At 74.1% G+C, this 43847-nt stretch carries 33 protein-coding genes; 19 read left to right on the forward strand and 14 right to left on the reverse strand.

What is annotated here, in order from left to right; translation table 11 throughout:
* Positions 1 to 257 precede the first annotated feature (257 nt).
* The 4 genes from ACH4F6_RS27860 to ACH4F6_RS27875 all read left to right on the forward strand — a co-directional run bounded on the left by ACH4F6_RS27860 (position 258) and on the right by ACH4F6_RS27875 (position 5106).
* Positions 258 to 1748 carry an FAD-binding protein gene (locus ACH4F6_RS27860; RefSeq protein WP_397963085.1) on the forward strand — a complete coding sequence of 497 codons (1491 nt, stop codon included), beginning with the start codon at positions 258 to 260 and terminating at the stop codon, positions 1746 to 1748.
* A gap of 146 nt (positions 1749 to 1894) precedes the next feature.
* The gene (locus tag ACH4F6_RS27865) at positions 1895 to 2338 is read left to right on the forward strand and encodes a helix-turn-helix transcriptional regulator (protein ID WP_397963086.1); all 444 of its coding nucleotides are present in this window, start codon (positions 1895 to 1897) and stop codon (positions 2336 to 2338) included.
* Positions 2339 to 2348: 10 nt separating this feature from the next.
* Positions 2349 to 2498, forward strand: a complete 150-nt coding sequence (locus tag ACH4F6_RS27870; RefSeq protein WP_397963087.1) for a hypothetical protein — start codon at positions 2349 to 2351, stop codon at positions 2496 to 2498.
* A 208-nt stretch (positions 2499 to 2706) separates the two neighbouring features.
* Positions 2707 to 5106 (forward strand): ATP-binding cassette domain-containing protein, encoded by a 2400-nt coding sequence (locus ACH4F6_RS27875; protein WP_397963088.1) that lies wholly within the window; start codon positions 2707 to 2709, stop codon positions 5104 to 5106.
* 212 nt (positions 5107 to 5318) lie between these two features.
* Here the strand turns inward: ACH4F6_RS27875 and ACH4F6_RS27880 are convergent, their stop codons facing one another.
* Entirely contained in the window at positions 5319 to 6455 is a 1137-nt protein-coding gene (locus tag ACH4F6_RS27880; protein ID WP_397963089.1) for a cobalt-precorrin-5B (C(1))-methyltransferase, read from the reverse strand.
* Between the two features lie 18 nt (positions 6456 to 6473).
* On the opposite strand from ACH4F6_RS27880, the gene ACH4F6_RS27885 reads away from it, so the two are divergent.
* The gene (locus ACH4F6_RS27885) at positions 6474 to 7244 is read left to right on the forward strand and encodes a cobalt-precorrin-6A reductase (protein ID WP_397963090.1); all 771 of its coding nucleotides are present in this window, start codon (positions 6474 to 6476) and stop codon (positions 7242 to 7244) included.
* Positions 7245 to 7419: 175 nt separating this feature from the next.
* Here ACH4F6_RS27885 and ACH4F6_RS27890 read toward each other — a convergent pair whose 3' ends face one another.
* Together ACH4F6_RS27890 and ACH4F6_RS27895 are read right to left on the reverse strand one after the other, a co-directional pair.
* The gene (locus ACH4F6_RS27890) at positions 7420 to 8064 is read right to left on the reverse strand and encodes a precorrin-8X methylmutase (protein ID WP_397963132.1); all 645 of its coding nucleotides are present in this window, start codon (positions 8062 to 8064) and stop codon (positions 7420 to 7422) included.
* Positions 8065 to 8425: 361 nt separating this feature from the next.
* Positions 8426 to 9505: a MerR family transcriptional regulator gene (locus tag ACH4F6_RS27895; RefSeq protein ID WP_397963091.1), complete on the reverse strand. Its 1080-nt coding sequence runs from the start codon at positions 9503 to 9505 to the stop codon at positions 8426 to 8428.
* A gap of 281 nt (positions 9506 to 9786) precedes the next feature.
* Between ACH4F6_RS27895 and ACH4F6_RS27900 the strand changes: the two genes are divergently transcribed.
* On the forward strand, positions 9787 to 10986 hold the full coding sequence (locus tag ACH4F6_RS27900) for an oxygenase MpaB family protein (RefSeq protein ID WP_397963092.1): 1200 nt from the start codon (positions 9787 to 9789) through the stop codon (positions 10984 to 10986).
* 115 nt (positions 10987 to 11101) lie between these two features.
* Here the strand turns inward: ACH4F6_RS27900 and ACH4F6_RS27905 are convergent, their stop codons facing one another.
* From ACH4F6_RS27905 to ACH4F6_RS27920, 4 genes are all read right to left on the reverse strand, one after another.
* Complete coding sequence (locus ACH4F6_RS27905; protein WP_397963093.1) at positions 11102 to 12295, reverse strand: TetR/AcrR family transcriptional regulator; 1194 nt, start codon at positions 12293 to 12295, stop codon at positions 11102 to 11104.
* 217 nt (positions 12296 to 12512) lie between these two features.
* Positions 12513 to 13604: an NAD(P)-dependent alcohol dehydrogenase gene (locus ACH4F6_RS27910; protein WP_397963094.1), complete on the reverse strand. Its 1092-nt coding sequence runs from the start codon at positions 13602 to 13604 to the stop codon at positions 12513 to 12515.
* Entirely contained in the window at positions 13601 to 14080 is a 480-nt protein-coding gene (locus ACH4F6_RS27915; protein WP_397963095.1) for a DUF4334 domain-containing protein, read from the reverse strand. The genes ACH4F6_RS27910 and ACH4F6_RS27915 overlap by 4 nt, the downstream gene beginning before the upstream one ends.
* Positions 14081 to 14123: 43 nt before the next feature.
* Positions 14124 to 14876 carry a TetR/AcrR family transcriptional regulator gene (locus tag ACH4F6_RS27920; RefSeq protein WP_397963096.1) on the reverse strand — a complete coding sequence of 251 codons (753 nt, stop codon included), beginning with the start codon at positions 14874 to 14876 and terminating at the stop codon, positions 14124 to 14126.
* A 261-nt stretch (positions 14877 to 15137) separates the two neighbouring features.
* On the opposite strand from ACH4F6_RS27920, the gene ACH4F6_RS27925 reads away from it, so the two are divergent.
* The 6 genes from ACH4F6_RS27925 (at position 15138) to ACH4F6_RS27950 (ending at position 24079) form a co-directional block, all read left to right on the forward strand.
* Positions 15138 to 16292 (forward strand): CaiB/BaiF CoA transferase family protein, encoded by a 1155-nt coding sequence (locus ACH4F6_RS27925; protein WP_397963097.1) that lies wholly within the window; start codon positions 15138 to 15140, stop codon positions 16290 to 16292.
* Positions 16292 to 17317 (forward strand): LLM class F420-dependent oxidoreductase, encoded by a 1026-nt coding sequence (locus ACH4F6_RS27930; RefSeq protein WP_397963098.1) that lies wholly within the window; start codon positions 16292 to 16294, stop codon positions 17315 to 17317. Before ACH4F6_RS27925 ends, ACH4F6_RS27930 begins: the two co-directional genes overlap by 1 nt.
* Positions 17314 to 18486: an acyl-CoA dehydrogenase family protein gene (locus tag ACH4F6_RS27935; RefSeq protein ID WP_397963099.1), complete on the forward strand. Its 1173-nt coding sequence runs from the start codon at positions 17314 to 17316 to the stop codon at positions 18484 to 18486. The genes ACH4F6_RS27930 and ACH4F6_RS27935 overlap by 4 nt, the downstream gene beginning before the upstream one ends.
* A gap of 53 nt (positions 18487 to 18539) precedes the next feature.
* A complete protein-coding gene (locus tag ACH4F6_RS27940; protein ID WP_397963100.1) occupies positions 18540 to 19754 on the forward strand; it encodes an acetyl-CoA C-acetyltransferase in 1215 nt (404 codons plus the stop codon).
* A gap of 48 nt (positions 19755 to 19802) precedes the next feature.
* Positions 19803 to 22004 carry a 3-hydroxyacyl-CoA dehydrogenase NAD-binding domain-containing protein gene (locus ACH4F6_RS27945; protein ID WP_397963101.1) on the forward strand — a complete coding sequence of 734 codons (2202 nt, stop codon included), beginning with the start codon at positions 19803 to 19805 and terminating at the stop codon, positions 22002 to 22004.
* Between the two features lie 242 nt (positions 22005 to 22246).
* Positions 22247 to 24079, forward strand: a complete 1833-nt coding sequence (locus tag ACH4F6_RS27950; RefSeq protein WP_397963102.1) for an AMP-dependent synthetase/ligase — start codon at positions 22247 to 22249, stop codon at positions 24077 to 24079.
* A 103-nt stretch (positions 24080 to 24182) separates the two neighbouring features.
* Here the strand turns inward: ACH4F6_RS27950 and ACH4F6_RS27955 are convergent, their stop codons facing one another.
* The gene (locus ACH4F6_RS27955; protein ID WP_397963103.1) at positions 24183 to 25322 is read right to left on the reverse strand and encodes an acyl-CoA dehydrogenase family protein; all 1140 of its coding nucleotides are present in this window, start codon (positions 25320 to 25322) and stop codon (positions 24183 to 24185) included.
* Between the two features lie 126 nt (positions 25323 to 25448).
* Between ACH4F6_RS27955 and ACH4F6_RS27960 the strand changes: the two genes are divergently transcribed.
* The gene (locus ACH4F6_RS27960; RefSeq protein WP_397963104.1) at positions 25449 to 26075 is read left to right on the forward strand and encodes a TetR/AcrR family transcriptional regulator; all 627 of its coding nucleotides are present in this window, start codon (positions 25449 to 25451) and stop codon (positions 26073 to 26075) included.
* 63 nt (positions 26076 to 26138) lie between these two features.
* Here ACH4F6_RS27960 and ACH4F6_RS27965 read toward each other — a convergent pair whose 3' ends face one another.
* Together ACH4F6_RS27965 and ACH4F6_RS27970 are read right to left on the reverse strand one after the other, a co-directional pair.
* Positions 26139 to 27644, reverse strand: coding sequence for an aldehyde dehydrogenase family protein (locus ACH4F6_RS27965; protein ID WP_397963105.1), 1506 nt, complete (start codon positions 27642 to 27644; stop codon positions 26139 to 26141).
* A complete protein-coding gene (locus ACH4F6_RS27970) occupies positions 27641 to 28582 on the reverse strand; it encodes an oxygenase MpaB family protein (RefSeq protein WP_397963106.1) in 942 nt (313 codons plus the stop codon). The genes ACH4F6_RS27965 and ACH4F6_RS27970 overlap by 4 nt, the downstream gene beginning before the upstream one ends.
* A gap of 361 nt (positions 28583 to 28943) precedes the next feature.
* Between ACH4F6_RS27970 and rsgA the strand changes: the two genes are divergently transcribed.
* Positions 28944 to 30065 carry a ribosome small subunit-dependent GTPase A gene (gene rsgA, locus ACH4F6_RS27975; RefSeq protein WP_397963107.1) on the forward strand — a complete coding sequence of 374 codons (1122 nt, stop codon included), beginning with the start codon at positions 28944 to 28946 and terminating at the stop codon, positions 30063 to 30065.
* Positions 30066 to 30105: 40 nt separating this feature from the next.
* On the opposite strand, the gene ACH4F6_RS27980 is transcribed toward rsgA, so the two are convergent.
* Both ACH4F6_RS27980 and ACH4F6_RS27985 read right to left on the reverse strand, forming a co-directional pair.
* Entirely contained in the window at positions 30106 to 30756 is a 651-nt protein-coding gene (locus tag ACH4F6_RS27980; protein ID WP_397963108.1) for a histidine phosphatase family protein, read from the reverse strand.
* Positions 30757 to 30793: 37 nt separating this feature from the next.
* The gene (locus ACH4F6_RS27985; protein WP_397963109.1) at positions 30794 to 31546 is read right to left on the reverse strand and encodes an SDR family NAD(P)-dependent oxidoreductase; all 753 of its coding nucleotides are present in this window, start codon (positions 31544 to 31546) and stop codon (positions 30794 to 30796) included.
* Between the two features lie 174 nt (positions 31547 to 31720).
* Here ACH4F6_RS27985 and ACH4F6_RS27990 point away from each other — a divergent pair, with 174 nt between their 5' ends.
* From ACH4F6_RS27990 to ACH4F6_RS28010, 5 genes are all read left to right on the forward strand, one after another.
* A complete protein-coding gene (locus ACH4F6_RS27990) occupies positions 31721 to 33037 on the forward strand; it encodes an aspartate aminotransferase family protein (protein ID WP_397963110.1) in 1317 nt (438 codons plus the stop codon).
* A complete protein-coding gene (locus ACH4F6_RS27995; RefSeq protein ID WP_397963111.1) occupies positions 33034 to 34536 on the forward strand; it encodes a class I adenylate-forming enzyme family protein in 1503 nt (500 codons plus the stop codon). The genes ACH4F6_RS27990 and ACH4F6_RS27995 overlap by 4 nt, the downstream gene beginning before the upstream one ends.
* The gene (locus ACH4F6_RS28000) at positions 34526 to 35587 is read left to right on the forward strand and encodes a ketoacyl-ACP synthase III family protein (protein WP_397963112.1); all 1062 of its coding nucleotides are present in this window, start codon (positions 34526 to 34528) and stop codon (positions 35585 to 35587) included. Before ACH4F6_RS27995 ends, ACH4F6_RS28000 begins: the two co-directional genes overlap by 11 nt.
* Entirely contained in the window at positions 35584 to 40857 is a 5274-nt protein-coding gene (locus ACH4F6_RS28005) for a beta-ketoacyl synthase N-terminal-like domain-containing protein (protein WP_397963113.1), read from the forward strand. The genes ACH4F6_RS28000 and ACH4F6_RS28005 overlap by 4 nt, the downstream gene beginning before the upstream one ends.
* A gap of 170 nt (positions 40858 to 41027) precedes the next feature.
* Entirely contained in the window at positions 41028 to 41798 is a 771-nt protein-coding gene (locus tag ACH4F6_RS28010) for an alpha/beta fold hydrolase (RefSeq protein WP_397963114.1), read from the forward strand.
* 157 nt (positions 41799 to 41955) lie between these two features.
* Here the strand turns inward: ACH4F6_RS28010 and ACH4F6_RS28015 are convergent, their stop codons facing one another.
* Positions 41956 to 42921, reverse strand: a complete 966-nt coding sequence (locus ACH4F6_RS28015) for a Gfo/Idh/MocA family protein (protein ID WP_397963115.1) — start codon at positions 42919 to 42921, stop codon at positions 41956 to 41958.
* A 3-nt stretch (positions 42922 to 42924) separates the two neighbouring features.
* The coding region (locus ACH4F6_RS28020) for a radical SAM protein (protein ID WP_397963116.1) at positions 42925 to 43847 on the reverse strand (923 nt) is incomplete at its 5' end.

Below are 43847 nucleotides of genomic sequence, written 5' to 3' on the forward strand. Positions count from 1 at the left end.
TCCTCGCGGTCGGTGGGCGGTGGCGGGAAGGATACGTCAGCGGACCGACACCACAGCCGTGGTCCCCGTCCTCGCCGGTCCGGGGGCCGCGCCCGCCCGCGGCCTCGCCACCCCGTCGCGACACCTTCCCCCGCACCCGCCCGCCGGACCGTCGGCGGGCGGGACGCCACCGGGGAATGCGGCACATCGGGGCACCAACTGACCTAGGATGCCGAGGATTTGACCATTTCCGGATTATTGGAGAGGTGGTGGTGCGGATGTCCCGCGCACCGTCCAGACGTACCGTTCTGCGCGGACTCACGGTCACCGGGGCGGTGGTGGTCGGCTTCGACCCCGCCGCCCGCGGCTGGGCCGCGACCCCGTCGGAGCCGGGCACGCCACTCGTCGGCATCCCCCGGCTGGACGGAACGCTCGTCACGGACACGGCGTCGCTGGCCGCCGCGGCCGACGACTACGGCCACCTGGTCCACCGCCGTCCCCTCGCCGTCCTGCGCCCCGGCTCGGTGCGTGACGTCGTCACCATGATCCGCTTCTGCAACGCCCACCGCCTGCCGGTCGCGCCGCGCGGTCAGGGGCACGCCCCGTTCGGCCAGGCACAGGTACGGGACGGCCTGGTCATCGAGACCGCGCCCCTCGCGCGCATCGGCCCCCTCGGCCCGGACAGCCGCACCGTCACCGTCGGCGCCGGCGCCCGGTGGAGCGACGTGGCCAGGGCCACCCTCGCCCACGGGCTCACCCCGCCGGTCCTCACCGACTACATCGAACTCTCGGTCGGCGGCACCCTCTCCGTGGGAGGCCTCGGCGGCCAGGCCCACCGGCACGGCGCCCAGGTCGACAACGTCACCGAACTCCGGGTGGTCACCGGAGCGGGCGAGCCGGTCCGCTGCTCCCCGACCCGGCACGCCGACCTCTTCCACGCCGTCCTCGCGGGCCTCGGCCAGTGCGGCGTCATCGTCGAGGCCACCCTGCGCCTGGTGCCCGCGCCCGGGAGCGTACGCCACTACCACCTGCCCTACGACGACCTGGAGACCTTCCTCGACGACCAGCGCCGCCTCGTCCAGGACGGCCGCTTCGACCACGTCGAGGGCCAGGTCTCCGCGGACGCCGACGGCGCCTTCCGCGTCTACACCCTGGAGGCGGTGGCCTACGGCCCGCCGGCCGGCCCCGCCCCGGACGACACGGCGCTGCTGCGCGGCCTGCGCCACGACCCCGCCGGCCTCACCTTCGAGGACCGGGCCTACGCCGACTTCCTCGACCGGCTGGCCCCCCTCGTCGCGGCCATGAAGGAGGCCGGGATCTGGAAGTACGCCCATCCCTGGCTCAACCTGATGCTCCCGGGCACGTCCGCCGCGACCGTCAGCGGGCGGATCCTGGACGGCCTCACCCCGGCCGCGCTCGGACCCGGGGGCGTCGTCCTCTTCTACCCCTTGCGGCGCGACCGCCTCACCACCCCGCTGCTGCGCACCTCCGACGACGACGTGTCCTACCTCTTCGACGTCCTCAGCGCCGCCCCGCCGGACGACACCGCCGCCGTCGACCGCATCCTGACGGCCAACCGCTCCGCCTACGAGGCCGCCGCCGCGGCCGGGGGCACCCACTACCCCGTCGGCAGCATCCCCTTCACCCCCGCGGACTGGCGGACCCACTTCGGTGAGGCCTGGCCGGCGCTGGAGTCGGCGAAGCGCAGGTACGACCCGCGCGGACTCCTGGCCCCGGGCCAGGGCGTCTTCCGGGCGGCCGGGAACTGAACCGCTCCCGCTGAGCCGGTTCCCGCCGCGCCGGTGCCGGACCGCGTCGCCGTGAGCGCCGGGTACGGGGACGGGTGAGGGGCGGCCGGCGGACGGGATCCCCGGTGTACGACCGCTGGGCCGCGCGGTGTGGCACGATCTCCCGGGTGACCAGCAGACCCGCCGCGGCCCAGCACCCGAGCGACCTCGCGCGACTGCGCCGCGTGCGCGACCGGATCGACCGGGAGTACGCGCAGCCGCTGGACGTCGAGGCGCTCGCCCGCGGGGTGAACATGTCGGCCGGGCACCTCAGCCGCCAATTCCGCCTCGCCTACGGCGAGTCGCCCTACTCCTACCTGATGACGCGGCGCATCGAACGCGCGATGGCGCTGCTGCGCCGCGGCGACCTCAGCGTCACCGACGTCTGCTTCGAGGTGGGCTGCTCGTCGCTGGGCACCTTCAGCACGCGCTTCACCGAGCTGGTCGGGGTGCCCCCCAGCGTCTACCGGCGGCAGGCGGCGAGCGCGACGGAGGGGATGCCGTCGTGCGTGGCGAAGCAGGTCACCAGACCGGTCAGGAATCGAGAAGCACCGGCGCCGGGCCGCCCCTAGCGTGAGGGCCATGCACCCCACCCTCCACGCGGGCTTCCTCCCGCACGACGGCCCGGACGCCGCCCTCGCCCTCCACCGCGACACCCTCGGCTCCGCGGTCCGCGACTGCGCCTTCCGCGGTCCCGCCGGCCGTCTGGTCCGCCTTCAGGAACCGCGCTGAGCCGTCCGGGCACCACCCGCCCCCGCCGCATATTCCCGGATCGCGGGCCCGGGCCCGGGCTACTATGCGCGACGGCCGGCGACCGGTCCGTCGCGCCGGCCGGACACGCCGGGCCGCCGGGGCCCCGGGACGCCACGGGCCGCGGTGCCGCCGACGCACCGGCCGCTCGCGCCACTCCGGCCGACACCGACCGACAGAGGGAGACACGATGAGCATGGCCACGCGGACGGACACCCCGTCGCCCGCGCAGCACGCCGCCGACAGCCACGATCTGATCCGCGTGCACGGGGCACGCGAGAACAACCTCAAGGACGTCAGCGTCGAGATCCCCAAGCGCCGGCTGACGGTGTTCACCGGTGTCTCCGGCTCGGGCAAGAGCTCGCTGGTGTTCGACACGATCGCCGCCGAGTCGCAGCGGCTGATCAACGAGACCTACAGCGCCTTCGTGCAGGGCTTCATGCCGACGCCGGCGCGACCCGAGGTCGACCTCCTCGACGGCCTGACCACCGCGATCATCGTCGACCAGGAGCGGATGGGCGCCAACGCCCGCTCGACCGTCGGCACCGTCACCGACGCCAACGCCCTGCTGCGCATCCTGTTCAGCCGGCTCGGCTCGCCGCACATCGGCCCGCCCAACGCGTACTCGTTCAACGTGCCCTCGGTGTCGGCCAGCGGCGCGATCACCGTCGAACGCGGCGGCAGGACCAAGGCGGAGAAGGCCACCTTCAACCGCCTCGGCGGCATGTGCCCCCGCTGCGAGGGCAGGGGCGCGGTCAGCGACTTCGACCTGTCGGCGCTGTACGACGACAGCCTCTCCCTCAACGAGGGCGCGCTCACGATCCCCGGCTACAGCATGGACGGCTGGTACGGCCGCATCTACCGGGGCTGCGGCTTCTTCGACCCGGACAAGCCGATCCGCGGCTTCACCGAGAGGGAACTGCACGACCTGCTCCACAAGGAACCGACCAAGATCAAGGTCGAGGGGATCAACCTGACCTACGAAGGACTGATCCCCAAGATCCAGAAGTCGTTCCTGGCCAAGGACGTCGACGCGCTGCAGCCGCACATCCGGGCGTTCGTGGAGCGCGCGGTGACCTTCTCGACGTGTCCCGAGTGCGACGGCACCCGGCTCGCGGCGGGGGCCCGCTCGTCGAAGATCGACGGGAAGAACATCGCCGACGTCTGCGCGATGCAGATCAGCGACCTGGCCGAGTGGGTCCGGGGCCTCGACGAGCCGTCGGTCGCGCCGCTGCTGGCCGCGCTCGGGCACGCGCTCGACTCGTTCGTCGAGATCGGACTCGGCTATCTGAGCCTCGACCGCCCGTCGGGGACGCTCTCGGGCGGCGAGGCCCAGCGCACCAAGATGATCCGTCACCTCGGCTCCTCCCTCACCGACGTGACGTACGTCTTCGACGAGCCGACGATCGGACTGCACCCCCACGACATCCGGCGGATGAACGACCTGCTGCTCCAGCTGCGCGACAAGGGCAACACCGTGCTGGTCGTCGAGCACAAGCCGGAGGCGATCGCGGTCGCCGACCACGTCGTCGACCTCGGTCCGCGGGCCGGCGCCGAGGGCGGCGAGGTCGTGTTCGAGGGGACCGTCGAGGGCCTGCGGGCCAGCGGCACGCTCACCGGACGGCACCTGGACGACCGGGCCTCGCTGAAGGAGTCGGTGCGCACGCCGTCGGGCGTGCTGGAGGTGCGCGGCGCCGCGACGAACAACCTCCACGACGTCGACGTCGACATCCCGCTCGGCACGCTCGTGGTCGTCACGGGCGTGGCGGGCTCCGGCAAGAGCTCCCTGATCCACGGCTCGGTGTCCGGCCGGGACGGGGTGGTCACGGTCGACCAGACCGCGATCCGCGGCTCCCGGCGCAGCAACCCGGCGACGTACACGGGTCTGCTCGAACCGATCCGCAAGGCGTTCGCCAAGGCCAACGGCGTGAAGCCGGCGCTGTTCAGCGCCAACTCCGAGGGCGCCTGCCCGACCTGCAACGGCGCCGGCGTCGTCTACACCGACCTGGCGATGATGGCCGGCGTGGCCACCCTCTGCGAGGAGTGCGAGGGCAGGCGGTTCCAGGCGTCGGTGCTGGAGTACCGCCTCGGCGGCCGCGACATCAGCGAGGTGCTCGCCATGCCGGTGACCGAGGCCGAGGAGTTCTTCGGCGCCGGCGAGGCGCGCATCCCGGCCGCGCACCGCATCCTCGAACGGCTCGCCGACGTCGGACTCGGCTATCTCAGCCTCGGCCAGCCGCTCACCACCCTCTCCGGCGGCGAGCGGCAGCGCCTCAAGCTGGCCACCCACATGGCCGACAAGGGTGGCGACCGCCTCGTCTACGTTCTCGACGAGCCGACCACCGGCCTGCACCTGTCCGACGTCGAGCAGCTGCTCGGCCTGCTCGACCGGCTCGTCGACTCCGGCAAGTCGGTGATCGTCATCGAGCACCACCAGGCGGTCATGGCGCACGCCGACTGGATCATCGACCTCGGCCCCGGCGCCGGCCACGACGGCGGGCGGATCGTCTTCGAGGGGACGCCGGCCGACCTCGTCGCCGCTCGTTCCACCCTCACCGGCGAGCACCTCGCGGAGTACGTGGGCGCCTGAGCAGGGCGCTCGCTCCCCGAGAGCGACACCCTCGGAGCCGCGGGCACGCGGTCCCGAGGGTTCGCCGGGCGTCCGGGTGGCGGCGGACGGACGGCAGCCCGGGCCGGGACCCGGCACGGACCGCCACCCGCGCCCGTGCCCGCCCGGCACGGGAACGAGACCCGGGAACCCCGCGCCACGGTCGCGGGGCGGGCGCCGCCGGCGCCGGTCCCTCACCGCACCGTGCTGCGTCCCACCACCGTCCCCGCACGGTCGATGCAGAGGACGTCGACCGCCACCGGCGCTCCGCGCAGCACGGCCAGCGCCTCGTCGCGGGCGGCGGTGGCGACGAGGTCGCCGAGCGGCACCCCGGCGGCCGCGCACAGGTGCAGGGCGGCGAGTCCGGTGCCGGCGGCGGCCACCTCGGCGGCCAGCGCCCCGTCCGCACCGCCGCGCCGGGCCAGCCCGGCGAGGAACTGCCGGTCGACCTGGGAGCGGGCCGAGTGCAGGTCGAGGTGCCCGGCCGCCAGCTTGGACAGCTTGGCGAAACCCCCGCAGACCGTCAGGCGGTCCACGGGATGGCGGCGGAGGTACTTCAGCACCGCGCCCGCGAAGTCGCCCATGTCGAGCAGGGCGTCCTCGGGCAGCGCGTACTCGGCGACGACCGTCTTCTCCGACGTCGACCCCGTGCACCCCGCGACATGCGTGCGCCCGGCCGCCCGTGCCACGTCCACGCCCCGCCGGATGGAGTCGATCCAGGCCGAGCAGGAGTACGGCACGACGATCCCGGTGGTGCCGAGGACGGACAGACCGCCGAGGATGCCGAGCCGCGGGTTCCAGGTCGAGCGGGCGATCTCCTCGCCGTGGTCGACGGAGACGGTGATCTCCACGTCCCCGGTGCCGCCGTGGAGCGCGGCGACCCGGGCGACGTGGTCGCGCATCATCTGACGGGGGACGGGGTTCACGGCCGGTTCGCCGACGGGCAGCGGCAGCCCGGGGCGGGTGACCGTGCCGACGCCCGGACCGGCCCGGAAGACGACCCCGGCCCCGGCGGGCAGCCGCCGTACCGTGGCGCGCACGAGCGCGCCGTGCGTGACGTCCGGGTCGTCGCCCGCGTCCTTGACCACCCCCGCCATCGCGGACGTACCGGTCAGCTCCTCGGCCGCGAGCGCGAAGGACGGCGTCTGCCCCTTGGGTAGGGTGATCGTCACCGGGTCGGGGAACTCGCCGGTGAGCAGCGCGGTGTACGCGGCCGTCGTGGCCGCCGTCGCGCAGGCGCCGGTGGTCCAGCCGGGCCGCAGGCCGGTGTGTTCCAGTTGGGCACGGCGGCCGCCCTTCGCCTGGCCGGCGCCGTGTACTTCGTCGCTCATGATCGGACCCGGACTCCCATGCACGTACTGATACTCGGCGGAACCTCGGAGGCCCGCCGCCTCGCCGAACTGCTCCACGGCACGCCCGGCCTGCGGCTGACCAGCTCCCTCGCCGGACGGGTCGCCCGCCCCCGGCTGCCTCCGGGCGAGGTCCGGGTGGGCGGCTTCGGCGGGGCCGAGGGGATGGCCGGGTGGCTGGCCGAACAGAGCGTGGACGCGCTCATCGACGCCACCCATCCCTTCGCCGGCACGATCGGTTTCCACGCGGCCGAGGCGGCCGCCACCGCCCATGTTCCCCTGCTCGCCCTGCGCCGCCCCGGCTGGGTCCCCGTCGAGGGGGACCGCTGGCACGACGCCGGTTCCCTGGCGGAGGCCGCGCGGCTGCTGCCGGCACTCGGCCGGCGCGTGTTCCTCACCACGGGGCGGATGGGCCTGGCCGCCTTCGCGGACCTCGCCGGCCTGTGGTTCCTCGTGCGGTCCGTGGACCCGCCCGGGTCCCCCCGGCCGCCCCGCACGGAGGTGCTGCTGGACCGGGGCCCCTTCACCCTCGACGGGGAGCGGGAACTGCTGCTGCGTCACGGCATCGACGTCCTGGTGACGAAGGACAGCGGGGGAGCGGCCACCGCGCCGAAGCTGACGGCCGCACGGGAGGCCGGGCTGCCGGTGGTGGTGGTCCGCAGACCGCCCGTCCCCGCGGACGTGCCGGTCGTACCGGACCCGCGGGCAGCGGCGCGCTGGCTGGCGGAGCGCCTGGGCCTGGGCGTCGTTCACGGCCCCGGATCCGGCTGAACCCCGCGACGGGCCGGCCGCCGCCCGACGCGCGGGTGCCCCGGCGCGAGCGGGGAGCGGGCGGCCGGCCGTGCCGGGCGCCGTCGTACGCGGCTGCCTCCGCCTTCCCGGCGACGGCCCGCACGGTCACCGGCGGTGGGTGGCCGGACCCGGCCCCGCCGCCGGTGACCGCCGCTCACTCCTCCTCGCTGGCGATCGCGTTGAGCGCGGCGGCGGCGAGGGCGCTGCCGCCCCGACGGCCCCGCACCACCAGGTACTCCAGTCCCGACGCGTTCGCGACCAGCGCGTCCTTGGACTCGGCGGCCCCGACGAACCCGACCGGCACCCCGATGACGGCGGCGGGCCGGGGCGCGCCCTCCTCGATCATCTCCAGCAGCCGGAACAGGGCGGTGGGCGCGTTCCCGACGGCGACGACCGAGCCCTCCAGCCGGTCCCGCCACAGTTCCAGCGCGGCGGCGCTGCGCGTGGTGCCCAGCTCGGCCGCCAGCCCCGGCACGGCCGGATCGGACAGGGCGCACACCACGTCGTTGCCGGCGGGCAGCCGTCTGCGGGTCACGCCGCTGGCCACCATCTGGACGTCGGTGAAGACGGGCGCGCCGGCGCGCAGCGCCTCACGGGCGGCGGTCACGACGGCCGGCGTGTACGCCAAGTCCCGTACGAGGTCGACCATTCCGCAGGCGTGGATCATCCGGACGGCCACCTGGCCGACGTCGGCGGGCAGACCCGCCAGGTCGGCCTCCGCGCGGATGGTGGCGAACGACTGGCGGTAGATGGCCGCGCCGTCCTTCTCGTACTCGTAGCTGGACACGGCGGCGAGCATATCCATGATCCCGTCGGAGGCTCGCCCCGCCCGCCCGGACCGCCGCCCCGGCCGAGCCGTCGTCCCGGGCGCGGGGCGGCGCGGCAGGCCCCTTGCGGGACGGTTCGGTGCCGCGTGCCCGCCGTGGTGGCAGCGCGGTACCGGTTCGGATAGGATGATCATGAGTGGATCGCTCTTGCAGCGCTCCCTCCTCTCAAGCGAAGGCCCCCGGAGTCTCACCAACTCCCGTCCAGGGGGCCTTCGGCTTTGTGCGGGGAACGTCAGCCCCCGTGACGTGCCGTTGTGCCGTTGCCCGGCCCGTCGGGCGAGGCGGCGGGCCGACGCGGAGCCCCGCGGCGCCGGTCACGGCGCACGACGGTCCCTAGTTCTCCAGGCGGACCGGCATCAGCACCGAGAGCGTGTCGTCGTCGGGCCGGCGGATCGCGATCGGCGCCGTGGGGGCGCCGAACTCCAGGATCAGCTCGCCGCGGTCCCCGGCGGCGAGCGCGTCCAGCAGGAAGTCCCGGTTGACGCCGACGTCGTCCGGGGCGTCGTCGCCGTCCTCGCACACGGTCACCGTGCCGTCGTCCGCCACCCTGAGCACACTGATGTCACAGGCCCCACCGTCCTGCTCGCGGGGCTCGCTCGCGCGGACCGGGCCGGTCCTCAGCTCCTCCCGGAAGGCCGCCGTGTCGACGAGGGCCCGGCGGCCTTCCGGCAGCCGCACCAGGCGACGGTAGTCGGGGAAGTCGTGGCCGAGGCACCGGCCGGCCGTCTGACGGTCGCCGGACTCCAGCGACACCCGGCCGTCGTCCACGGTGAGCCGCACCGGTTCCCCGTCCCGCAGCAGCGCCCGCATCGCGTCGGCGAGGGGCAGGGGGACGACGGCCTGCACGCGGGGTCCGTCGTACCCGGTCGTCGCGGTCCGTGCGACGGCCATCCGGTAGCGGTCGGTGGCCACCGTGCTCAGCCGTTCGCCCTCGATGTCGAACAGGACACCGGCGAGCATCGGCAGATCCGGGTTCGAACCGGCCGCGAAACGGACCGCGTCCAGTGCGGCGGCGAGTTCCGGTGCGGGGACGGACAGTTCGACGGTGGTGGTGCCGGGCGACGCCATGGGGTTCTCCCTGTGGTCGAGCAGTTCTCGGAGCGCGGAGAACTCGGTGCGGGCGTCGGCCAGGCCCCGTTCGAGGCGGCGCAGGTGCGCCCGGAGGAGCCCGCGCACCAGGTCCGTGTCGGCACGGGACCAGCCGGCCAGGACCAGCCGGATGTCCGCCAGGGGCATGCCGGCCCGGCGCATCCGGGCCAGCAGTCGGGCCTCCTCCGCCTGCTCGGGTCCGTACCAGCGGTAGCCGCTGACCGGGTCCACCCAGGCGGGGACCAGCACACCGGCACGGTCGTAGAACCGCAGAGCGCTCACGCTCAGTCCGCTGTTCCGGGCCATGTCCCCGATGCCACGCATCTCGCTCTCCACACCCGGAACTCTGAGCCCTCGACCAGGTCGAGGGTCAAGCCCGATCGGGCCGAGGGCCGGCCCCGACGTCACGCGGCGGAGCGACGGGCGGAGCCCCGGCCGGCCTCGGCGACGAGCCTCGTCACCACCATTGCCGACCGCAACGCACCTCGCTATGTTAATCGAAAATCACATCTGTGCGACAAGGTTCACCACGCATCGGTCGCGCAACTGGCAAGTCTGCGAAGGCATCTGGAACCATCTGACCCATCAGGGAAGCAGGTAAGTCAATGGAGAACCTCAGCAGGCGAAGGGCTCTGTCGCTCGGTGTCGCCCTCGGTCTCGTGGGTGTGGCGGGCCCCGCCCGGGCGTGGGCGTCGACGGGTCCGGCGACGGGAGCGGCCGCGGGGACCGGTCCGGAGTGGATCTGGGACGACGCGGCGGACCCTCTGATGGCTTCGATGCTCGACAACGGACACGTGCCGGCGATCAACACGGCGTGGGCGTCGTGGGTGAACAACAACGACCCGTTGCCCAGCGGCCTGCCGGCCGAGTTCGCCGCGTACCTGCGGCAGGTCAACCGGCTGCCCTCCTGGGCCGACTCCGCCAAGCTGGCCCGCGCCGCCGACTTCAACCGGCGCCGGGACACGTACCTCTTCATGCTGTACGGCCTCGGCAGCGGCATCATGAGCACCGTGATCCCGCGCGAGGCCAAGAGCGTCTACTGGTCCGCGGGCGGCGCCGACATGCAGGACCGCGCGGCCAAGACGTTCACGTTCGGCTACGACCTGTCCCAGCTGGGGGCCTTCACCCCGACGGGACAGTTCGTCGTCACCGCCAACAAGACGCGCGTGGTGCACGCCGCGGTGCGTCACCTGCTGCCGCAGTCGCCGCACTGGCGGGCGGTCGCCGACGAGACCGTCCCGATCAGCGCCGCCGACATCCTGGTCACCTTCCACAGCCTGGGCACCTACGTGCACCGGAAGCTGCTCGACTGGAAGATCCCGTACCCGGCCGCGGACCAGGAGGCGTTCCTGCACTCGTGGCAGGTGGCCGTCCACCTGCTCGGTGTGCCGTACGAGCACATCCCCCGGACCTGGGCGGCCGCCGAGGCGCAGTCGGCGCAGGTGCTCACCCCGATCCTCACCCCGTCGACCGAGGGCATCGCACTGGCCGAGGAACTGCTCGGCCTGACCGCGCAGATCGACCTCGGCGTCACGCGCGGGTTCCTGAACGAGTTCGTGCGCTACGTCCTCAGCGACGAGGTCGGCGACTGGCTGGGACTGAAACGCGACTACGCGTCGGCGGCCCTGGTCCGCACCGCGTGGCCGGCGTACGTCCTGTTCCGTGAGGGGCTGTCGCCCGTCATGCCCGGCACCTTCTACCTGGTCGACCAGTTCGTGCGCGCCCTGGCCATGCTGTTCCTCAACAAGGGCTCCTCCGGGACCACCACCCCCATCACGATCCCCACCGGGAACAGGGCGGGCTGAGCCGGCGATCCGGTCCCACCGGTGCCCGCCCCGCGGCCGAGGGGCGGGTGTCAGGGCGGCTCCCGCCCGAGGCGCTTCCCGGCGGGGCGCCCCGCCGCCGGGGTCCGAGGCCCGTTCAGGACCGAGGGGCCGACAGACCCAGAGCGCCCACGACCAGAGCGGTCACGGCCTCACGGTGGTCGGGGTTGTCCTGCCACCGCAGTCTGCGTCCCGCCTCGACCACCACGCCGAACCCCGCGTGCACCAGCACCCGGGCCTGGCGCGGGTCCAGCTCCGGACGGACCAGCCGCAACTGCTGCTCCCAGACGGCGATGTGTTCCCGCTGCGCGAGGAGCAGGGGCCGCCGCAGGTCGGCCGGCAAGCCGGCCAGCTCGGCCTCGGCGACGCTGTTGAGCTCGGTGTACTCGAAGCAGTAGGCCACGTACGTCGCCGCCAGCGCGACGACGGCGTCGTGCGGGCCGGCCACCCCGCGCAGACTCCGCTCCACCCCCTGGGCCAGCAGTCCCGCCGCCTGGAGGCATGCCGCCGCCAGGATGTCGATCTTGCCGGGGTAATGGCGGTAGAGCGCGGACGGGGTCAGCCCCACCGCCTGAGCGATCTGTCCGTTCGTGACGTTGGCGAATCCGTCCCGGGCGAACAGCGGGACGGAGGCCGCGAGGATCTCCGCGCGTCGCGTGCGCGGCACCGGCCGGGCGGGCAGCTCGACGGGGTGCGCGCCCGGCCGGCCCGCCGCCGGATCGGTCGCGGCCACGCGCAGCGCGGACGCCAGCAGCAGCTCCTCGGCCCGGCGCTGGGCGATGGAGGTGTGGTGCATCGTGATCGACCCGATGGCGCCGAGGGCCGCCATGGCCCGCAGGCGCTCGTCGGGCAGGGGGTGCTCGCGCTGCACCGCCTCGTCGACCCGCTCGACGAGGCGCCCGAACTTCACCCCGAGACGCCGGCGGTCCTCGCGGTCGAGGTACCGGGCCTCCCACCGGTACACGCCGCCCGACGCGCGATGGGCGACGGTGATGCGGGTGACGGCGGTGAGCACGTCCGTCAGGGCCGCCCCGGGCGGCACCCCGTCGAGCGCGGCGACCAGCCCGTCCACCATGACGTGGGCGCACTCGGCGAACAGCGCGTACTTGTTGGGGAAGTGCCGGTACAGAGCGGCCGCGGTGATGCCCACGCCGGCGGCGACCTCCTCCATGGACGCCTTGTGGTAGCCGCGCTCGCTGAAGACCCGCCCCGCCGCCTCGACGATGAGCTGCCTGCGGTTGCGGGGCCGAGTGGCCGGGGCCGGACGGGCGGGCGGGGAGGCGGGAGCCATGCGGATCAGTCAATCACACGCCGTCGGCGGGCCCGGCCGGCTCGGCGCGGACCGCGCAGGCCGTGGGGCCGGGAGCACTTCCCCCGTGAGGTGCCGTCCCGCGACGTGAACGGCTCGTGCCGGCCGCCGGTGCGGCGGGCGGCAGCCGGTGCGGCGGCCGGCGTTCCGGCGGGGACGCGCCGTCCGGCACCGTCGTTCCCGGTGCCGGAGCGGCCGGTCAGGTGAAGGTGAGGACCGGCTTGATCACGCGGCCGTCCTCCATGGCGGCCACGGCCGCGCCGATGTCCTCGAACGGGAACGTGGTGACCAGCCGGTCGAGCGGGAAGAGGCCCCGGTCGTGCAGGCCGATCAGCTCGGGGAGGAAGCGGCCGGGATCGGAGTCCCCCTCGATCACCCCGTGGACGCGGACGCCCTTGGCGAGCAGGCCCGTCACGTCGAACGTCACCTCGCCGCCGAGGCCGAGGAGGGCGAGCTCGCCGCGCGGGCGCAGCGCGCCGACGGCCCGGCGGGCCATCTCCGGACGGCCGGTGGTCTCGACGACGTGGTGCGCGCCACCGCCGGTGAGGTCGCGCAGCGCCGCCGCCAGACCGTCCCCGGGGGCCAGGGCCGCCGTGGCGCCGAGTCCGGTGGCCAGGGCGCGGCGGGCGGCGACCGGGTCGACGGCCACCACCGGGTCGCAGCCCACGGCCACCGCGGCCATCAGCGCGCTCAGACCGACCCCGCCCGCCCCCAGGACGACCAGCGAGGAACCCGGTGCGGGGCGCAGCCGGTTGAGCACGGTGCCCGCGCCCGTCTGGCCGCTGCAGCCCAGCGGTGCGGCGACCGCGGACGGCAGGCCGGAGGGCACCCTGACCACGCCGCGTTCGTGGACGACGGCGTGCGTGGCGAAGCTGGACTGGCCGAAGAAGCCGGCGCGCAGCGGTGTGCCGTCGAGGGAGAGCGGAGTGGTGCCGTCGTCGCGCCCGCCGGAGAAGTTCCGGGCCCGCGCGGCGTGGCAGTAGGCCGGGTGGCCCGCCGCGCACTGCTCACAGGCGCCGCAGCTGGCGAAGGTGAGGCAGACGTGGTCCCCCGGCGCGAGGCCGGTCACCTCCGCGCCCACGGCCTCGACCCGGCCGGCGCCCTCGTGGCCGAAGACCATCGGGGTGAGCCGCCGGGGCCAGGCGTCCCGCATCGCCAGGTCGGTGTGGCAGACGCCGGCCGCGGTCATCCTCACCAGCACCTCGCGCGGCCGCGGGTCCTCGAGGTCCGCGTCCCGGACGGTGAACGGGGCGCCCGGCGTCTCGGTGACCGCGGCGCGGACGCGTCTCACGAGCCCTCGGGGACGCGTTCGAGGAAGAAGTAGTAGAAGGGGCCCTGAGGGGGAACCCCCTTGGCGTTCATGATCCCCATGAGCGTGGTGTCGTCCACCCGCTTGAAGTGGTCGAGGACCGGCTGGCCGTCATAGACCATGGTGGCCGTCGTCTCGCCGCGGAACTCCACGGTCCACAGGCTGGCCTCGCCCTTGCCGAGCTCGTGGTCGGAGTACAGCTCGCCCTTCTCGTCCCGGCACATCAGCGGCTTGACGTCGTGCACGGAGGCGAACGTCTTGCCGTACCAGCCGGCCTTCGCCAGCATGCCGTTGAGCGGGTGACCGGTCGCGAACTCGCCGCCCTTCCACTCACCGAGTATCTCCTCGGGGCGGACGGTGGCCAACGCCGCCCAGATCTCGTCGAGTTCGGCGGGGTCGACCAGACCGTCCCGCTCCCGGAGCTCCTGGAACCGGGCGCGGGCCTCGAGCACGTCCATGCGGGTGTCCTCTCGTCGGTGGTGGCACCGTGGAAGGGAGACGTCAGGATGTCTCCGGGGCGGGATGCGCCGGAGACGGTCGCCCCGGCCGCTGCCGGCCGCTGCCGGCCGTCGGAGTCCGGGGCGGAGCGAGCCGCGGGAAGGGGAGCGGGAAGCCGCCGGTGACCGCGCCGGGGTGGCCCACGGTGCCGAGGCTCAGCAGCACGTGGCGTCCGGCGACCTCCTCCGCGGTGAGCGGGCCGTCCTCGCGGAACCAGTTGGCGACCCCCTGGCACATGACGAGCACCGAACGCACCGCGTCGGCCGGGATCGGCGTGGTGAACACGCCCTGGGCGCGGCCCGCCTCGACCGTGTCCAGCAGCATGTGCTCGAGATAGTCGCGCAGGGCGACGTAGCGCGCCCGGTTCTCGGGCTCCAGGCTGCGGATCTCCGTGTCCAGGAAGGCCAGTTGCTGGCGGTGGGCCATGTAGAGCACGATCGACTCGACCATGCCGCAGAAGCGCGCCAGCGGATCGTCCCCGGCCTCCCCGGCCGCGGCCCGGCAGCGGTCCAGGACGTCCTTGATGGACGTCTCCAGCAGCGTGGCCAGCAGAGCCTGCTTGTTCTCGTAGTGGTAGTACAGCGCGGGCACGGTGACGCCGACCCGGCCGGCGATGTCCCGGACCGAAGTGCCGTGGTAGCCGTGCTCGTTGAAGGCCTCCATGGCGCGCATCAGGATCGGGTGCAGGTCGAGCGGTCCGTAGGAGCGCCAGTGCTCCGCCGGCGGTGTGGTGTCCTGGCTCGGCGCGGTGTTCAACGACTCTCCTCGGGACGGGCGGCGATCGGCGACATCGTACGGCCGTGAGTCCTCGACGCCTCCTTCCAGCAGCTTAGCGATCGCTCAGGGAAACCGGGCGTCCCGCGTCCGGCCTGAGGTCACTTCCCCGGTGTGCATCGATGAAAACTCTCGCTGCAGGGGGAGTTGACCGACCGGCGTCGCACTTCTACGTTCTTAGCGAACGCTCAGTAAGTCCCCGGTCGGCGGCGGCGGGTCCGCCGTGCGCCGAGAAAGGAACCCATGAGCCGGCACACCACCGACCTCCCCGGCCGCGACGTCTCGGGCCCGCTGGACGGCGTGCGCGTGGTCGAACTGGCGGGGATCGGTCCCGGGCCGTTCGCCGCGATGCTGCTCGCCGACCTGGGCGCCGACGTGGTGCGGGTGGACCGCCCCGGCCCCTCGCCGCTCGGCGGCGATCCCGCCCACGACGTGACCAACCGCAACAAGCGCTCCGTCCTGATCGACCTCAAGTCGCCCGGAGGGCCGGGAGCGGTACGGGCGTTGGCGGCGCGCGCCGAGATCCTGGTGGAGGGGTACCGGCCCGGTGTCGCGGAGCGGCTCGGGGTCGGCCCCGAGGAGTGCATGGCCGTCAACCCCGCGCTGGTATACGGCCGGATGACCGGCTGGGGCCAGCGAGGACCCCTCGCGCCCCTGGCCGGACACGACATCGGCTACATCGCCACCGCGGGCGTCCTGTCCATGGCCGGCGCGCCGGACGGACCACCCGTCGCCCCGGTCAACCTGCTCGGCGACTACGCGGGCGGCTCCCTCTACCTGACCACCGGCGTCCTCGCCGCGCTGCTCACCGCCCGTGCCACCGGCCGCGGCCAGGTGGTGGACGCCGCGATCGTGGACGGCGCCGCCCACCTCACCGCCATGTTCTGGGGCATGCTCGCCGAGGGCACCTGGCAGGACGCCCGCGGCCGCAACCTGCTCGACGGCGGCTGCCCCCACTACGGCGTCTACGAGACCGCCGACGGCGGCTGGATGGCGGTCGGCGCCCTGGAACCCCAGTTCTACGCGGTGTTCGTCTCCCTGCTGGGCCTGGACGGCGAGGACCTGCCGGACCGTGCCGACCCGCGCAACTGGTCCGCGCTGCGGGCCGTGTTCACCACCCGGTTCAAGACCGCCACCCGGGCGGAGTGGACGGCCCGTTTCGAAGGCACCGACGCCTGCGTCGCGCCCGTGCTCTCGCTGCACGAGGCGGCCGGCCACCGGCACCTGACCGGACGCGGCACCTACACCGAGGCGTACGGCATCACCCAGCCCGCCCCCGCCCCCCGTTTCTCCGACACCCCCGGCACCCTGCGGCTCCCCCCGGCCGTCCCCGGCGCGCACACCCCCGACGTGGCCCGCGACTGGGGCGTGCCCGAACTGCTGAAGGACCACTGCTGATGGAACTGTCCTCGCCCCTGGCGTACGCCGGCGATCCGCGCGCCGCCGCGGACCGGGCCGCCGCCCTGGAGTCCGCGGGCCTCGACGCCGTCTGGGTGGCCGAGGCCTACGGCTTCGACTCCCCGACGGTCATGGGATACCTCGCCGCGAAGACCGAGCGGATGCGGATCGGCTCGGCCGTCCTCAACGTCTACTCCCGCACCCCCGCGCTGATCGCCCAGACCGCGGCCGGACTCGACGCCCTCACCGGCGGCCGCGCCCTCCTCGGCGTCGGCGCCTCCGGGCCCCAGGTCGTCGAGGGCTGGCACGGCCGCCGCTACGACCGCCCGCTGGGCCGCACCCGCGAGGTGATCGAGCTGTCCCGGCGGATCTGGCGGCGCGAGGTGATCGAGCACCACGGCATCACCGACCTGCCCCTGCCCCCCGGGCAGGGCACCGGCCTGGGCAGACCGCTGAAGCTGCTGAACCACCCGGTCCGCGACACCGTCCCCGTGTACGTCGCCGCCCTCGGCCCCGCCAACGTCCGGATGACCGCCGAACTCGCCGACGGCTGGCTGCCCTTCCTCTACGTCCCCGAGCACGCCGCCGAGGTCTGGGGCGGCCCCCTCGCGGAGGGCGCCGCACGCCGCGACCCCGCGCTCGGCCCGCTCGCGGTCGTGGCGGGCGGCCTGCTGGCCATCGGCGACGACGCCGAGGCCGTCCGCGACCTGATGCGCCCCACCGTCGCCCTCTACGTCGGCGGCATGGGCGCGCCCGGCCGCAACTTCTACCACGACCTGGTCCGCTCCTACGGCTACGAGTCCGCCGCGGCCGCCGTCCAGGAGCACTACCTCGCGGGCCGCAAGAAGGACGCGGAGGCCGCCGTGCCAGCCGAGCTGCTGGAGCTCCTCTGCCTGGCCGGCCCCGAGGGCTACGTCCGCGACCGCGTCGAGGTCTTCCGGGAGGCGGGCGTGACCATGCTCAACGTCACCCCCGTCGGTCCCGATCCCGCCCGGCTGATCGAGCGCGTGAGGAGCTGGCTGTGACGAGGGAACGAGACCTGTACGGCCCCGACCACGAGGCCTTCCGCGAGACGGTGCGGACCTTCCTCGCCAAGGAGGTGGCCCCGCACCACGAACGCTGGGAGAAGGACGGCGTCGTCGACCGCGGGGTGTGGCGCTCGGCGGGCCGCCAGGGCCTGCTCGGCATGGCCGTCGACGAGGAGTACGGCGGCGGCGGGACCGGCGACTTCCGCTACAGCGCCGTCCTCATCGAGGAGTTCGCCCGCGCCGGCGCCTCCGGCCTGGCCCTGAGCCTGCACAACGACATCGTCGGCCCGTACCTGACCCGGCTCGCCACCGAGGAGCAGAAGCGCCGCTGGCTGCCCGGGTTCACCTCCGGCGACATCGTCACCGCCATCGCCATGACGGAACCCGGCGCCGGGTCCGACCTGCAGGGCATCCGCACCACCGCCACCGACCGGGGCGACCACTACCTGCTCAACGGCGCGAAGACCTTCATCTCCAACGGCATCCTCGCCGACCTCGTGATCGTCGTGGCCCGCACCACGCCCGAGGGCGGCAGCGGCGGACAGAGCCTGCTCGTCGTCGAACGCGGCGCGGAGGGCTTCGAACGCGGCCGCAACCTCGACAAGATCGGCCAGAAGGCCCAGGACACCGCCGAGTTGTTCTTCCACGACGTGCGCGTCCCCAAGGAGAACCTGCTGGGCGAGGAGAACCGGGCCTTCGCCCACCTCATGGACAACCTCGCCCAGGAGAGACTGGCCATCGCGGTCGGCGCCGCCGCCGCGGCCGAGGACATCCTGGACGTCACCACGCGGTACGTGAAGGAGCGCGAGGCGTTCGGCAGGCCGCTGGCCGGGCTCCAGCACGTCCGCTTCGAGATCGCCGAGATGGCCACCGAGACCGCGGTCACCCGGACCTTCGTGGACCGCTGCGTCGCCGAGCACAACCAGGGCCGGCTCGACGCCGTGCACGCCTCGATGGCCAAGTGGTGGGCCACCGAACTGCAGAAGCGCGTCGTCGACCGCTGTCTTCAACTCCACGGCGGATACGGCTACATGAGCGAGTTCCGGGTGGCCCGGGCGTTCCTCGACAGCCGCATCCAGACCATCTACGGCGGCACCACCGAGATCATGAAGGAGATCATCGGCCGCTCGCTGCTCGGTCGAGCGCCGGCCGACCCCCCTCGATGACACCCGTGTGGCGTTCGCGGCTTCGTCCAGACCCGACATGGAGGGCACCCAAGGTGAGCACCGAAGCGTACGTGTACGACGCGATCCGCACCCCGCGCGGGCGCGGCAAGGCGAACGGCGCCCTGCACGGCACGAAGCCGATCGACCTGGTCGTCGGCCTGATCCACGAGTCCCTCCGCCGCTTCCCCGGCCTCGACCCGGCCGCGATCGACGACATCGTGCTCGGCGTGGTCAGCCCGCTGGGCGACCAGGGCGCGGACATCGCCCGCACCGCCGCGATCCTCGCGGGTCTGCCGGAGACGGTGGCGGGCGTGCAGGAGAACCGCTTCTGCGCCTCGGGCCTGGAGGCCGTCAACCTGGCCGCCGTGAAGGTCCGTTCGGGCTGGGAGGACCTGGTCCTGGCGGGCGGCGTGGAGTCGATGTCCCGGGTGCCCATGGGCAGTGACGGCGGCGCCTGGGCGCTGGACCCGCGCACCGGCCACGCCACCGGATTCGCCCCCCAGGGCATCGGCGCCGACCTCATCGCCACCGTCGAGGGCTTCTCCCGGCGTGACGTCGACGAGTACGCGGCGCTGTCCCAGGAGCGCGCGGCCACGGCCTGGAAGGAGGGCCGCTTCGACCGCTCCGTCGTGCCGGTGAGGGACCGCAGCGGTCTGGTCGTGCTGGACCACGACGAGCACCCGCGCCCCGGCACCACCGCCGACTCGCTGGGCGGGCTGAAGCCGTCCTTCGCGGACATCGGCGAACTGGGCGGCTTCGACGCGGTGGCGCTGCAGAAGTACCACTGGGTGGAGAAGATCGACCACGTCCACCACGCGGGCAACTCCTCCGGCATCGTCGACGGCGCCGCCCTGGTCGCCGTCGGCTCCCGCGAGGCCGGCGAGCGCCACGGGCTGACCCCGCGGGCGCGGATCGTCTCCGCCGCCGTCTCCGGCTCCGAGCCCACCATCATGCTCACCGGCCCCGCCCCCGCCACCCGCAAGGCCCTCGCGAAGGCCGGCCTGACCATCGACGACATCGACCTGGTCGAGATCAACGAGGCCTTCGCGGCGGTCGTCCTGCGCTTCGTGAGGGACATGGGCCTGTCCCTGGACAAGGTCAACGTCAACGGCGGCGCCATCGCCCTCGGCCACCCCCTCGGCGCCACCGGCGCCATGATCCTCGGCACCCTCGTCGACGAGCTGGAGCGCCGCGACCTGCGGTACGGCCTCGCCACGCTGTGCGTCGGCGGCGGCATGGGCATCGCCACCGTCGTCGAACGCCTCTGACCGGCCGTCCGCCCCCGCAGCCGTCCGTCTTCACGGGAGACATCAGCCATGGACACCACCGCACGTCCCTCCACCATCCGCTGGGAAGAGTCCGACGACCACGTCGTCACCCTCGTCCTCGACGACCCCGACCAGTCCGCCAACACCATGAACGCCGCGTTCATCGACTCGCTGGACGCCGTCGCGGCGCGGCTGGCGGAACGCCGCGACACCCTCCGCGGCGTCATCGTCACCTCCGCCAAGAAGAGCTTCTTCGCCGGCGGCGACCTGCGCGACCTGATCTCCGTCACGCCCGGGACCGCCGGCGCCTCCTTCGAGGCCGGGATGCGCGTCAAGCGCTCGCTGCGCGTCCTGGAGACGCTGGGCAAGCCGGTCGTCGCCGCGATCAACGGCGCGGCGCTGGGCGGTGGTTACGAGATCGCCCTGGCCTGTCACCACCGCGTGGTGCTGGACAGCCCGGCCGCCCGCGTCGGACTCCCCGAGGTCACCCTGGGCCTGCTGCCCGGCGGCGGGGGAGTGACCCGCACGGTCCGCATGTTCGGTGTGGCGGACGCCCTGCGGAAGGTCCTCCTGGAGGGCGCCCAGTACGGGCCGGCGCGCGCCCTGCAGGCCGGCCTGGTCGACGAGATCGCCGCCGACCCGGACGAACTCCTCGCCAGGGCACGGGCGTTCGTCGACGCCCACCCGCGGTCCGCGCAGCCCTGGGACGCCCCCGGGTACCGCATCCCCGGCGGCACCCCCGCGGACCCGGAGCTGGCCGCGCGGCTCCCCGCCCTCACCGCGCTGCTGAAGAAGAAGACGGGCGGCGCCCCGCATCCGGCCCCGCGCGACATCCTCGCGGCGGCCGTGGAGAGCTCCCAGGTCGACGTGGACACGGCCTTCGTGGTGGAAGCCCGGTACCTGACGGAACTGGTCACCGGACAGATCACCAAGAACATGATCCAGGCGTTCTTCTTCGACCTGCAGGCGGTCAACTCCGGCGCCGGCCGCCCGAAGGGCGTCGAGCCGCGCTCGGTGACCAGGGTGGCCGTGCTCGGCGCGGGCATGATGGGCGCCGGCATCGCCTACTCCTGCGCCCGCGCCGGCATCGACGTCGTCCTGAAGGACGTCTCCGCGCGTGCGGCGGCGCGGGGCAAGGCCTCCTCCGAGAAGCTGTGCGCCCAGGCCGTCTCGCGCGGCGCCTCGACGCGGGAGACGGCGGACGCCCTGCTGGCCCGCATCACCCCGACCGCCGACGCCGGGGACCTGGCCGGCTGCGACGCGGTGATCGAGGCCGTCTTCGAGGACACGGACGTCAAGCACCGGGTGTTCCAGGAGATACAGGAGATCGTCGCCCCGGACGCCCTGCTGTGCTCGAACACCTCGACCCTGCCCGTCACCGTCCTCGCCAAGGGGGTGGAGCGGCCGCAGGACTTCATCGGCCTGCACTTCTTCTCGCCGGTCGACAAGATGCCGCTGGTGGAGATCGTCAAGGGCGAGAAGACGGGCGACGAGGCGCTGGCACGGGCCTTCGACCTGGTCCGGCAGATCGAGAAGACGCCGATCGTGGTCAACGACTCGCGCGGCTTCTTCACCTCCCGGGTCATCGGCCGCTTCATCGACGAGGGCGTCGCCATGGTCGGCGAGGGCATCGAGCCGGCCTCCGTCGAGCAGGCCGCCGCCCAGGCCGGCTACCCGGCCAAGGTCCTGTCCCTGATGGACGAGCTCACCCTCACCCTCCCGCGCGCGATCCGCGAGGAGACCCGCCGCGCGGCCGAGGCGTCGGGCCGCGGCCGGCAGCCGCACCCCGCGGACGCGGTGGTGGACCGCATGATCGACGAGTTCGGCCGCACCGGCCGCAGCGGCGGCGCGGGCTTCTACGACTACGTCGACGGCAGGCGCGCCGGGCTCTGGCCGGGCCTGCGCGAGCACTTCACGGACCCCGCGAAGCAGCCCGCCGACCTGACCGAACTGATGGAGCGGATGCTCTTCGTCGAGGCGCTGGACGCGGTGCGCTGCCTGGAGGAGGGGGTGCTGGCCTCGGTGGCGGACGCCAACATCGGCTCGCTCCTCGGCATCGGCTTCCCGCCGTGGACGGGCGGCGTGCTGCAGTACATCAACGGCTACGACGGCGGCGCCGGGGGCGGTACCGGGCTGCCCGGCTTCGTGGCCCGCGCCCGTGAGCTGGCCGGGAAGCACGGCGAGCGCTTCGCCCCGCCGGAGCTGTTGCTGCGCAAGGCCGAGCAGGGCGAGACCTTCACCGACTCCTGACCCGTTCCCGGGGCCCGCGACACCCCGGCCCGGGCCCGCACGTCCTGAGCACCGACCGGTCCCCGTGGGCGGGGCCGTCCCCTCCCGGGGCCCGGACCCACGGGAACCCGCCCCACCTCCTCCCGCCCCACCTCCTCCCGCCCCACCTCCTCCCGCCCCCAGCTCCACCGGGCACGCCGGCAGGGGCTTCCCACCGCCCCGGTCTCCCCGGACGTTCCCTTCCGACCCGCACGGAGGCCCCGATGACGACAGCACCCCGCACCACCGGCGACCTGCCCGGCGACCCGGCCGACCGGACCCTGCCGCAGCTGCTGGCCCGGAACGCGCGCGACCACCCCCGGCTCCCCGGCCTCTCCTGGCAGCCGGCGGAACGGGACGGCGACTGGACGACGCTCAGCTGGGCGGAGATCCACGAGCACACCCGGAACCTCGCCGCCGGCTACCGGGCCCTCGGCGTCGGCCGCGGCGACCACGTGCTGCTGATGATGTCCAACCGGCCCGAACACTGGCTGTCGGACCTGGCGCTGGTCCGCCTCGGCGCGGTCCCGGTCAGCGTCTACGGCACCGCGGCCCCCGAGCAGATCACCCACATCGCCCGCAACTGCCGGGCCCGCCTCGCCGTCGTGGAGGGGGCGGCGCAGGTCGCCGTGTGGGAGCCGTTGCCGGCCGACGCCGACACCCCGCTGGAGCGGCTGGTGGTGGTCGAGGCGGGCGCGGAGGGCGGCCACGTCCCGTACGCCGCCCTGCTGCGCGAACCGGTGCCGGAGCGGTTCGCCGAGGAACTGGACGCCGCCCGCCCCGAGGACCCGCTGACCGTCGTCTACACCTCCGGCACCACCGGCGAGCCCAAGGGCGTCGTCCTGACCCACCGCCAGGTGATGTCCAACGCCCTGGCACTGGACGCCGTGGTGGAGCTGCCCCCGCACGTCGAGCACATCTGCTACCTGCCCTTCGCCCACATCGCCGAGCGGATGCTGGGCATCTACCTGCCCTGCCACCGGGCCTCGCACGTCCACCTCTGCGCCGACCCGACGCGCGTCGGCGAGGTGGTGCGCAAGGTGCGCCCCGCGCAGTTCTTCGGCGTGCCCAGGATCTGGGAGAAGCTGTCCGCCGCCGTGCGGGCCGTCCTGTCGCTGATGCCGGCCGAGCAGCGGGCGGTCATCGACCGGGCGTTCGAGGTCGCCCGCGAGCACGTCGGGTACCGGGAGCGGGGCGAGACGCCGCCCGCCGAGCTCGAGGAGCGCTACGTCCGCGCCCGCGAGGACGTGCTGCTGCCCCTGCTGGCCGCGGGCGGCCTGGACCGGGTGACCTGGGCGGCCAGCGCGTCGGCGCCGATGCCGGTCGACGTGGTGCGCTTCTGGGCCGGGTTCGGCATCGTCGTCATGGACGCCTGGGGACTGACCGAGACCACCGGAGTGGCCACCGGCAACAGCCCGAAGACCGGCTTCCGGATCGGCTCGGTGGGACGCCCGGTGGAGTCCGTGGAGATCCGCGTCGCCGAGGACGGCGAGATCCTGGTGCGGGGCGCGTCCGTGTTCTCCGGCTACCTCCAGCCGGACGGCTCGGTGCGGTCCGCCCTGGACGCCGACGGCTGGCTGGCCACCGGCGACATCGGCCGGATCGACGAGGACGGCTACCTCTGGCTCACCGACCGGAAGAAGGAGATGATCATCACCTCCACCGGCAAGAACGTCTCGCCGGCCCTGGTGGAGAACGCGCTCAAGGAACACCCGCTGATCGGCCAGGCGCTGGTGCACGGCGACAACCGCTCCTACCTGGTCGCCCTGCTGGTGCTCGACGCGGAGGCCGCCCCGGCCTGGGCCGCGGCCCACGGCGTCGAGGCCGAGGGGGGACCGGCCGCGCTGGCGGAACACCCCGCCGTGCGGGCGGAGGTGGACCGCGCGGTGGCCGCCGCCAACACCCGGCTCAACCGCACCGAGCAGGTCAAGCGGTACGAGCTGCTGGCCGAGGAGTGGGGTCCGGCGACCGGCGAGCTGACGCCGTCGCTGAAGATGCGGCGCCGGGTCGTCCGGGACAAGTACGCCGACGAGCTGTCCCGGCTCTACCAGGACTGATCCGGGCCCCGTCCCCGGGGCGCCTCCACGCCCCCCGCGCTCGAGGGGCGGCCGCCCCTCCCGGGACCCGGGACGGGCGGCCGCCCCTCGAGCGCGGGCCGTCTCAGAGACCGTAGGTCTTGCCGATGACGTCCCGCTGGATCTCGCTGGTCCCGCCGTAGACCGTGGAGACGACCGCGGCCCGCAGGTGGCGCTCCATGTCGAACTCCGTGGTGTAGCCGTAGCCGCCCATCATCTGCATGCCCTCCAGGGCGGCCCGCTTGGCGATCTCGGTGGCCTTCAGCTTGGCCATGGACGCCTCGCGCGGGAACAGCTCGTCCGGCCGCTCGTCGCAGTCGAGCGCCACCTCGCGCACCAGCAGCCGGGTGCACTCGATCTCGGTGGCGAGATCGGCGATCCGGTGCCTGAGCGCCTGGAAGGAGCCGACGGGCCGCCCGAACTGCTCGCGTTCGCGGACGTAGGCGACGGCGTCGTCGAAGGCGCGGCGCGCCAGGCCCAGCATGTTCGCGGCCAGGAAGAGCCGCTCGTGGTTCAGGCCGGCCATCAGCTGCCGCCAGCCGTCGTCCACCCGGCCGACGACCGCGTCCGCGGGCAGCCGCACGCCGGTGAGGAAGACGTCGTTGACCTCCCGGCCCCGCATGGTCTCGATGCCCCGGATCTCCACGCCGGGAGCGTCGGCGGGCAGGTGGAACATGGTCAGACCGCCGTGCTTGTCCTCGCCGGTGCGGGCCACCAGCAGGACGCTCCTCGCCAGGTGCGCGTTGGAGATCCAGGTCTTCTGGCCGTCGACCACCCAGCTGCCGTCCCGCTCCCGCCGGGCGCGGCAGCGCAGCGCGCCGACGTCCGACCCGGCCCCCGGCTCCGACATGGCGATGGACAGGACGTCGCCGCGCACCACGCCGGACAGGACCTCCCGCCGCTGCCGCTCGGTGCCGAACCGCTCGTACGCCTTCGCGGTGATGACGGTGGTGACGAAACCCCCGCACGGGACCATCCCGTACGAGGTCTCCTCCAGGAAGAGGCAGGCGTCGGCCAGCCCGCCGCCGGAGCCCGCGTACTCCTCGGGCAGGCAGACCCCGAGCCAGCCCAGGTCGGCGAGCCTTCCGTACAACCCGGGGTGGTGGGCCTCGCGGCCGCCCCCGGTCAGCGCGTCACGCTGTTCCCGGGTACCGCACTCGCGCTTGGCGAAATCGCGCACGGCCGCCGCGAAAGCGGCCTGCTCCTCGGTGAGTCGACTGCCCATCAGGTCCTCCGGGATCGGGGTGCCGGTCGGTGGCTCGGTCAGGGTCGGGCAAACAAGGGTTACAAAGATATGTTAAGTGTTTCATCGACTCTCGGGGAGTCGTTCACCGGTATCGTGAGGGGCACCATGAGAACTGACACGAACGACTCGTGGCTCGCCCGGGCCCTCGACCGGCCGGAGCCGGAGGACGACACGGCGCGGCGGATCCTCGACGCGGCACTGGAGCAGTTCACCCTCCTGGGTCTGCGCCGCTCCTCCGTGGACGACGTCGCCAAGCGGGCCGGCGTCTCCCGGGTCACCGTCTACCGGCGCTTCCAGACCAAGGACAAGCTGGTCGAGGACACCCTGCTGCGCGAGCTCAGCCGGTTCTTCCAGCGGCTGGACTCGGCGGTGGCGGCGCTGCCGACCATGAAGGAGCGCGTCGTCGAGGGCTTCGTGGTCGCCCTGCGCCACACCCGCGCCCATCCGCTCTTCGGCGGCCTGCTGCGCCTCGAACCCGAGGTGGTGCTGCCCTACCTGACCGTGCAGGGCAGCTCCTCGCTCTCCGCCACCGTCGAGTACCTGACGGTCCATCTGCGCCGCGCGCAACAGGTCGAGGGCCGTCCCGACGAGGACCCGCGTCCGGTCGCCGAGCTGATGGTGCGGGTCGCCGTGTCCTTCCTGCTCAACCCCGCCAGCTGCATCGAGATGGAGGACGAGGACCAGGCCCGGGCCTTCGCCCGCCGCTACCTGGCCCCGCTGCTGGACGCCTGACCGTCCGGACCGTCCGCCCGGACGTTTCGCGGACGCTCCGGCCGGCGGGCCGCCGCCCGCCGTTCAGCGGCGTCGGTGCAGCGCCCGCGCCAGCCGCACCGCGCGCTCCCGCGTGGCGGCCGGAACCCCGAAGGAGGTCAGCGCGACCGGCGGGGTGAACCGCTGCACCGTCGTCGACTGCACGGAGGTGAAGGCGCGCAGCCCTTCCTCCCCGTGGATCCGCCCGAAGCCGGAGTCCCGCGAACCGCCGAACGGCAGCGCCGGCACCGCCGCGAAGCCCAGCACCGAGTTCACCGACACCGCCCCCGCGCGCAGTCGCGCCGCGATCGCCGCGCCGGCGCGCCCGCCGCGGCAGAACACCGCCGCCCCCAGGGCGTAACGCGAGGCGTTGGCCCGCTCCACCGCCTCGTCCACGTCGGCCACCGCGTTGATCGCCACGACCGGCCCGAAGGTCTCCTCCACCATCGCCGCCGCGTCCTCCGGCACGCCGGTCAGCACGACCGGCGCGACGTACGGGGCGCGAACCGACTCGGGCCCGCCCAGCAGGGCCCGCGCGCCCGCCGAGACCGCACCGGCCACATGCCGCTCGACGACCGCGACCTGGCCCGGCAGCGTCATCGGGCCGTAGGAGGCGTCCGCCCCGGCACCCGGGCGCAGCCCCGCGGCCCGCTCGACCACCCGTTCGCACAACGCGGCGTGGACCTCACGCACCGCGTAGACGCGCTCCACCCCCGCGCAGGTCTGCCCCGCGTTGCTCAGCGCGCCCCACACGATCGCGTCGGCGGCCGCATCCAGGTCCGCGTCCGCGGTGACGATCACCGCGTCCTTCCCGCCGCACTCGGCGAGGAACGGCGTCAGCGTCTCGGCGCACACCGCCATCACCTTGCGGGCCGTCCCCGGCGAACCGGTGAACGCCAGCTTGTCGACCCCGGACCGGGCCAGGGCGTCCCCGGTGGACGCCGCGCCGGTGACGGTGGTGAACAGCCCGGCGTGCCCGGGCACGGCGGCGTCGAAGAGCTCGGCCAGCAGGACCCCGGTGCCCGGGGTCAGCTCGGACGGCTTGAAGACCACGGCGTTCCCCGCGGCCAGGGCGTAACCGAGGGAGCCCATCGGGGTGTACAGGGGGTAGTTCCAGGGGCCGATCACGCCGATCACGCCCAGCGGCCGGTGCACCAGCGAGGCCCGCTGGTGGACGGCGAACGGTCCGGTGCCCACCTTCCGCCGGCGCAGCACGCGTCCGGCGTTGCGGGCGGCCCAGCCCAGGTGCTCCAGCGTGAGGACGACCTCCAGCGCGGCGTCGCCGGCCGGCTTGCCGGTCTCCTCGGCGATGGTGCGGGCCACGGCGTCCAGGTCGGTGGCGAGGGCCTTCTTCCAGCGCAGCAGGTGGTCGCGGCGCCGGGACGCGGGCAGCGCCGCCCAGCCGGCCTGGGCGGTCCGGGCCCGGGCCACGGCGCGGGAGACCTCCTCCGGCCCGTTCACCGGGTGCGCGGCGAGGGGCTCGCCGGTCGCGGGGGAGCGCGTGGTGAAGGTCGCGGCGCGTGGTGCGGCGGCCGGGGTGGTGTCGGTCATCGGGTCTCCTGACGGGGAGCGCGGGGGGAGGGCGGCTGCGCCGGAGCGGCGGGCCGTTCCGCCGGCGTCCCGTCCGTCGGCGGGGCCGGCGGACGGGAGTGCGCCCAGTGCGGGCCCAGGTCGTCCAGGGTCCAGCCGAAGGGGTAGGTGCGCGCCTTGGGCTTGCGCGGGAACCGCTCCGGCCGCGCGGGCAGCAGGCGGATCAGCGCGGCCCGTGCGCGGAACGCGCGGTGGACGGCGGCCCGCAGCGGGCGCGGCTGGGGGCGGAAGCCGAGCGCCTTCAGCAGCGGTTCGTCCAGGACGGCGAGCACGACCCGGGACGCCGGCCGCCGTAGCGGTGCCGGGTACCAGGAGGCCAGGATCCGCAGGGTGGCCGCGGCGACCCTGCGGTTGGCGGGGTCGTAGGCGAACATCTCCCGCTCGTAGTCGTCGTGGAGCCGCTCGAACGCGGCGTAGGTGCCGGGCACGCCGGAGAGGCCCATCATCTCGCCCGTCCGCCGGCCCACCAGCGCCAGGCTCTCGGTCTCCTGCTCGCACAGGCGCCGCCAGCCGAAGCGGTCGATCCACCGCTTCGGCCCCACCACCGTGGTGGCCAGGACGTAGAGGAAGTCCTCCTCGGGGATCCGGTACCGGCCGTGTATGCGGTTCAGGTGGCGGGCGGCCGCCCGGCCGTGCTCCGAGTCCATCCCCTCGCGGACCATCTCGTACATGAGCAGCACCGTGTCGTCGTACCGCTTCTGACCGGCGCGTTCGAACTCCTGGGTGCGGTCCAGGAGCCGGGAGATGCGTGGGACGCCGTAGTCGCGCAGGAACGCGATCGACGTCCCGTGGAGGTAGTCGCGGGGGAACTCGTGGTGGACGATCCACCGGTAGATCCGCTCGAAGTCCTGGTGCGGGTCCATCTGCTGGATGCGGCGGAGCCGGCTGTAGCGGCCCATGGGTGATCCCTTCTCCGGAGCGGATCGTGGTGGTGCCGGCCGTACGGGACTCCCCGGGGGAGCGCCCCCGGTGAGTCGAAGATACTGAAACTATTGACTTGTTTCACGGGGCGTCAATACTCCGGAAGGAACGGAGACCCGAAGCCCCCGGCGGCCGCCCCCGGCTTCGGTCCGCGCCGTCGACTCCCGTGCGTACAAAGGCAACCGACGGAGCGTCCGGTGCCTGTTCGCCCGTCGCGTCGCGGGGACGGGAGCGATCGGCCGGCCGCGCGACGCCCGGGATAGACTGCCGGTCCGAGCAGCCGGTGCGCGAACACCCGTGGCCGGTTCCGTCGGCCGGCATCCCCGTGAAGAGGCGACCGTGACCCTGCCCACTGCCTCACATCCGCTCCGCCGCTACGGCTGGAACGACGCGTTCGCGACCGACTTCGCCCCCTACGAGGCCGACGGCCTCCGGCCCGGCCGGGTCGCGCGGGTCGACCGCGGGAGCTGCGAGGCCGTCGTCGCCGAGGGCGGACGGGTGACGTCCCTGCGGGCGGACACGGGGACCGTCGCCTCACCCGATCCCCTGCAGAACCCCTGCACCGGCGACTGGGTGGCCCTCGATCCGGGCCGGAGGGCCGTCCGGGCGCTGCTGCCGCGGCGCACCGCGTTCGTCCGGGCCGTCTCCTCGCAGCGGTCCGAAGGCCAGGTCCTGGCCGCCAACGTCGACCAGGTGCTCATCGCCGTCTCACTCGCCGACGAGTTGGATCTCGGACGCGTCGAGCGTTTCCTCTCCCTGGCGTGGGAGAGCGGCGGGCAGCCGGTGGTGATCCTCACCAAGGCCGACCTCGTTCCCGACGCGGTGACGCTCTCCCATCTCGCCGAGGACACCGGGCGGGTGGCCCCCGGAGCGCGCGTGCTGCCCGTCAGCGCGGCCACGGGGCAGGGCATGGACGCCCTCGCGACCCTCATCGGCGGAGGCGGGGGAGACGGTGGGGGCGGCGGTACGGCCGTCCTCCTCGGTGCCTCCGGCGCCGGCAAGTCCACTCTCGCCAACGCGCTCACCGGGGCGGACGTGCAACGGGTCGACGTCACGCGCGGCAGCGACGGCAAGGGGCGGCACACGACGACGACCCGCGATCTCCTGCCGTTGCCGGGCGGCGGTGTCCTGATCGACACACCGGGGCTGCGCGGAGTCGGGCTGTGGGAGGCCGACAGCGGCGTGGCCCGGGCCTTCACCGACATCGAGGCGCTCGCCCGGGACTGCCGTTTCCACGACTGCTCGCACCGGACGGAGCCCGGGTGCGCGGTACTCGCGGCGGCCGAGGACGGGACCCTGCCCCTGCGGCGGCTCGAGAACTACCACAAGGTGCTCCGCGAGAACGAGCGGATCGCCGCCCGCAGCGACGCGCGGCTGAACGAGGAGCTCCTGCGGAACTGGAAGCGGAAGAAGGCGCTGGGCCGCCACATGATGGAACGCAAGCGCGGCCCGCAGCACTGAGACCGGCGCCTCCGGCCGGCCCGTCGGGACGCCGCCCCGCTCAATCGGCCTCGTCGAGGTGCTCCGCGTCGTCGAACCGGAGCAGGTGCCACCGAGAGCCGTCGTGGACGAATTCGTTGATCGAAGTCGCCGCGGGCGTCGCGTCCGTGAACAACACCGGCGGGACGACGTCCAGCAGCGCCGACATCGCCGCGGCGATGAGACCGGCGTGGCACACCACGAGGACGGTGCCGCCGCGGTGACGGGACATCAGCTCGTCGACGATCCGGCCGGCCCGGAACCGGAACCGGTTCCACGTCTCCCCGCCGGGCGCGAAGGGCCGGTCGGGGTGAACGGTCATGTCGAACGCCCCGTAGAGGCGCTGGTACTCGTCGATGGACAGGCCGTCGGCCGCTCCGAAGTCGAGCTCGCGCGCCCGCGTCTCGACGACCGGCGCACCGAGTCCCAGACCGCTCGCCAGGACCTCGGCCGTCTCGCGGGCCCTGCGGACCGGACTGGTCAGCAGCGCGCACGGCCGGAGTGCTTCGGCCTCCAGCCGCGCCGTGAGCCGCGCGGCCTGTTCCCGGCCCAGCTCGGTGAGGCCGGGACACGTACCGGAACCCGCGATCAGCTTCTTCACGCTGGCATGCGACTGCGCATGCCGCACCAGCCTCACACGGGTGGGGGAGTCGTGTTCGTTTTCGTACGCCATTCGCGTAATGGTCCTTGGATAGGCCTGCGCACGCAGGTCAGTTGAGGTCCCAGCCGCCGTCGACGGTCAGACTCTGGCCTGTGACGAAACCCGCTTCGGGCGAAGTCAGGAACGCCACGGCCGCGGCCACGTCTTCGGGACGCCCATGCCGTTTGATGCATTGCCGGGCGAATTCCCGTTGCCGCCAGGACGGATAATCCGGATGGGATCTCTGCGCGGTGCTCAGTTCGATCGAACCCGGTCGGACGGAATTCACTGTGATCCCGTGCGGGCCGAGTTCGCGAGAAAGGGCCCGGACAAATGCTTCCAGGCCGCCTTTCGCCGCGATGTACGGGGCGAGTTCGACGCGCCCCACCCGCGTGAGCACCGTGGAAACGGCCACGATCCGGCCCGTCCCGCGCGCCACCAAATGGGGTGTGGCGGCCCGTGCGCAGGCGATGTGCGCCAGGAGGTTGACGTCCAGGGCCGAGCGCACGTCGTCCCACGTGGTGTCCCGCCACGGCACATAGGCGTACGCCCCGGAGTTGCACACGAGCACGTCGAGCCGCTGACCGCAGGCCGCCATGGCTTCTTCCAGGCGGTCCACGGTCTCCTCGTGCGTGAGGTCCCCGACCACCGTGGCGACGACGTCCGCACCGGCCGCCGACACCCGGTTGGTGGTGTCGGCGAGCCCGGAGTCCCGCGTCAGATGGGTCAGCACCAGATCGTGGGTGGCGGCCAGCCGCACCGCGATGGCGGCACCGAGGCCCGATCCCGCCCCCGTGACCACGGCGACGCCCCGAGACGACATCACATTCCCCTTCCGCAGCGCTGCCCGGTCACCCGTTTGATCCTGCCACCCAAGACAGGCCGACCACCCCCGTTATCCGGCCATTCCGGCAATCGCCGTTGTTGGCCGCGAAAGCCCTGGGGCATTCTGTGGTGCCGGACAGGCCGACGAAGCTGGAGGTATTCAGTGGGTGCCATGGACACAGAACGTCGGACGAATGCTGATTGCCTGGAGGGCATCAAGGAGGTCATCGCCGGCGGCGTCAGCAGCAGCATGCGGGCGGCGGCCGTCCCCGTGCCCCTCGTCGTGCGGCGCGCCGACGGCTGCCTGCTCCGGGATGTCGAGGACAGCGAGCTCGTGGACTTCAACATGGGCTATGGCCCCCACCTCTTCGGCTACGCCGACCGCGACGTCACCGACGCCGTGGCCGACCAGTTCACCAAGGGCCATATGACCGGCCTGCCGCACGAACTGGACGCCGAGGCCGGATCCCTCGTCGCCGAACTGGTGCCGGGCGTCGAGCAGGTCAGGTTCGCCAATTCCGGCACGGAGGCGGTCACCTCCGCGCTGCGGCTCGCCCGCGCCACCACGGGCCGCTCACTGGTGGTCACCTTCGAGGGCCACTACCACGGCTGGAGCGAGACCGTCCTGCGAGCGGGCAAGACCACGCTCCAGATACAGGGCACCCGGCCGACGGACGTCGTCCCGGGGGCGCCGGGAATGATCCCCGAGGCGCTCGCCCACACCGCGCAGTTGCCGTGGAACGACGCCGGGGCCGTCGAGGAGCTCTTCGCGCGCGACGGCGACCGGATCGCGGCTGTCATCCTGGAGCCGGTCCTGGTCAACGCCGGTGTGATCCCCCCGGCGCCCGGCTTCCTCGAGCTGCTGCGCGACCTCACCTCCCGCAGCGGCGCGATGCTGGTCTTCGACGAGGTGATCACCGGCTTCCGGGTCGCCCGGGGAGGGGCCCAGGAACTCTACGGCGTCGAGCCCGACCTCACGGTCCTGTCCAAGGTCATGGGCGGGGGGTTCCCCGTCGCCGCCTTCGGCGGACGCAGGACCGCGATGCGGATGCTCGCCACGAACGAGGCGCACCACGCCGGCGTCTACGCCGGCAACCACGCGGCCCTCCGCGCGGTCGTCGGCATGCTGACCAAGATCCGCGCGCTGCCCGGCCTCTACGACGAACTGGAGGGCATCGGCGCCGCCGCGGAGGACGCCCTGCGCGAGGTCTTCGCCGCGGAGAAACGGCCCGTGCACATCAGCCGGGTCGGCACCCTGATGTGCGTGGCCCTGCTCAAGAAGCCGCTGGAGAAGAGCGACACGCTGCGCGACCTCGCCGAGGCCGTCGACTTCTCCCGGCACCGCCGCTTCCAGGTCCTGGCCCAGAGGGAGGGGGTCTACTTCCACCCCAACGCGCTGGAACCGTGGTTCCTGAGCACCGCGCACACCGGGGAGGTCCTCGACAAGGCGGCGGGAGCACTGCGACGCGGGCTGACCGACCTCGGATGACCGCCGCCCGCGCGAAGCTGCTGTCCCTGCTGCACGAGCAGGCCGACCGTCCGGGGGACGCGCCGCTGATCAGCGACGACTCCGGGACCACCAGCGCCGGGCAACTGGTCGGCCGCGTGGACGCCAGGACCCGTGCCCTGCGGGAGGCGGGCGTCGGGCCGGGCGTCCTCGTGGGAACCGTCGCCTGGCCCGCGGCCGAGTTCGTCACCGACGTGTTCGCGATCATCTCCACCGGGGCGGTCGCCGTTCCGCTCTCGCGCCGGACGACGCCGTGGGAGCTCCGGCGCGTCCGGGAACGCTGCGCGCTCGACTTCCTCTCGGCCCCGCACGGATCGCCGACGGCCCTGCCGGTCACGGTCGCGGACCGGGGCGCGCGGACGCTGAGCGGTGTCCGGGAACCCGGCCGGGAGACAGCGCGGCACCACGCCTTCGACGAGGCGGCGACGGCACAGATCACCTCGGGAACCACCGGGTACCCCCGGGTCGCGCTGCGCTCCGCCGCCGCCCTGCTGGCCGAGGCGGAGAACTACCGCACGGCCCTGGGACTGGGGCCGCGGAGCCGGCTGGTCTGCCCCGTGCCCCTCCAGCACGCGTACGGCTTCGGACTGTGCGCCGTCGCCGCGACCCTGGCGGGCGCACCCGTCCGCTACCTGACGCCCGACAAGCCGCGGCTGCTGCTGCGCGAGCTCGCCGACGACGACGTGACGCTCTTCGTCGGTGTGCCCCCCATGCTGCGCCTGCTCGCCAAGGCGGCCCGCACCCCGCCGCACGACGGCCGCGCGGTCGGCTTCCTCTCCGCCGGCATGGCCCTGGACGCCCACACCGCCGAACTGGTCGCGACCCGGCTGGGCGGGCACGTCGGCCAGGTCTACGGGACCACGGAGACCGGACCGATCTGCGTGAGGAGCCCCGCCCCGTGGCAGCCGGGCGCCCCCGGGCCCGGCGCGCCCCTGCCCGGTGTGGAGGTCGGACTGACCCCGGTCCCGGAGGCCGCCGGGGACGGCGCGGACGCCTCCCCCGCGGCGCCGGGGGAGGCCGTGACGGGGCTGGTGACCGTCACCTCGCCGTCGATGATGCTCGGTTACGCCGACGGGCGGAGCGTCGACGCCACCCCGCTGCGGGACGGATTCACCACGGGCGACCTGGCCCGCTGGGAAGGGCCGGAACTCGTCCTCGCCGGCCGCCTGTCCACCAGCATCAACGTCGCCGGCGCCAAGGTCAGCCCCGAGGAGGTCGAAGCCGTCCTGCTCGCCTTCCCGGACGTCGCCTCATGCCTGGTGTCCGGGGTGGACGACCCCGTCCTCGGACAGCGGATCAGCGCGACGGTGACCCCCGAGACCGTCGACCTCGACAAGCTGGACCGCTTCTGCCGGGAGCGGCTGTCGCCCTCCTGCGTCCCCCATGCCTTCGCCTCCGTGGCGGAACTGCCGACCACCGAGACCGGGAAGGTCATCAGGCCCCGGACCGGTCAGTTAAGGAACCGTGAGAGTGAGAACTGAGAGCATCTTCCTGGCCGGGACCGGGGCGTACATTCCGCCCAGGGTGAGCGTGGACGAGGCGGTCCGGCGCGGCGCGTACGACAGGGAACGGAGGGATTCCTGCGGCTGGCGGAACGTGGCCGTGGCCGACGGCACGTCCGCGCCGGACATGGCGGTGGCGGCCGTCCGGCAGGCGGTGGACCGCTCGGGCCTGGGCCGGGACGACATCGACATCCTCGTCCACTCCTGCGCCTACCACCAGGGCCCCGACGGCTGGTCGGCGCCGCACTACATCCTGCGCTCCACCCTCGACTCGCCCATCCCGGCGCTGACGGTGGAGCAGGGGTGCAACGCGTTCCTCGCCGCCCTGGAGATGGCGACCCAGTACCTGCTGTGCGCGCCGTCCCGCAACGGCGCCGTGGTGAGCAGCGCCGACAACTTCGGCGCCCCCTCGGTCGACCGGTGGTACGCGCACCGTGACGCGGTGCTCGCCGACGCCGCCACCGCGGTCGTCCTGTCGAAGCGGTCCGGCTGGGCCGCGCTGCGCTCCGTCGAGTCGGTGTCGCTGCCCCGGTACGAGATCCTCAACCGCGGGCACGAGCCGATCTTCCCCCCGGCGGTCACCACCGGCCGGAAGCTCGACATGAACGAGCACCTGGAGGCGATGGTCGAGGAACTGGGCCCGAAGGCGGCCGAGATCGGCCAGGAGTACGCCGCGAGCGGTACAAAGCTGATCGAGCAGCTGACGGGCGAGGCGGGAATCGCCGTGGGGGACCTGTCGAAGGTGCTCCACCTCGGGGCGGGCACCGCCGACTTCCTCGACAGCCACCTGCGGCCGATGGGCCTGGACGCGTCGCTGGGCGCCGTGGACTTCTTCCGCGACGTGGGTCACGCGGGCGCCGCGGACGTCGGGCTCCAGCTCAACCACCTCGTCGAGGACGGGCAGGTGAGCGCCGGCGACCACCTCCTCCTGCTGAGCGCCGGACCCGGGCTCATGATCACCGCCGCGGTGGTCACGGTGCTGGAGCTCCCCGCCTGGAGCGCCGCGGGCGCCGAGGGGAGCCGGGTGTGACGGGCCCGGGGGTCCCGGAGGAGGGGGCCGCCGCCGGACGCGAGGAACCCGTCGCCGTCGTCGGGCTGAGCTGCCGGTACCCCGGTGACGCCGATTCCCCCGACGCCTTCTGGGACCTCCTCGTCCAGGGACGGGACGGCATCGGCGACGGAGCGGAGCGCTGGGCGCCGTACGCGGACACCGGGCAGGATCACGCGGCCGTCGTACGCGCCACCACGAGCCGGGGCGGCTTCCTCGCCGACATCGCCGGTTTCGACGCGGAGTTCTTCGGCATCTCGCCGCGCGAGGCCGAGCTGATGGACCCGCAGCAGCGGCTGCTGCTGGAACTGGCGTGGGAGGCCCTGGAACACGCGGGGATCCCGCCCCTCGGCCTGGGCGGCAGCGACTGCGGCGTGTTCGTGGGCGTCGGTTCGGACGACTACGGGCGCCGGCTGCTGGAGGACCTCGCCCGGATCGAGGCCTGGACCGGCATCGGCTCGGCCCTGTGCGCCACCGCCAACCGCATCTCCCACAGCCTGGACCTGCGCGGGCCCAGTCTCGCCGTGGACACCGCGTGCTCGTCCTCCCTGGTCGCCGTCCACCTGGCCCGCCGCAGTCTGCTCTGCGGGGAGTCCGACGTGGCCCTGGCCGCGGGGGTGAACCTCATGGTCGCGCCCGGCCTGTCGGTGACCCTGGACCGCGCGGGCGCCACCTCGCCGGACGGCCGCAGCAAGCCGTTCGACGCCTCGGCGGACGGCTACGGCCGGGGGGAGGGGGCGGGCGTCCTCGTCCTCAAGCGCCTCTCGGACGCCGAGCGCGCGGGGGACCGCGTCCTGGCGGTGATCCGCGGCAGCGGGGTGAGCCAGGACGGGCGGACCGCCGGCATCATGGCGCCCAACGGCGAGGCACAGGCCGACCTGCTGCGCAGGACGTACACGCAGTGCGGCATCGCCCCGGACACCGTGGACTACGTGGAGGCCCACGGCACCGGGACCGTCGCGGGCGACCCGCTGGAGGCAGGCGCGCTCGCCGCGGTCTTCGGGGCGGGCCGGCCGCAGGACGGTCCCTGCCTCATCGGCTCGGTCAAGGGCAACATCGGGCACCTGGAGGCCGGCTCGGGGATCGCGGGGATGATCAAGACCATCCTCGCCCTCGTGCACGAGGAGATCCCGCCCAGCGGGCGCTTCTCCACCCCCAACCCGCGCATCCCCTGGGAGGAGTCGGGGCTCCGGGTGACGCGGGAACTCACCCCGTGGCGCCGTGGCGGCCGTCCCCGCCGGGCGGGTGTCTCCAGCTTCGGCTACGGCGGCACCATCGCCCACGTCGTCCTGGAGGAGGCGCCGGTACGGCCCGAGCCGCCCGCCGCGTCCGGGGACGACCCGGCCCTGCCGCACCTGTTCCCGCTCTCCGGCCGGTCCGGGACGGCCCTCCGGCAGGACGCGGCCGCACTCGCCGACTGGCTGGACGGACCGGGCGCCGGGGTCCCGCTCGCCGCGCTCGCACAGGACCTCGGGGCCCGGCGCAGCCACCTGGAGCGCCGTGTCGCCGTCGTCGCCGCCGGCCACGCGGAGCTGGAGAGCAGGCTGCGCCGCTTCGCCGCGGGCGCCGCGGGTGACACGGTGCCCGGCCTCGCCGAGGGCACGGTGGCGGGCGAGGGCGCGGACCACGTGGTGTGGGTCTTCTCCGGAACCGGGGCCCAGTGGAAGGGCATGGGCCGCGAACTGCTCGCCACGGACACCGTCTTCGCCGAGGTGATCGACAGGATCGGACCGGTCTTCGCCGAGGAGATCGGCACGACGGCCCGGCGGATGATCGAGGACGGGGACGTCACCCGCGTGGACGTCGCCCAGACGATGATCTACGCGGTCCAGATGGGCCTGGCCGCCGTCTGGCAGTCGCTCGGGGTGAGGCCCGCGGCCGTCGTCGGCCACTCGATGGGGGAGATCGCGGCCGCCGCGACGGCCGGAGTCCTGTCGCCGGAGGACGGCGCCCGCCTGGTGTGCCGCCGCAGCGTCCTGCTGCGACGGGTGGCCGGCGCGGGCGGCATGCTGATGATCGGCCTGCCCGCCGACGAGGCCGCCGCCCGGCTGGCCGGCACCGACGCCGTGGCGCCGGCGGTCTTCGCCTCGCCCACGCAGACCGTGGTGGCCGGCGCGGTGGCGGAGATCGACGCCCTCGCACGGGAACTGGCGGGGGACCCGGCCCTGCTCGTACGCCGGGTCGACAGCGACGTGGCCTTCCACAGCCCGCAGATGGAGCCCTTGATGAAGGAGCTCGCCGAGGCCGCGGCCGACCTCACCGTCAACGCCCCCCGGATCCCCGTCTACAGCACCGCGCTGGACGACCCGCGCGACGCGGCTCCCCGCGACGGCGCCTACTGGGCGACCAACCTGCGCAGCCCGGTACGGCTGTCCGGGGCGGTGGCCGCGGCGGCCGAGGACGGGTTCAGGACGTTCCTTGAGGTGTCGGCCCATCCGGTGGTCCGGCACTCCGTCCAGGAGACGCTGGACACGGTCGGGGCCGACGGGCACTGTGTCGCCGCGTCCCTGCGCCGTGACACCGGGGAACGGGAGCACCTGCTGGCGAACGCGGGGGCGCTGTACTGCCACGGCGTCGCCCTGGTCCCGCCCTCCGCCCCGGACGCGGCGCCCCTGTCGCTTCCGGCGCGGAGCTGGCGGCGCCAGCGGTACTGGCGCGACCTGCCGGTCCGCAGGGCCGACCGCGGACGGCACGACGTGACGAGCCGCACCGTGCTGGGGCCGCGCACCACCCTGGCGGGGACCACGCCGCTGGACCTCTGGCGCACCCGTGTGGACCGGGAGTCCCGGCCGTACCCGGGCAGCCACGCCCTCCACGGCGTGGAGATCGTCCCGGCCGCGGTCGTCCTCCAGACGTTCCTGGACGCCGCCGGGCGGAGCGCGGGACGGCCGCACGGCCTCACCGACGTGTCGCTCGACCTGCCGCTGACCCTGACCACGGCACGGGACGTCGACGTGATCGCGCAGGGCGGCGTGATCCGCCTGCTGTCCAGGACCACCGACCCGGACGGTCCCGACCCGGACGGTCCGGGTGCGGACGGGCAGCCGTGGCTGACCCACGCGGTGGCCTCCGTGTCCGACACCCCCCTGCCGCCGCCCCTTCCGCCCGCCGACGCCGGACCCGGGACGGGGCTCCCCCCGGACCGGATCGTCGCCGGCCTCGCCTCGGTCGGCGTGCCGGAGATGGCCTTCCCCTGGCGGGTGGAACGGCTGGAGCGGATCCGGGAGGGACTGCGCGCGGACGTCGTCACGGGCGACGGGCCGGCCTCCGCCCCGACCGCGTGGGCCCCGCTGTTCGACGCGGCGCTGTCCATGGCGGCCGTCGCCTTCCCCGGACCCGCCGCCCTGCGGGTGGTGGCCGGCGTGGGCCGGGTGTGGACCACGGGCGAGCCGCCGCCCCGCGCCCGCGTCGAGGCACGCGTCGACGGCGAGGCCACCGACGCCGACGGCACGGTGAACGTCCGCATCGCGGCGGAGGACGGGCGGACCGTGGCCGTGCTGGACGGGGTGCGGTACGCGGGCGCGGAGGCCGGGACGCGTCCGGGCACCCCCGGGGAACTGCTGTTCCGGATCGACTGGAAACCCCTGTCCCCCGACGCGTCCGGCACCCCCCGGCCCCTGGTGCTGATCGGCGCGGACGGAGACCTGCCGGCGGCGCTCCGGGCCACGGCCGACGGCCTGGGGATCCCGTGCCTGACGACGGAGGGCCCGGACGCTCTCGACGACCTGCGCGATCAGGTGCCCGGACCCGTGGACGTGCTCCTGCTGCCGCTGACGGACCAGCCGGCGCAGGAGGCCGGGGAGCGCGCGGTGCGGGAGGCGTGGCGGCTCGCGCGCGCGGCCCAGCGGCTCGCCGCATGGCCGCCGGGCACGGCGAGGCTCTGGTCGGTGACCTCCGGTGTCCGCGAGGCGGACCGTCTCGAGGCCGTGGCCCAGGCGGCCCGGTGGGGTCTCGGCCGGGTCGTCGGGGGCGAACACCCCGAGCTGTGGGGCGGGACGCTCGACCTCGGCCCGCGGCCCACGAGGGACGACCTCGGCACCGCGCTGGGCGTCATCGCCGGGAACCCGGGCGAGGACGTCGTCGCCGTCCGTGGGGGCGGGGCCCGGGCGAGCCGGCTGGTCCGCGCCGGCGCGGGCGCGGACCACGCCCCGCCGCGGTGCCGGCCGGACGGCACCTATCTCGTCACGGGCGGTCTGGGCAGCCTGGGCGGCGAGGTCGCCCGGTGGCTGGTGGAACGGGGCGCGCGCCGCCTCGTGCTGGCCGGACGCGGCGCCCTGCCGCCCCGGTCGGAGTGGGACGCCGTCACCGACGGGATCCGGGCGCGCCGCATCGGGACCGTTCGCGGGCTCGAGGCCCTCGGGGCGACCGTACGGGTGGTGTCCGTCGACCTGTCCGACGCGGAGGCGGCGGCGGCCGCCCTGACCCCGGACGCCCTGGGCATGCCCGCGATCCGCGGGGTCGTTCACGCCGCCGGGGTGCTGGAGGACCAGCTCGTCGACCGGCTCGACCGGGACGCCCTGGCGGCGGTGATGCGGCCGAAGGCCGGTGGCGCCCTGACCCTTCACCGGCTCTTCCCGCCGGGATCCCTCGACTTCCTGGTCCACTTCTCGTCGTGCGGGCAGTTCCTGGGGCTCACCGGCCAGGCCGCCTACGCGGCCGCCAACGCGTTCCTCGACGCCATGGCCGCGTACGACCGCACCCTCGGCGCCGTCGGCACCATGAGCCTCGCGTGGACGTCCTGGCGGGGCATGGGCATGGCGGCCAACGCGGCGGTGGACGCCGAGCTCGAGGCCCACGGGGTCGGTGACATCACGGCGTCCGAGGCCTTCGGTGCCTGGGAACACGCCGGCCGGGCCGGCGCCCCCTCCCTCGCGGTGCTGCGCACCGTGCCGCTCCCGGACGGCGCCCGCCGGCCGGGCCTGCTGCGCGACGTCGCCGATGACGAACCGACGGCGCCGGCGCGGGAGGAGGCGGCCGGGGTCCGGGATCTCGGGGAGCTGTCCGAGGACGCGCTCCGGGCCCTGCTGCACGAGCAGACGGTCTCCGTCGTCGTCAGCGAGATGAAGCTGGATCCGGCGGAGCTGGATCCGGACCGGTCCCTGCTGAAGACGGGGCTGGACTCCGTGATGGCGATCGTCATCCGCCGCCGGCTGGAACGGCTGCTGGAGCGCAAACTCCCGGCCAACCTCGTCTGGCACCAGCAGACGGTCACGGCCATCGTGGACTACCTCGTGGCCAGTACGCGCTCCTGAGCCGCGGGAGGACCTCGCGGAAGGCGCCGATCCCGGTCGGCCGGGCCGCCGGCCCGGCCGACCGGGATCCGGTCCCCGCGGCGCCCGCACCCGGCCCCGTACCGCTCGTGGGGGAGGGAGGCGGCAGAGGCCCTCTGTATCCCGGGGCCCTCGACGGATAGCATCGCGGCGTGCTGCGCGACGCGGACCAGACGCCGGGCCGGGACGGGGCGGGCGACGAACCGTTGACGTTGAACTGCCGGATCACCGGCGACCGGACGGGCAGACCGACGGTTCTGCTGCACGCGCTGGGAAACACCGGACGGAGCTGGGACCGGCTCGTCTCCGCGCTGGCGCCCCGGGGCCGCCGGCTGTTCGTGCCGGACCTCCGCGGACACGGGCGGAGCCCCAGGGCCGACGCGTACACCTTCGAGTCGATGTACCGGGACGTGATGTCCCTGCTGGCCCGTCACCGCCTGGGCACCGTCGATCTGGTGGGGCATTCCATGGGCGGTCATGTCGCCTGGCTCATCGCCCAGCGGCATCCCTCCAGGGTCCGCAAACTGGTGATCGAGGACACGCCGCCGCCCCCTCGGGACGCGGCGGCCGAGGCGGAGCTGCGGGCGCGGTCACGGTCGACCGGTGACGGGGCGCCCGTCATCTCCCTGTACCGGGAGTTCCGCGAGTCGCGCAGGGCGGGAGAGCTGGACGGTACCGCGGTGCGCCCGGTCATCGACGGCCTGAGGAAAGCGGATCCCGGGTGGTGGCGGCGGCTCGGGGAGGTCACCGCCGAGACGCTGGTGATCAGCGGGGGGCTGTCCAGCCCCGTGCCCCGGTCCCTGCTGGCCGAGGTGGCCGAGGCGGTGCCGCGGGGGCGGCTGCTGGCCATCGACGCGGGCCACTACGTGCACCGCACCGAACCCGAGCGCTTCTGCCGCGAAGTGGTCCGCTTCCTCGGATGACCCGCGGGTCCGCTCACCCGGGCGACCCGCGGGTCCGCTCACCCGGGCGACCCGCGGGTCCGCTCACCCGGGCGACCCGCGGGTCCGCTCACCCGGGCGACCCGCGGGTCCGCCCACCCGGACGACTCCTGTCACCGGCCTCCGGCACCGGTCCCCGTCATCGGCCCGGCACGAGGGGAGCGTTCGCGCCCCTGGCGTGCTCGTACGCCGCCTCCACGACGAGCTGCACCTCCAGGGCGTCCTGCGCGCCGACCTTTCCCCGCGGGGCGGCGGCGCCCGTCAGCATGTCGAAGTACGCCGAGATCGCGGCCAGTTCCGGTCGCTGTCCGGCCGCCCGGACCGTGCCGTCGGCCAGACGCAGCTCGTTGCGGCGCAGATCCAGAACATGGTCACCGTCCGCGGTGGTGACGGTGACCGACGTCTCCAGCCTGCGCGCGGCCCGGTCGATCCGCAGGGTCGCCGGCACGCCCCGGAACGACAGCTCCAGCCGGACCCGCTCCTCGACGCCCGGCGCGTCCACCGCGCACGCCTCGACGTCCGCCCGGCCGAAGACCGTCATGAGCAGGTCGACGGCGTGCGGCCCCAGATCCAGGAGGGCGCCGCCGCCGGCCCGCCGCACGTCGCCGTACCAGGGCGTGCAGGCCCGCCACACCCTGTTGCCGGGAGTGGCGATGGTGAAGTCGACGCGCTGCGCGCCGGACCGCGCCGCGTCGGCGAAGGCCTCCAGCAGCGGGTGGAAGCGGAAGGGCATGTTCACCCCCAGCAGCTTCCCGGCCGCCGGATGGGCCACCATCCGGCGCGCCTCCTCCACCGTGGCGGCGAGGGGCTTCTCGCACAGCACCGCGATGCCGGCGTCCAGCGCCTTCAGAACCGGCTCCGCGTGGGCGTCGTTGGGCGTGCAGACGCTGATCACGTCCGGCCGCGTCTCCTGGACGAGCCGGTCGACGGAGGTGCCGGTCCACACCTGCGGACGGTCCGCCGTCAGCGTCCGGGCCCGCTCCACGTCGGTGTCCACCAGGCCGACCAGCTCCATGGCGTCCCGCGCGTCGGCGCAGGGCAGGTGGTAGCGCTGGAACACCCTTCCGCAGCCCACGGCCGCGAACCGGATCCTCTCGCGGGTCATCGGTCAGCCCCTCACCTGTGCGAGGGCGTGCTCCCCGCACGCCCTCGCCGTCTCGACGACGAAGTCCGGGAACGTGTGGCCGAGGTGTTCGCGGTCGTAGGCCGCGATCATGGCCCGCAGTTCGGTCTCCAGCCGGTCGGAGAGTCCCGGCGGGTTCTCGTCCGCGAGCAGCAGCCCCGCGTTGAGGAAGGCGACGAGCAGGCCGGCGAGCCCCTGGTCCCAGCGACGCAGCCGGCCCAGCAGGGGGCGCAGGGACGCGGCGCCGGTGCCGCGCCGGGCACGGACGGCGTCCGCGATGCTCTGCGCCAGGAACGGGACCTCGTTCTCCTTGCGGTCGTTGATCTCGGAGGAGACCCGGCTCCAGGCCGTCCACAGGTGCTCCACGCGCTCGTCCTCGACGCGGTAGTCGCGGCGGGCGTGGCGCAGCACCTCCCAGGCGGCGCCCTCCACTCCGGGGATGTCGGGCTCCTCGTACCGGGTGGCCTTGTCGTAGATCTCGGTGCCGCGCAGCGCGATGGCCCGGTTGATCAGGAAGAACGGGTTCTCGCTCTCGTGCACCCGGGCGGCCACGATGAACTTCAGGTTCTCCCAGAGTTCGTCGAGGGTCGTGCCCGGTTCGATCATGATCCAGCCGGGTTCGAGCTCGATCCCCTCCTGCTTGAACAGGCGGGCGGCGTCGAAGTTGTACTCCACGGTGGTTCCCTTGCGGAACCGCTTCATCATGCCGGGCGACCCGGTCTCCATGCCGAGGAGCGCCAGGTCCATGCCGGCCCTGCGCAGGGTGCGCAGCGCCTCCCGGTCGATGAGACCGGTGTCCACGCGGAACTCGCAGTGGAAGGAGATGTCCAGGTTGCGGCGGAGGATCTCCTCGGCGAACCCGACGGCGTGCTGGTAGCCGTCCTGGAAGGCGCCGCCGAAGTTGTCGT

This window comes from Streptomyces sp. NPDC017936 (genome assembly GCF_044328485.1).
In the GTDB taxonomy this organism is placed as follows: domain Bacteria; phylum Actinomycetota; class Actinomycetes; order Streptomycetales; family Streptomycetaceae; genus Streptomyces.

Excerpts from the sequence above, each read along its gene's own strand:
- ACH4F6_RS27955 (WP_397963103.1), bottom strand. The coding sequence starts at position 25,322 with ATGGGCAGTCGACTCACCGAGGAGCAGGCCGCTTTCGCGGCGGCCGTG.
- ACH4F6_RS27885 (WP_397963090.1), top strand. The coding sequence starts at position 6,474 with ATGCACGTACTGATACTCGGCGGAACCTCGGAGGCCCGCCGCCTCGCC.
- ACH4F6_RS27875 (WP_397963088.1), top strand. The coding sequence starts at position 2,707 with ATGAGCATGGCCACGCGGACGGACACCCCGTCGCCCGCGCAGCACGCC.
- ACH4F6_RS27945 (WP_397963101.1), top strand. The coding sequence starts at position 19,803 with ATGGACACCACCGCACGTCCCTCCACCATCCGCTGGGAAGAGTCCGAC.
- ACH4F6_RS27970 (WP_397963106.1), bottom strand. The coding sequence starts at position 28,582 with ATGGGCCGCTACAGCCGGCTCCGCCGCATCCAGCAGATGGACCCGCAC.
- ACH4F6_RS27965 (WP_397963105.1), bottom strand. The coding sequence starts at position 27,644 with ATGACCGACACCACCCCGGCCGCCGCACCACGCGCCGCGACCTTCACC.
- ACH4F6_RS27960 (WP_397963104.1), top strand. The coding sequence starts at position 25,449 with ATGAGAACTGACACGAACGACTCGTGGCTCGCCCGGGCCCTCGACCGG.
- ACH4F6_RS27880 (WP_397963089.1), bottom strand. The coding sequence starts at position 6,455 with ATGAGCGACGAAGTACACGGCGCCGGCCAGGCGAAGGGCGGCCGCCGT.
- ACH4F6_RS27950 (WP_397963102.1), top strand. The coding sequence starts at position 22,247 with ATGACGACAGCACCCCGCACCACCGGCGACCTGCCCGGCGACCCGGCC.
- ACH4F6_RS27915 (WP_397963095.1), bottom strand. The coding sequence starts at position 14,080 with ATGGACGTGCTCGAGGCCCGCGCCCGGTTCCAGGAGCTCCGGGAGCGG.
- ACH4F6_RS27995 (WP_397963111.1), top strand. The coding sequence starts at position 33,034 with ATGACCGCCGCCCGCGCGAAGCTGCTGTCCCTGCTGCACGAGCAGGCC.
- ACH4F6_RS27980 (WP_397963108.1), bottom strand. The coding sequence starts at position 30,756 with ATGGCGTACGAAAACGAACACGACTCCCCCACCCGTGTGAGGCTGGTG.
- ACH4F6_RS28015 (WP_397963115.1), bottom strand. The coding sequence starts at position 42,921 with ATGACCCGCGAGAGGATCCGGTTCGCGGCCGTGGGCTGCGGAAGGGTG.
- ACH4F6_RS27930 (WP_397963098.1), top strand. The coding sequence starts at position 16,292 with ATGGAACTGTCCTCGCCCCTGGCGTACGCCGGCGATCCGCGCGCCGCC.
- ACH4F6_RS27860 (WP_397963085.1), top strand. The coding sequence starts at position 258 with ATGTCCCGCGCACCGTCCAGACGTACCGTTCTGCGCGGACTCACGGTC.
- ACH4F6_RS27905 (WP_397963093.1), bottom strand. The coding sequence starts at position 12,295 with ATGGCTCCCGCCTCCCCGCCCGCCCGTCCGGCCCCGGCCACTCGGCCC.
- ACH4F6_RS27900 (WP_397963092.1), top strand. The coding sequence starts at position 9,787 with ATGGAGAACCTCAGCAGGCGAAGGGCTCTGTCGCTCGGTGTCGCCCTC.
- ACH4F6_RS27925 (WP_397963097.1), top strand. The coding sequence starts at position 15,138 with ATGAGCCGGCACACCACCGACCTCCCCGGCCGCGACGTCTCGGGCCCG.
- ACH4F6_RS27990 (WP_397963110.1), top strand. The coding sequence starts at position 31,721 with ATGGACACAGAACGTCGGACGAATGCTGATTGCCTGGAGGGCATCAAG.
- ACH4F6_RS27895 (WP_397963091.1), bottom strand. The coding sequence starts at position 9,505 with ATGCGTGGCATCGGGGACATGGCCCGGAACAGCGGACTGAGCGTGAGC.
- ACH4F6_RS27890 (WP_397963132.1), bottom strand. The coding sequence starts at position 8,064 with ATGCTCGCCGCCGTGTCCAGCTACGAGTACGAGAAGGACGGCGCGGCC.
- ACH4F6_RS27985 (WP_397963109.1), bottom strand. The coding sequence starts at position 31,546 with ATGTCGTCTCGGGGCGTCGCCGTGGTCACGGGGGCGGGATCGGGCCTC.
- ACH4F6_RS27870 (WP_397963087.1), top strand. The coding sequence starts at position 2,349 with ATGCACCCCACCCTCCACGCGGGCTTCCTCCCGCACGACGGCCCGGAC.